Source organism: Pseudomonas sp. BW16M2 (assembly GCF_014268865.1).
GTDB classification, from domain to species: Bacteria; Pseudomonadota; Gammaproteobacteria; order Pseudomonadales; family Pseudomonadaceae; genus Aquipseudomonas; species Aquipseudomonas peradeniyensis.
This window is the reverse complement of record NZ_JABWRI010000026.1, coordinates 1-56,342: the sequence shown is the minus strand read 5'-3', so window position 1 is coordinate 56,342 and position 56,342 is coordinate 1. Positions and strand designations below refer to the sequence as shown.

Below are 56,342 nucleotides of genomic sequence, written 5' to 3'. Positions count from 1 at the left end.
CAATGCGCTGCAGGTTGTCCTCGCCCAGCTCATGAATCCGCTCGCTGTGATCGCGGATCTCGCTCACCGCCCCGGTCTGCTGCGCGGTCACATCGGCGATCCGCACCGCCGTGTCGGCAATGGTGCGGATGGCGCTGACGATCGCATCCAGCGCGCCATCGGCCGACTGCGCCTGGTTGGCCGTGGCCTCGGCGTGTTCCAGCTGGGTGCGCATGCCGTCCACCGAACTGCGGGCGGCCTGCTGCAGGCGGTCGATCAGCGCCTGGATCTCGCCGGTGGCGCCGGTGGTGCGCTGGGCCAGCGAGCGTACTTCATCCGCGACCACGGCGAAGCCACGGCCCATCTCGCCGGCCCGGGCCGCTTCGATGGCGGCGTTGAGGGCCAGCAGGTTGGTCTGCTCGGCAATCGCCCGGATCACCGTGAGCACGCCACCGATGGTCGCCGACTCTTCCGCCAGTTGTTCGATCATCCGCGCGTTGCCCTGCACCTCGTCGACCAGCGAACGCAGGCCGGACAGGCTCTGGCCGATCACCGTCTGGCCCTGCTCCACGGCCCGGCCGGCATCGCGGCTGGCCTCGGCGGCGGCGCTGGCGTCGCCGGCCACCTGCTGGATGGTCGCCTCCAGCTCGCCCAGGGCGTCGCGGATCTGCGCCGTGTCGCCGGCCTGGCGCTCGGCGCCGTCGTGCAGGGCGCTGCTCATGCCGGCCAGGGCATGGCTGCTGCCGGCCACCTGCTCGGCGTTGTGGCGGATGGTGCCGACCAGCTCCACCAGGTACTGGCGCAGGCGGTTCAGCGATTCCTGGATATCGTGCAGCTCGCGGTTGGTGCGGCCCAGGGCGATGGCCTGGGCGAAGTCGCCCTCGGCCCAGCGCGACAGCGCCGGCGCCAGGCCGGTCAGGGTACGTGCCAGGCGACGCTGCAGGGTGTCGATCAGCAGGGCGATCAGCAGGATCAGGCCGATCATCAGGCCCTGGATCAGGCGCACCTCGCCGGCGATGGTGGCGTGCAGGCCGCGCACCTCGGGCTCGAGACCGGCGATGGCCTGCTGCACCGCTTCCAGGCGCTCGCCGGTGCTGGCGGCCAGGGCGGCGCGGCGCTCGATCTGCTCGCGGGTGCGCTGCAGTTCGCCGGGGTAGCGGCCGAGCAGGCTGTGCAGCTCGCGCTTGAGGCCCACGGCGACGTCTTCCTGCTGGCTACTGGCCTGGGATTCCAGGCCCATCATCGCGGCGAAGTCGTCGGCGTTGGATTCGGCGGCGCGGGTCACCCCCAGCAGCGGCAGGCCGTCGATGGCCTGGGCCTGGGCGGCGATCAGTTGCAGTTCGCGCTCTACCTCGGCGGCCAGTTCGGCGCGGCCGCTGCTGACCAGCTTGTCGCGGGCCAGGGACAGCCGGCCCAAGTGCAGCGAGGCCTCCAGCAGTGGTGTCAGGTAACGACTGGCATCGCTGCTGGCGCTGTCACGGGCGTAGCCGGCCAGTTGTTCGAGGTTGGCCCCCAGCTCCCGCTCGGCCTGCAGCAGCAGGGCCTGGGGATCGCCCGCCAGCTTGCCGGCGGCGAGCAGTTCGTTGGCGGTGAAGCCTTGCAGGCCGTCGAGGCTCGGGCGCAGCTTGGCCGACAGATCCTCGGGCCAGTCGGCCAGGGCGGCCTGCAACTGCTTGTTGGCCTCCATGGCTGCGGCATGGCGCAGGGCATCGCCGCTGCCCAGGTAGGCCTGGATATTGCGCGCGGCGTCGTTCTGGAACTGCTGGGACAGGCCCAGGTAGCGCTCCATCAGTTGGTAGGGACGTTCCAGGGCGCGTTGCGACCACCACAGGGTCGCGCCCAGGGCGATACACACGGTCACCAGCAACAGGGTGTTGAAATTGGTCAGCCACTTCAGGCGCATAGCCGCGAACTTCCTGCGGAGGGGGAGTGGAGAGGTCGGGGCCTGAAGTTATTGCGATTTTGTGACGAGGTGATGACGGCGGAGGGTTGGCGCCATAAAAAAGTGGCACAGTGCCGGTATTGGTATCAGGGCCATCGCGGGGCAAGCCCGCTCCCACGAGATTTGCGCCATCCTGCGCAAATGGAGCAAGCCAGTTGCTCTTGCAGACGTCCAGGTATCACTCGTGGGAGCGGGCTTGCCCCGCGATGCGGCTACGGTTCGACCCTGACCACGCAGTTGCGTCCGGCATGCTTGGCCCGGTACAGCGCCTCGTCCGCGGCGCTGGCCATGGTCAGCGCATCGAGGCTGTCGTCCAGTTGCACCACCCCGGCGCTGAAGGTGCACTGCAGGTCATGCGGTTGGGCCGGGTAGTGGATCTCGGCGAAGCGCCGGCGGATCTCGTCGAGCACCTTGTGCGCCGCCTCCAGCGCGGTGTTGGGCATGACGATGGCGAACTCCTCGCCGCCGTAGCGGCCGATGAAGTCGGTCTTGCGCAGACGCTGCTTGAGGAACAGCGCCAGGCTCTTGATCACCCGGTCGCCCATGGGGTGGCCGTGGCGGTCGTTGATCTTCTTGAAGTGGTCGATGTCGAGCATGGCGAAGCTCAGCGGCTGCGCTTCGCGGCGGGCGCGGAAGCTGCAGTCCTCGAGCATTTGCAGGATGTGGGTGTGGTTGTACAGCCCGGTGAGGCTGTCGCGGACCATCCGCGCCTTGAGGTGGCGGGCGCGGGCGGCGCGGTTGCGCACGGTGGTCACCAGGTGCCGCGAGCGGATCGGCTTGGTGAGGAAGTCGTCGCCGCCTTCGCTCATGGCGTCGAGCTGCTTGTCCAGGTCGTCCTCGGCCGACAGGTAGATGATCGGCACGCTGACGTAGCGGTCGTTGTGGCGGATCACCTTGGCCAGCTCCGGGCCGGTGCACTCGGGCATGTACATATCGAGGATGATCAGGTCGGGCTGGAAGTCGGCCAGCTCGCTCATGGTGCGGATCGGCTCGGTCAGGGTGCGGGTGATGATCCCGGCGCTGTTGAGCAGGCGTTCGGTGTGCAGGGCCTGGGCGCGGGAGTCGTCGATCACCAGCACGCGAAACGGGTCGTACTGGGTGGCGCTGGTCAGCAGCTCGAGTTTTTCCAGCAGGCTGGAGGCGTCCAGGGTGCCGGTGAGGAACTCCTGGCCGCCGGCGCGCACGGCGGCCAGGCGGGTCGGGGTGTCGGTTTCGTGCAGGCAGAAGAACAGCAGCGGCACCGGCTGCTCCAGCCCCTGCTGGGCCTGGGCCGCCAGTTGCAGGCCGACGCCGGCGCCGGTGAAGTCCACGTCCATGACGATGGCCGACGGCAGGCGCTCACTCATCGACGCCTGGAACGCCTCGGCGCTGCACAGCGCCTGTACGGTCAGGCCGAAGAATTCCAGCTGCTGGGCCAGGCGCTCGGCGCGGTCGTGGTCCTGCAGAACGATGTACACCGGCTTGCGCAGTGGCGGCAGGGGCACGTTGTCGAGCTGGTCGCCCTTGCGCAGGCCGGTGCGCGACAGGCGCTGCATCAGGCGGTTGAGTTCGCTGATCAGCTCGGAGTTGAGCCGCGCGCTGTTGGCCTCGATGGCGCGCAGGGTCTGGCCGATGGCCGTCGACAGGCTACCGTGCTCGGGTTGCTCGAAGCGTTCGGCGTAACGCTGCAGGCGCAGGTTGGCCTCGCACAGTTCGCCCAGATCGCCGCTGGACCACTCGCCACGCTGCAGGCGCTGCCAGATCTCGAGGATCTGCCGGGCCTGGTGGATCACCCGCTGGGCAAAGTGCTGCTTGAGGCGTTCGTGGCTCGGCTCGGCTGGCTGGGTCATGTCCTGACTACTTATGAGTGGGAGGGCGCAGGTTCAATGATGGCTCTATGCTAGCACTGCTTTTCCGACAAGCGAGTGCCTGGGGTCAACAAAGTGTTCAGGGACCGTCATTCAGTTGCCGACCCGATGGTCGCTTATACGAATGGCGGCGTCTGCTTTATAGTGCTGGCATGCGGGCTTGTCATGGCACCCTGGCCGAGGCCTGTGGTCCAAGCCCTGAACCGTTCGTGACTGATTAAGGACAATGCCATGCTGGATTGGAAAAACCGCGAGGCCAAGGCCGAGCCCCGTGAGCGGGTCGAAACCCGCGGCGCCGCCACCCGTAGCTACCTCGGCGGCCTCTGGAGCCGTGCCCTGGGCACCCTGATCGGCCTGTACCTGCTGGTGTGCATCGGCCTGGGCTGGTACTGGAGCCAGGAGCCCGAGCTGTTCCCGGTGCAGCAGAACGCCCAGGCCGCCGCCGAGCGCAACGGTCAGCAGATGGTGGTCGGCTATACCACCGTCGAGACCCTCAAGACCGTCGCCGGCACCCTGCTCGACAAGCCGGGCGGCTACATTTCCAACGACCGTTTCCCGCCGGGGCTGTGGATGGACAACATGCCGAGCTGGGAATACGGCGTGCTGGTCCAGGTACGTGACCTGTCCCGCGCCCTGCGCAAGGACTTCGCCCGCTCCCAGTCGCAGTCGACCGAGGATGCCGACCTGGCCAAGGCCGAGCCGCGCTTCAACTTCGACAACAAGAGCTGGATCCTGCCGTCCAGCGAGTCGGAGTTCGAAGAGGGCATCAAGTCGCTGAACCGCTACCAGGCCCGTCTGGCCAAGGGTGACCAGGGCGCGATCTTCTACACCCGCGCCGATAACCTGAACAACTGGCTGGGCGACGTGGCCACCCGCCTGGGCTCGCTGTCGCAGCGCCTGTCGGCCAGCGTCGGTCGGGTCAAGCTGAACAACACCCTGAAGACCGAGGCCGTGGCCCCCGGCCAGGCGCCGCAGGTCGACGAGGAAGTGGTCGAGACCCCGTGGCTGCAGATCGACAACGTGTTCTACGAGGCCCGTGGTCAGGCCTGGGCGCTGTCGCACCTGCTGCGCGCCATCGAGGTCGACTTCGCCGACGTGCTGGCGAAGAAGAACGCCACGGTCAGCGTACGGCAGATCATCCGCGAGCTGGAAGCCTCGCAGGAAGCGCTGTGGAGCCCGATGGTGCTCAACGGCAGCGGCTTTGGCATGTGGGCCAACCATTCGCTGGTGATGGCCAACTACATCTCCCGGGCCAACGCCGCGGTCATCGACCTGCGCCAACTGCTGTCCCAGGGCTGAGATGCCGGTCAATCCTGCCGAGGTCGCGCACCGCGCGGCCTCCGACGCCGAGCTGGTGGCCTGGGTCGACGAGCATGACCAACTGCTCGGCGCCCTGCCACGGGCCGAGCTGCGCGAGCGCGGCCTGATCGGGCGCTGCACCTTCATCCTGCTGTTCAACGGCGCGGGCGAGCTGTGCGTGCATCGGCGCACCCTGAGCAAGGCGCTGTATCCCGGTTACTGGGATGTGGCGGCCGGAGGCATGGTCGGGGTGCAGGAGTCCTACGCCGACTCGGCGGCCCGGGAGCTTGCCGAGGAGCTGGGGGTGAGTGGCGTCGAGTTGCGTTTTCACGAGACGTTCTACTTCGAGCAGCCGGGCAACCGCTTGTGGTGCGCGGTGTACTCGGCGGTGTGGGACGGGGCGCTGCGCTTGCAGCCCGAGGAGGTCATCGAGGCTCGGTTCATCAGCGTCGACCAGGCCCAGGCGGAAAGCGCGCAGCGACCGTATTGCCCGGACTCGCTGGTCGCCTTGCAGCGGTACCAGGCTGGCCTGATCTGACCGATCGCGGGGCAAGCCCGCTCCCACGATTTTGAACTGCAATTGCGTGGGAGCGGGCTTGCCCCGCGATGAGGTCGCAAAACTTTCGTAAAATGGCGCAATCCTGTACTTAGCAACAGCCAGATTTATCGTTACACTGCGCGCCCTTTTCGGGCTGTCGCATGACCTTGCGGCAGTAGCGCCGCCCCTGCCAGAGTGGGGCTTCGCGGTCGGCTCCCGCCGACCAGTTTTTTGTCCTCGGCACAGAGGAACAAAAGTGGCCAAGAAAGCTTCTTCCTTCGCCGCCCTTGGCGGTCTCGTTTATTCCACCGATGCCGGTCGGCACTGTCCCGACTGCGGCCAGCCGGTGGACGCCTGCATCTGCAAGCAGCAGGTCATCCCCGAAGGCGATGGCATTGCCCGTGTGCGTCGTGAAAGCAAAGGTCGCGGCGGCAAGACCGTGACCACCATCACCGGCGTGCCGCTGCCCCTCGAACAGCTCAAGGAGCTCGCCAGCACGCTCAAGCGTCGTTGCGGCACCGGCGGCGCGCTCAAGGACGGGGTCATCGAGATTCAGGGCGACCATGTCGAACTGTTGCTCGGCGAGCTGATCAAACAGGGCTTCAAGGCGAAGAAATCCGGCGGCTGAGGCCGTCGCGCGACTTTTCGCCCAGCGCTTTCTAAACTCGATGCCGTGGCCAGGGTCTATCCGGGGGCACGGACGATTCGTCATTTTCAGCTTCTACACTGCGCCCGCCACCTGACGGGGCAGTGTCTTGGACTTATCTATAGGGGACTTGAATGTCCGTACGACGCACACGCAAAGACGATGGTAGCCAATGGACCGTGGCCGACAGCCGCAGTGTTTATGGCATCCGCCATTGGGGCGCTGGTTATTTCGCCATCAATGAAGCCGGGCGCGTCGAAGTGCGCCCCAACGGCCCGGACAGCGCGCCGATCGACCTGTTCGAGCAGGTCCAGGAGCTGCGCCAGAGCGGCCTGTCGCTGCCGCTGCTGGTCCGTTTCCCCGACATCCTGCAGGACCGCGTGCGCCAGCTGACCGGCGCCTTCGACGCCAACATCGCGCGCCTGGAATACCAGAGCCAGTACACCGCGCTGTACCCGATCAAGGTCAACCAGCAGGAAGCGGTGGTCGAGAACATCATCGCCACCCAGAACGTCTCCATCGGCCTGGAAGCCGGCTCCAAGCCCGAGCTGCTGGCGGTGCTGGCGCTGGCGCCGAAGGGCGGCACCATCGTCTGCAACGGCTACAAGGACCGCGAGTTCATTCGCTTGGCGCTGATGGGCCAGAAACTCGGCCACAACGTATTCATCGTCATCGAGAAGGAATCCGAGGTCGCCCTGGTGATCGAGGAAGCTGCGGAGCTGAAGGTCAAGCCACAGGTCGGCCTGCGCGTGCGCCTGTCGTCGCTGGCCTCGAGCAAGTGGGCCGACACCGGCGGCGAGAAGTCCAAGTTCGGTCTGTCCGCCGCCCAGCTGATCTCGGTGGTGCAGCGCTTCCGTGACGCAGGGCTCGACCAGGGCATCCGCCTGCTGCACTTCCACATGGGTTCGCAGATCGCCAACCTGGCCGACTACCAGCACGGTTTCAAGGAAGCCATCCGTTACTACGGCGAGCTGCGCGCCCTGGGCCTGCCGGTCGATCACATCGACGTCGGCGGCGGCCTGGGCGTGGACTACGACGGCACCCACTCGCGCAACGCCAGCTCCATCAACTACGACATGGACGACTACGCCGGCGTGGTGGTCGGGATGCTCAAGGAGTTCTGCGACGCGCAGGGCCTGCCGCACCCGCACATCTTCTCCGAGAGCGGCCGCTCGCTGACCGCGCACCACGCCATGCTGGTGATCCAGGTGACCGACGTCGAGAGCCACAACGACGAGATGCCGACCATCGAGAACAAGGCGTCGCTGCCTGAGACCGTGCAGTGGCTGGCCGACCTGCTCGGCCCCACCGACATCGAGATGGTCACCGAGACCTACTGGCGCGCCACCCACTACATGGGCGACGTGGCCGCGCAGTACGCCGACGGCAAGCTGACCCTGGCTGAAAAGGCCCTGGCCGAGCAGTGCTACTTCGCCGTGTGCCGTCGCCTGCACAACTCGCTCAAGGCCCGCCAGCGCTCGCACCGCCAGGTGCTGGACGAGCTGAACGACAAGCTGGCCGACAAGTACATCTGCAACTTCTCGGTGTTCCAGAGCCTGCCGGACACCTGGGCCATTGGCCAGGTGCTGCCGATCATCCCGCTGCACCGCCTGGACGAAGAGCCGCTGCGCCGCGCCGTGCTGCAGGATTTGACCTGTGACTCCGACGGCAAGATCAACCAGTACGTCGACGAGCAGAGCATCGAGACCAGCATGCCGGTGCACGCGGTCAAGGAAGGCGAGGACTACTTGCTGGGCGTGTTCCTGGTGGGCGCGTACCAGGAGATCCTCGGCGACATGCACAACCTGTTCGGTGACACCGACTCGGTGAACATCTACCAGAACGCCGACGGCAGCGTGTACCACGCCGGTATCGAGACCCACGACACCATCGAGGACATGCTGCGCTACGTGCACCTGTCGCCGGAGGAGTTGATGACTCACTACCGCGACAAGGTGGCCAGCGCCCGGATTACCGCCCGCGAGCGCACGCAGTTCCTTGATGCGTTGCGGTTGGGGTTGACCCGGTCGTCGTACCTGTCTTCGTAATCGCCGCGGCCGCTTTGCGGCCCTTTCCGACCGGTCCGACGCCTCGGCAAGGCCGCTCCCACAGGTATTGCATATTCCTTGTGGAAATCCCGGTACCTGTGGGAGCGGCCTCGTGTCGCGAAAGGGCCGCAACGCGGCCCCAGCTTCACCGAACCCAACGATCCCGCTGCTGCAACCGCCACCCCACCCACCCCAGCGTCCCCGCCCGCAACGCCATGAACCCCAGAAACGCCAGCCACAACCCATGGTTGCCGAACCCACGCATGACAACCGCCACAGGCAACGCGATCGCCACCGACACCAGCATCGCATTGCGCATCTCCCGCGCCCGCGTGGCGCCGATGAACAGCCCATCGAGCAGATAGCTCCACACCGCCACCAACGGCAGCACCGCCAGATATGGCAGGTACGGATACGCCACCTCGCGCACACTGGCGATATCGGTCTGCAGGTCGATGAACAGATGGCCGCCCAGCAGGAACAGCACCGCAAACCCCAGGCTGACGATCAACGACCATCCGCAGGCCACCACCAGCGCCCGCTTCAGGGCGCCGCGATCACGGGCGCCGATGGCATGCCCACACAGCGCCTCGACCGCATGGGCCAGGCCATCGAGGGCGTAGGCGGTGAGCATCAGCCCGTTGAGCAGCAGGGCATTGGCCGCCACCGTAGCCTCGCCGAGGCGCGCGCCCTGTACCGTCAACAGCAGGAACACCAACTGCAGTGCCAGGCTGCGCAAAAAGATATCGCGATTGACCGCCAGCAAGGGCCGCCAGGCCTGCCAGCGCTTCAGCGCGGCCCAGGCGATATGCCCGGGGTAGGCACGCAGCGCCGGGCGGGTGAGGGCCAGGCCGAGCAGGGCGGCGCACCACTCGGCGATCACCGAGGCCCGTGCCGAGCCGACCACGCCCCAGTCCAGGCCGAGCACGAACCACAGGTTCAGGGCGATGTTCAGCAGGTTGGTGGTCAGCAGGATCGCCAACGGCGCCCGGGCGTTCTGTGTGCCAAGGAACCAGCCGACCAGGGCGTAGCTGGCCAGCGCCGCCGGCAGGCCGAGCAGGCGAGTGTGGAAGAACGCCTCGGTGGAGGCATGCAGCGCCTCGCTGGGCTGCATCGCGTGCAGCGCCAGCTGGCTGAAGGGCAGGGCGAGCAGGCTGATCAGCAGGGCGAAGACCAGCGCCAGCAGCAGCCCCTGCACCAGCACCTGACGCAGCGCGGCGCCGTCGGCGCGGCCGGCGGCCTGGGCGGCGAAGCCGGTGGAGCCCATGCGCAGGAAGCCCATCAGCCCGACCATGAAGGTGAACAGCGTGGCGCCCACCGCCACCGCGCCTAACTGGTGGGCGTGGGGCAGGTGGCCGATCACCGTGCTGTCGACCAGCGCCACCAGCGGCACCGAGATGTTGGACAGGATCATTGGCGCGGCCAGGGCCCAGACCTTGTGGTGGGTGGGGCGGTCGCGCCAGGCGGTGGACAGTGAAGACATGCGGGCTCCAGCGGGGGATGCAAATTGGGCCATCGCGGGGCAAGCCCGCTCCCACGCAAGTGCACTTCATCACGTGGGAGCGGGCTTGCCCCGCGATGGCCGAACGGATTGTACCGGCCCGGCAACCAATCGGCGCGAACAGGGTCTCACTTGCCGCGCATCGCCAGGTAAGCCCCGCGACGTTGCGCTATAGTTGCCCCCCTCACGTACACGCTGCCGAAGAGTCCTCTCTCAAATGCTCAACAAAGGATTGTTGCTGGCCTGCGCGCTGGCCCTGCTCAGTGCTTGTGATTCCTCCACGCCGGACAAGCCATCGGCGCCTGCCGATGCCGCCACCGCCGTCGCGCCCGCCGAAACCAAGGCGGCCAAGCGCGAAGACCCGGCGCTGCTCGCCAAGCGCTACGCCGGCCGCGAGCTGACCGTGCTGGACGTATCGGAAGTCCAACTCGACGGCGCCAGCACCCTGTCGGTCAGCGTCTCCGCGCCGCTGGACGCCAACCAGGACTTCGCCGCCAAGCTGCACCTGGTCGACACCGTCAAGGGCAAGGTCGACGGTGCCTGGGAACTCTCCGACAACCAGATGGAACTGCGCCTGCGCCACCTGGAGCCGCAGCGCAAGATGGTCCTGACCATCGACAAGGGCCTGCTCTCGGTCAATGGCAACGCGCTTGAGGCCGAATCGGTCAGCCGCTTCGAGACCCGCGACATGCAGCCCACCGTGGGCTTCGCCAGCCGCGGTTCGCTGCTGCCCACGCGCCTGGCCGAAGGCCTGCCGGTGATCGCGCTGAACGTCGACAAGGTCGATGTCGAGTTCTTCCGCATCAAGCCGGACATGCTCTCCAGCTTCCTGGTCAACTGGGGCCGCAACTCAAGCCTCTACTACTACCAGTCCAAGGAAACCCTGGAGATGGCCGAGCTGGTCTACAGCGGCCGCTTCGACCTCAACCCTGCGCGCAACACCCGCGAGACCGTGCTGCTGCCGATCGCCGGGATCAAGCCGCTGCAGGAGCCGGGCGTGTACCTGGCGGTAATGCGCGCCTCGGGCACCTATGACTATTCGCAGCCGGCGACCCTGTTCACCCTGAGCGACATCGGTGTTTCCGCCCACCGCTACCGCGACCGTCTGGACGTGTTCAGCCAGGCCCTGGAAGGCGGCAAGGCGCTCAAGGACGTCACCCTCGAACTGCACGACGACAAAGGCAAGCTGCTGGCCCAGGCCAAGACCGACAGCGACGGCCATGCCCAGCTGCCGATCACCGCCAAGGCCGATACCCTGATCGCCACCCAGGGCGTGCACACCACCCTGCTGCGCCTGAACACCGCCGCCCTGGACCTGGCCGAGTTCGACATCGCCGGGCCCCAGGCCAACCCGCTGCAGTTCTTCATCTTCGGCCCACGCGACCTCTATCGCCCGGGCGAGACCGTGCTGCTCAACGGCCTGCTGCGCGACCAGGACGGCAAGCCGGTCAAGGCCCAGCCGGTGAGCGTGGAAGTGCGCCGCCCAGACGAACAGGTCAGCCGCAAGTTCGTCTGGGAGGCCGACAAGAACGGCCTGTTCCAGTACCAGCTGCAACTGGCCACCGAGGCCCCGACCGGCCGCTGGCAACTGCTGCTGGACCTGGGCGGTGGGCGCAAGCAGGTCTACGAATTCCTCGTCGAGGACTTCCTCCCCGAGCGCCTGGCGCTGGAGCTCAAGGGCAGCAGCACGCCGCTGGCACCGGATGAGACCGCCACCATCCAGGTCAATGGCCGTTACCTCTACGGCGCGCCAGCCGCCGGCAACCGCCTCAGCGGCCAGGCCTACGTGCGCCCGCTGCGCGAAGCGGTGAAGGCGCTGCCGGGCTACCAGTTTGGCGCGGTCACCGAGACCGACCTGAACCAGGACCTGGAACTGGACGAAGTCACCCTCGACCAGAACGGCAAGGCCCGCATCGATATCGAAAGCCGCTGGGCCGAAGCCCGCTCGCCGCTGCAACTGACCGTGCAGGCCAGCCTGCAGGAGTCCGGCGGCCGGCCAATCACCCGGCGCCTGGAGCAGCCGATCTGGCCCGCCGACCGCCTGCCGGGCCTGCGTGGTCTGTTCGACGGCGAAGAGACCGACGGCGACGGCCCGGTGGAATTCGAGTTCCTGGTGGCCGACCGCAACGGCAAGAAGCTCGCCGCCGACAACCTGAAGGTGCGCCTGATCCGCGAGCGCCGCGACTACTACTGGAACTACTCGCAGAGCGACGGCTGGAGCTACAACTACAACGAAAAATTCCTCACCCAGGCCGAGGAGACCGTCAGCGTGAAGGCCGGCTCCACCGCCAAGCTGAACTTCCAGGTGGAGTGGGGCCCGTACCGCGTCGAGGTGGAAGACCCGCAGACCGGCCTGGTCTCCAGCGCGCGCTTCTGGGCCGGCTACCGCGCCCAGGACAACGCCGAGGGTGGCGCCGTGCGCCCCGACCAGGTCAAGATCGCCCTGGACAAGCCGGCCTACAAGGACGGTGGCACCGCCAAGGTCACCGTCACCCCGCCGGCCGCCGGCAGCGGCTACCTGATGATCGAGTCCGCCGATGGCCCGCTGTGGTGGCAGGAGATCGACGTACCCGCCGAGGGCAAGACCTTCGATGTCGAGCTGGACAAGAAGTGGGCACGCCACGACCTGTACATCAGCGCCCTGGTGATCCGCCCAGGTGAGCGCAAGGCCAACGCCACGCCGAAACGCGCCGTGGGCGTGCTGCACCTGCCGCTGGACCGCGCCGAGCGCAAGCTGGCCGTGTCGCTGCAGGCGCCGGAGAAGATGCGACCCAAGCAGCCGCTGACGGTCAAGTTCAAGGCGGTCAACGCCGACGGCAGCGTGCCGAAGCAGGTGCATGTGCTGCTGTCCGCGGTGGATGTGGGCATCCTCAATATCACCGATTTCAAGACCCCCGACCCGTTCGCCAGCCTGTTCGGCCGCAAGGCCTATGGCGCCGACCAGCTGGATATCTACGGCCAGCTGATCGAGGCCGGCCAGGGCCGCCTGGCCAGCCTCGCCTTCGGTGGTGACGCCGCCATGGCCAAGGGCGGCAAGCGCCCGAACACCACGGTGACCATCGTTGCCCAGCAGAGCCTGCCGGTGACCCTCGACGAGAAGGGTGAAGGCCAGGCCACCGTCGAGATCCCCGACTTCAACGGTGAGCTGCGCCTGATGGCCCAGGCCTGGACCGAGGAACACTTCGGCATGGCCGAAGGCAAGACCGTGGTCGCCGCGCCGCTGATCGCCGAGCTGTCCGCGCCGCGCTTCCTGGCCGGTGGCGACCGCACCAGCCTGGCGCTGGACCTGGCCAACCTGTCCGGCCGCGCCCAGCAACTGAGCGTGCAACTGATCGCCGAAGGGCAGTTGAGCCTGGTCGGCGGTGCCCAGCAGAACTTCAGCCTGGCCGAAGGCCAGCGCACCACGCTGATGATTCCGGTGCAGGCCCAGGGCGGCCTGGGCCAGGGCAAGGTGCGGGTGCAGGTCAATGGCCTGCAACTGCCGGGCGAGCCGGCCAACACCTTCGAGCGCGAGTGGACCCTGGGCGTGCGCCCGGCCTACCCGGCGATGCTCAAGCACTACCGCGTGGCCCTCAAGGACCAACCCTGGAGCCTGCCGGAGAGCGACCTGGCCGAGTTCGAACCGGCGGGCCTGGAAGCGAGCCTGGCGCTGTCGAGCCGCCCGCCGCTGAACCTGGCCGAGCAGATCCGCGCCCTGGAAGCCTACCCCTACGGCTGCCTGGAGCAGACCACCAGTGGCCTGTACCCGTCGCTGTACGCCGATGCCGACAGCCTCAAGCGCCTGGGTATCAAGGGCGAGCCGGCCGATGTGCGCAAGCGCAAGATCGAGATGGGCATCGAGCACCTGCTGGGCATGCAGCGCTACAACGGCAGCTTCGGCCTGTGGAGCTCGGACAGCGAGGAAGAGTACTGGCTGACCGCTTATGTCACTGACTTCCTGCTGCGTGCTCGTGAGCAAGGCTACGGCGTGCCGGCCGAAGTACTGAAGAAGGCCAGCGAGCGTCTGCTGCGTTATGTGCAGGAGCGCAACCTGATCGAAGTGGATTACAGCCAGAACGCCGACCACACCCGCTTCGCCGTGCAGGCCTACGCCGGCCTGGTGCTGGCGCGCAGCCAACAGGCGCCGCTGGGCGCCCTGCGCAGCCTGTTCGAGCGCCGCGCCGACGCCCGCTCCGGCCTGCCGCTGGTGCAGCTGGCGGTGGCGCTGGACAAGATGGGCGACAAGCAGCGTTCGCAGCAGGCATTGCAGGCTGGCCTGGCCGTGACCCGCAGCAAGGGCTGGATGGCCGACTACGGCAGCGCCCTGCGTGACCAGGCGCTGATCCTCGCCCTGCTGCAGGAGAACAACCTCGCCGGCAACCAGGTCGACCAGCGCCTGTTCGGCCTGTCCGACGAGCTGGCCGCCAACCGCTGGCTGTCCACCCAGGAGCGCAACGCGCTGTTCCTCGCCGGCCGTGGCCTGCTGGGTAAACCGGAAGGCAACTGGAAAGCCCGCCTGGACAGCGCCGGCGAAGTGCGTGAGTTCGACAACAACGACTCGGGCATGAAGCTCGAAGGCCCGCTGCTGGCCTCGCCGCTGACCGTGCAGAACCAGAGTGGCGACACCCTGTACCAGCAGCTGACCCTGTCCGGTTACCCGCGCCAGGCCCCGGCCGCCAGCGGCAACGGCATGGAAATCCGCCGCGAGTACCTGGGGATGAACGGCCAGGCGCTGGATGTGCGTAACCTACGCAGCGGCGACCTGGTGCTGGTGCACCTGGCGCTCAAGGCCCAGGACCAAGTGCCGGACGCCCTGGTGGTCGACCTGCTGCCGGCGGGCCTGGAGCTGGAAAACCAGAACCTGGCGCAGAGCGCCGCCAGCCTGGACAACGCCAGCAGCGCGGTGAAGCAGTGGCGCGAATCGATGCAGAACGCCAGCGTGGTGCACCAGGAGTACCGTGACGACCGCTACGTGGCCGCGCTCAAGCTCGACAGCTACGGCACCACCCACCTGCTGTACCTGGCCCGCGCCGTGACCCCGGGCAGCTACCGCATTCCGCCGCCGCAGGTGGAGTCGATGTACCGGCCGAACCTGCAGGCGATCGGCGACAGCCAGGGTGAAATGGTGGTACGCGCCCGCTGAGTCCACACGCCCGATGTAGGAGCGGCCTTGTGCCGCGAAAGGGTCGCGCAGCGGCCCCCCGATCTCGACGTCAACGCGAGAATCGCCGGGGCTGCTACGCAGCCCTTTCGCGGCACAAGGCCGCTCCTACAGGGTTTTCAATGCACCACCCAACTCAACACCCACAACCCCAGCAACGCCCAGATGATCCCGAGGATGATCGACGCCCGCATGAACGCGCGCACCGCCGAGTACAGCAGCATCAGGCCAACGACGAGCGCCAGGATGCTGACCAGCGAGGTGTCCATGCCCAGCGTGCGCGCCAGGCCGTCGATGAAATTGCCACCGGCGTTGGCCAGCAGGTTGAACAACCCGCCCAGGCCGTCGACGATGAAACGGATCACCGAACCCAGAACCTGGCCCAGCCACTCGAAAAAACCTTCTACATGCATAGTCGCTTCCTGATCAACGAATCGGCGATTCCCAGCCTTTGGCCATCATCTGGCCCGGTCGGTTCCCGATGCCAAGCTTAGCGCGCCCAGGTCTGCTCAAGCTGCTGCGGCGTGTCGCCATCACCCTGCTGGCGGCCATCGTCCTGCTGTGGCTGGCCGACCGCATCTGGCCCTTGCCCATGCCGGGCGATGACCTGGCGCGGGTGGTGCTGGCCGAGGACGGCACGCCGCTGTGGCGCTTCGCCGACGCCGATGGCGTGTGGCGCTACCCGGTCGGCCCGGACGAGGTCTCGCCGCTGTACCTCGAAGCCTTGCTCGCCTACGAGGACCGTTGGTTTTATCACCACCCCGGGGTCAACCCCATGGCCCTGGCCCGGGCGGCCTGGCTCAACCTGCGCGGCGGGCGGGTGGTGTCCGGTGGCAGCACCCTGTCGATGCAGGTGGCGCGCCTGCTCGACCCGCACGACCGCACCCTGGCCGGCAAGCTGCGGCAGTTGTGGCGCACGGCGCAGTTGGAGTGGCACCTGTCCAAGGCCGAGATCCTGCAGCTGTACCTGAACCGGGCGCCGTTTGGCGGCACCTTGCAGGGCGTGGCCGCGGCCAGCTGGGCCTACTTGGGCAAGTCGCCCAAGCACCTGACCCCGGCTGAGGCCGCACTGCTCGCCGTGTTGCCCCAGGCGCCGAGCCGCCTGCGCCCGGACCGTCATCCCGAGCGCGCCCAGCGCGCCCGGGACAAGGTGCTGCAGCGCCTGGCCGAGTACCAGGTGTGGCCGGCCCAGCGCATCGACGAGGCCCGCGAAGAGCCGCTGTTGCTGGCGCCGCGCCAGGAGCCGGCACTGGCGCCCTTGCTCGCCCGACGCCTGAACACGCCGGACAGCCCGCCGCTGATCCGCACCACCCTCGACGCCGCCCTGCAACGGCGCCTCGAAGACCTGCTGATGGGCTGGCGCGCGCGTCTGCCCGAGCGCACCTCGGCGGCGCTGCTGGTGGTGGAGACCCAGAGCATGGCGGTGCGCGCCTATCTCGGCTCCATCGACCTGAGTGACGAGCGCCGCTTCGGCCATGTGGACATGATCCACGCCCTGCGCTCGCCCGGCTCGACCCTCAAGCCATTCCTCTACGCCATGGCCATGGACGATGGCCTGATTCATTCCGAATCGCTGCTGCAGGATGTGCCCCGGCGTTATGGCGACTACCGTCCCGGCAACTTCTCCATGGGCTTCAGCGGTCCGGTGTCGGCCAGCTCGGCGCTGGCGCTGTCGCTCAACCTGCCGGCGGTGCAGTTACTCGAGGCCTACGGCCCGAAACGCTTCGCCGCGCAGATGCGCATGGGCGGCATGCCGCTGGTGCTGCCGCCGCTGGCCGAGCCGAACCTGTCGCTGATCCTCGGTGGCGCGGGCAGCCGCCTGGAGGACCTGGTCGGTGGCTATGCCGCGTTCGGCCGAGGCGGCAACAGCGCGAAGATTCGCCTGCAACCCCAGGACCCGCTGCTGGAGCGCCGCCTGCTATCGCCGGGCTCGGCCTGGATCACCCGGCGCATTCTCAGCGGCCTGGCCCGGCCGGACCGCGATCCCCATGCCGAACTGGTGCAGCGCCCGCAACTGGCCTGGAAGACCGGCACCAGCTATGGCTTTCGCGATGCCTGGTCGGTGGGCGTGGGCCCGCGTTACCTGATCGGCGTGTGGATCGGCCGCCCCGATGGCACCCCGGTGCCGGGCCAGTTCGGCCTGGCCTCGGCGGCGCCGCTGATGCTGCAGGTGCACGACTTGCTGAGCAATCGCGACAGCCAACGTGGCATCGAGGTACCGGTCGAGCCGGTGCCGGCGTCGGTGGGGGTGGCGGCGATCTGTTGGCCCCTGGGCCAGCCGATGAACCGCCAGGACTCCAACTGCCGCCGCCAGCGTTTCGCCTGGACCCTGGACGGCACCACCCCGCCGACCTTGCTGGCGGCCGACCAGCCTCTGGGACTGGGTTTGCGCGAGACGGTGTGGCTCAACGACCAGGGACTGCGCGTTGATGCCGGTTGCCCAGCTGCCAAGGCCCACGATGTCGCCTTGTGGCCGGCCCCGCTGGAACCCTGGCTGCCCCGGGCCGAGCGCCGTGCTGCGCGGCTGCCCGCCGTGGATCCGGCCTGCCCGCCACAGCTGGTGGCCAGCGCGCCGCCGCTGTCGATCGTCGGTGTGCGCGCCGGCGACAACCTGCGCCGCCCGGCCACCAGTCACGAGCCTTTGCAGTTGCGGGTGTCGGCCTTGGGCGGCGCGGGGCGACGCTGGTGGTTCCTGAATGGGCAGCCGTTGGGCGAGACCCAGGGGCAGGACAGTCTGCCGATACGTTTCGAACAGGCCGGCAGCATCGAGTTGAGTGCGTTGGATGAAAGTGGCGAGACGGCGCGGGTGGCGTTTCAGGTCAGCGAATGAACCTGCTGGGTGAAAGGGCTGCAACGCAGCCCCAAAGTATCGATCAGTGCTTCATGCCGAGCTCGGCATCATCCATCAATGCCTTGGCCAGCGCGCTCAGGTAGTACGAAGCCCAGAGCAGTTGGGGTTTTTCCTCCATGATCCCGGTGATGGTCAGGTCGCGTACGCAGCCCATCAGCTCTGACGCCTGGTCGCGCGCGTGCTGGCAGGGGATGCCGGGCTCGATGCAGAACAGCGGGTCGGTCATGCCTTCGCCTTGGTAGAACTTGGTCTTGCCGGCGGTGGTGGGGGTGTTGTCTGTGGTCATGATTTTTCTCCCTGAAAGGGTCGGTGCCTGTGCGGACGCTATCGCGGGGCAAGCCCGCTCCCACGCAGCTGAGTTCTACGCAGGCCTGGCGTGGGAGCGGCGGTTCGCCGCTGCGACTTGCCCCGCGATTGGGCTTAATGCAACGTCGGCGCCTGCGCTGGCATCTGTACCTGGATCAATGCCGCTTCGAGCAACACACGCAGCGACTCCATTTCATGCATCGACGCCATCATCAACACGGCAGCCGGCGACCTGGGTTTGAGCTGTATGGCGTGATGGGCCACGGTCAAGGCGCACAGGGCGTATTCGGTGGCCTGGATGAGGGTGTCTTCGAGGGAGTGAGGGTTGTGGGGTGGATCGGGGACAATCTTCAGCATGATGAATCCTCAATTTGAGATGGAACCATCACCATTCGCTGTCAAACAAAGGGTGGCAGCTGTACGTGGGTTGACAGACCGGTCAAATAGAGGAAACCCGGCGCACCCGAAGATGCCCCACGCACAACCGCCATAGCGGCATAGCCATGCGTTCGTATTTGAGTCGGCCTGTCAAAGCCGGTCGCTGATTGTGCAGCGACTGCCCGAGACTAGAGGCCAACTCAGAGCGCCGCAATGGCTTGAAAGGGCTTGGGAGTATGTTTGGGAAATGGACTACAGGGAATGGGGAAAGTCTTATAAATAGGTGCTCATTTTGAAACCGCTGGGGCTGCTTTGCAGCCCTTTCGCGGCACGAGGCCGCTCCTACAATGGGAACGCGATTCCTGTAGGAGCGGCCTTGTGCCGCGAAAGGGGCGCGTAGCGGCCCCAGCATTCTGTCAGCCACCCGTACTAATGATTTATGACTAGCTCTTTCGACACTGTGCGCTGTCCACCAAACGAAACTAGCTGAAATTCATACGCTTATGCTCCATCCCCAGCCCTCTCCCACAGGTACTAACACCAAGTTGCAATCTACCCGTCTCGCCCCCCTCGGCTTTCACTGCTGGTAGCAAGCACAACAACCAGCAGCGGGAGTCTTCCCATGAACACTCAAGCGTGGATCAAGGCCGCAACGGCGCTGACGATGGTCATGTCCCTGGGCCTTACCGGTTGCAGCAGTGGCGGTGGCGGGCATCACAGCGAGGTCGACGGCTCCTCGGCCGACGGCGGCACGGGTGCAGGCGCGGGAGCTGGAGGCTCGGGCGGCGGGGCCGGTGACGGTGGCGCAGGCACCGGTGGTGGTGGCAGCACCCCGGGCGATGGCAGCGCAGGCACCGGTGGGGGCAGCGGCGGCTCCGGCGGCGGCACCACACCCGGCGGCGGCGATGGCGGAACCGGTGGAGGCACGACACCCACCGCCCTGGTCACCGGCCAGGTGGTCGATCAGCTGGGCAACACCGTCTCCGGCGTTGGCGACGGTGTGAGCAACCTCGGCCAGGTAATCGGCTCGCTGCCCATCGCCGGCGACACCTCGTTGACCGGCGGTGTGGGCACGCTGGTGTCATCCACCGGCAACGCGGTGAACAGTGTCGGCAGCGGCCTGAGCGATGGCCTGGGGCAACTGGGCACTGGCAACAATGCCGTGGGCACCACCGTCGGGGTAGTCGGCGCGGCCACCGCCGACCTGGGCACGGGCGTCTCTGGCCTTGGCCAGGGCGTGACCGGCCTGGCCAGCAATGGGCCGGTCGAGCAGGTACCCGTGGTCAACCAACTGGTCGCCGGGGCCGGGCAGGGCGTCGACCGGGTCGGCCAGGCCGTGACCATGCTTGGCAACACCCTCTCGCCGGTTGGCACCAGCGGCCCACTGGCCGGGGCGACCCAAGGCGCGAGCGATGCCCTGGTGCCAGTGGTCTCGCTGGTGGAAAACACCACGGCCAACGTCACCCGGCAGACCGGGCTCGCCGGCCCGTTCAACCAGACGTTGAATCAAACCGGCACCGCCTTGAACCAGGCCGGCCTGCAACTGGCTGGCACGGGCAATCCACTGGGCACCACGCTCGGGCAGGCGGTCGCCAACACTGGCACCTCCGTGAGCACCGCCAGCGGGCTGGCGCCCGTTACCGGCGGCCCGCGCACTGGGCTGCTGGAAACCGCTGGCGGCGTAGTGGCCGGTGCCGGTAGCGGCCTGGCCGCGAGTATTGGCAGCCCGACCGTAAGTGGTATCGGCGGCAGCCTGGTGCAGGCGGGCAACAGCGTCGCCAGCCTGGGCCCGGTGCTCGGCGGCAACGGCGTGACCAACACGGCGGCAGGCACCCCTGCCGCGGCGCTGACTCAGCAGGTGGGCTCCGGGCTCAATCCGGTGGTCGCCGGTGTGTCCAGCGTGACCCAGCAGGTCGGCGCCAGCACAGGCGTGGGAGCACCGGTGGCCGGGTTGTTGAACCAGGTCGGTGGCGCGGTGGGCAGCGTCGGTACGCAATTGACCGACGCCACCGCCAACCCGACGGTCAGCCAGCTGGGCGCGACGGTGACCGCGGTGGGCGCAATGGTCGGCCAGGCCGGCACCCTGGTCAATGCCAACGGCACGCAGGGCGGCCTCGGCGGTGCGCTGAGCGGCGTGACAGGCGCCCTGGCAGGCGGGCAGCGCTGACGCGACGGGCTACGCTCAAGGTGAGCGAGACCGACCGGTGCGCCGGTCGGTCACCCTGCCACCCGTGGATCATGGAGTGTCCGAATGCGCCGATGGCTGGTGACGATGCTGGCGCTGTCCGTGGCCAGTCTGGCCCGGGCCGAGCCCTTGCCGAGTTTCCTCAACAGCAACGAGACCGAGCGCCGCCTGCCCACGCCGAACCTCCCGGTGGACGCCTATCGTCCCGGCCCCGCCGGCCTGCGCGTACCCACCGTGGACAACGCACGCCAATCGCCCTTGCTGATGAGCACGCGGGTGGCGGTGCGCAAGGTGCGCTTCGAAGGCGGCACCGTCTACCCCTTGAGCGACCTGCGCGAACACTACCAGCCGCTGATCGGTCGCGAGGTGACCCTCGCCGAGCTGATCGAGGTCACCCGCCGCCTGACCCAACGCTACCAGCAGGACGGCTACCTGCTGTCGTACGCCTACCTGCCGCCCCAGGACTTCGTCGATGGCCGGGTGCGGGTGGTGCTGGTGGAGGGCTATATCCACGACTATCAGGTCGAGGGCGATATTGGCGCGGCGCGGGCTTACCTGGACCAGCTGATGGAGCGCCTCAAGGCCGAGCGCCCGCTGACCCGCGAAAGCTTCGAGCGCTACACCAGCCTGGCCGGGCGTATCCCCGGGGTGACCTTCCAGGCCCAGGTGCCGCCCCCGGCCACCAGCGATGGCGCGACCCGGCTGCTGGCCCAGGTCTCGCGCAAACCGTTCACCACCACCCTGAGCCTCAATGACGGCAGCCGCGACGACCTGCAGGCGCTGCTCGGTGCCAGCAGCAACGCGCAGACCCGTTTTGCCGAGCAACTGAGCGCCAGCGTGCTGGTGCCGCCCGGCGAGGACAAGGAGCACTACTACCGCCTCGACTACAGCCAGTTCCTCGACGCCGAGGGTTCGCGGCTGCTGCTGTCGGCCTCGCGCTATCGCAGCGACCCCAAGGCGCGCATCCGCCTGGACAACGGCATCGACCTGACCCAGCACCGCGAGAACGAACGCTACTCGGTGGGCATCAGCCAGTCGTTGATCGCCTCGCCCAGCGAATGGCTGGAGGTGGTCGGGCGCTTCTACGTGGTCAACGACCAAATCGACTACCAGGTGGTGGGCTTTCCGCTGCGGCTGGACAGCGAGACCGATATTCGCGCGCTGTCCTTCGAAGGTGACTGGCGCAAGGCTGAGGCGCGGCGACTGCGTATCCTCAGTGCCGGGGTCTACCAGGGCCTCGACCGCCTGGGGGCGAACACCAATGCCGACTATGACCTGGATTTTTTGCGGTTGCGGGTATCGGGCGTGCAGAGCGACAACTTCACCGACAACTGGCAGGGCGTGGCCTCGGCGGCGGCCTACTGGAGCAACGACAGCTTGCCCGACAGCGAGCGGGCGGTGTTCGGCGGGCAGAACTTCGGGCGCGGTTACCCCAGTGACCAGGGCTCGGGCGACAAAGGCTGGGGGCTGGCCTACGAGGTCAACTACAGCTTCCACCGCGACGGTGGATGGCTCAAGGTCGTGCAGCCGTACGTGGCGCTCGACACGGCGCGGGCCTGGTTCAACGAGCTGGACGTGAAGGACACGAAGATGTCATCGGCGGCGCTGGGGCTGCGGTTTGGCGATATGCGCTACTACAACATCGCGGTCGAGGTGGCCAAGCCGATGTCGGACATCGCCCTGGACAGCTTCAACCGGCGGCCACGGCTGAACCTGAGTTTCAGTTATCAATTGTAGGAGCGCAAGGCTTGAGGTTGTTGCGCCAGCTATTTAACGGCCTGCATCAACGGCTTGGGAAACAGGTTCTCCAGCGTCTCGAGCAGGCGCGCGTGATAGATCGGCTTGCGGAACAGGTCGAGCACCTGCAGCCGCAGCAGGTCGCTGACATCGTCCATGTCGGCATGTCCGGACATGACGATCACCGGTAGGTGCTGGCGTGCGGTGTGGTCGCGCAGGCGCTGCACCAAGCCCAGGCCGCTCTCCTCGGGCATGCGCAGGTCGGTGATCACCAGGGCGACATCGGGGTGGCGGGTCAGCTGCTGCAGGGCGCCGCGCACCGAGGTGGCGGTGTGGCAACAGAAACCCTCGTTCTCCAGCAGTTCGGCCAGCTCCAGCAGGGCCTCTTCCTCGTCGTCCACCAGCAGGATCTGTTGACGCAAGGAAGAGGTCGGCATGGTCGGCTCCTGGTAGTGGGACTACACGTCATGCAGGTGCTGCGCGATCACTGGGTGATCGCGGTCTGGATGGTGGTCATGATCGCCGACACCTCGGTCGAGATCGGCGTGACGAAGCCGGCCAGTATCACCGCCACCATCGCCGCGATCACTGCGTATTCGATACCGGAGGCGCCGTCCTTGCGCTGGAGGAAAGTCTTCACATGGATGAGGATCTGTTGCAGCAGCATGGCACTACTCCTTGCGCTCGATGGGCGCCGGTCGGCGGGGCTTGATAAGTGATACCCCTTTGCCATCAGAGCATCGCCAAGCCGTGGCGACGTGCAAATGTAAGAAAGCATTAATACAAAAGTATTGGTTGCAATTGACGATGCTAAGTTTTTGTTTTGCCGACGCGTCAATTTCATGGCTCTAAAAATGCGGTACAGGTAATGGCGAAAGATAGCGGCTCAGCTACCGTCCAATAGCGAAATAGTTACCTTTTGCCATCATTGGTCCCAGGCGTAGGGGAGAGCGCAGATGAGCAGTCGCCTGACCATGATCCTCGCCGGCCTGTTTCTGATCGCGGCCTTGCTTGCCGGTTACTGGGGTCTGCGTTTGAGCCATCCGGCCGAATCGGCGCCGGCGCCATTGCCCCCCTCCGGTGAAGCGGTGATTCCCGCCGCGCCGGTCCCCGTCGCTCCTCCCGAACCGCCACGTTCACCCATCGTGGTGCTGCGCAGGGCGGTACCGGCCAACACCCCCTTGAGCGAGGATGATGTGCTGGTCGAACGTCTGCAGGTGGTACCCGCCGGCGCCTTCCAGCAACTCGACCAGGTGCTTGGACGTCGCAGCTCGCGTCCCTTGGCGGCAGGCAGTTGGCTGGACGAGTCGAGCTTCCAGGCCGGTGGCCCGCTGGCGCGGATGATCCGCCCCCACGAGCGCGCCGTGGCGGTGGCCGTCGACGATGTGAGCGGCGCCGCCGGGCAGTTGCGCCCAGGAGACTTCGTCGACGTGCTGCTGTTCCTGCGTGAAGAGAACAACAACCCGCAGTCCTCCGCCCAGGTGGTGCTGCGGGCCCTGCGCGTGCTCAGCGTCGACCAGCAGACCGGGCTGGCCAACGACGGGCGCCCGGCGCAAACGGTCGAAGAACAGAAGGCCCGGCGCGAGCAGCAATCGCTGAACAGCAACACCACCCGCACCGTGAGCCTGGCCGTGCCCGAAGCCTTGGCCAGCCGTCTGATGCTGGCGGCCCAGGCCGGGACTTTGCGCCTGGCGGTGCGCAGCGCCGACGAGCCCCTGCTGGCGGCCTACTGGTCCGGCCAGGATGCCAGCTCGCAGCTGCAGCGCGCCAACCGCGACCTCTATCGCTTCAGTCAGCTGTCCCAGGTGCCCCTGGCCAGCCAGGCGGTCGCCGCCGCGGCCGGTGCGCCGACGATGCAGATCATTCGCGGCGCCCAGAGCGGCGATAACAACAAGTCTCCCTGAACCGGCAAGGATGCGATCCATGCGTAGTTCTTTGCGTGTTACTCCACGAGGCGGATTGACCCTGACCCTGCTGGCGCCGACGGCGCAGGCGGCGGCCAAGGGTTGCACGGCGTTCGGTCAGTTGCACAGCCTGATCGGCTCGCCCGGCATTCCCCTCGACAACAGCGTCTTCACCATCGTCTGGGTCCATGGCGGGTTGTCCCAATGAACGAAAGCCTGAACCAGACCTACCTGGCCTTGACCCGCACCGACGAGGACCTGCACTGGCTGCAGGGCGCGCTGGCGCCGCTGGGGCAGGTGATCGGCGCCAGCAGTCCGAACCTCGACGAGCTGCTGGCGCTGGTCGACATGACTTTCAGCAACCTGGTGTTCATCGGCCTGGACCGCGAGCAGTTGATCGGCCAGTGCGCGCTGATCGAGGGCATGCTCGAAGCCAAGCCGATGCTGGCCATCGTCGCCCTCGGCGATGGCATGGATAACCAGCTGGTGCTGCATGCCATGCGTGCCGGCGCCCGCGACTTCGTCGCCTATGGCTCGCGGGCCAGCGAGGTGGCGGGGCTGGTGCGGCGCCTGGGCAAGCGCCTGCCGACGGCCACCAGCAACCCCAGCCTGGGCGGCCTGACCGTGCTCTTCGGCACCCAGCGCGGCGCCGACGGCGCGCTGCTCACCACGCACCTGGCGCGGGTGGTGCAAGAGAGCGGCCAGCAGACCCTGCTGCTCGACCTCGGCCTGCCTCGGGGCGACAGCCTGGCGCTGCTGGGTCTGGAGGCCTCGTTCCATTTCGGTGATGCGCTGCGCCATCTGCGCCGGCTCGACACGACCCTGATCGACAGCGCCTTCACCCGCGACAAGGGCGGCCTGCGCATCCTCGCCTACGCCGACAACGACGAGGCCCTGGCACAGTCCAGCGCCGCCGAGCTGTACATGCTGCTCGGCGCCTTGCGCCAGCACTTCCAGCACATCGTCGTGAACCTCACCGGCCAGGCCGACAGCGAGGCCCTGCGCACCATCGTCAGCCACTGCGACAAGCTGATCGTCTACACCGACCAGAACATCCTCGACTGCCGGCGCAACCTGGACGTGCTCGAACAGTGGCGCGACCGCGGCATCAAGCTGGAGCATGCCAGTTTGCTGGTGGACCGCTACCTACGCCATGTGGCGCCGGATGCAGATGCCCTGGCCAAACGCTACGGGCTGGCCCTGCTCAAGGTCATGCCCTACAGCCCGGAGGTGCGCCTGAACGCCAAGAACCAGGGCCTGAGCCTGTTCGAGCTGGCCCCGCGCGAAGGCCTGACCCAGGCCCTGCGCGGCCTGGGCGAACGCCTGGCACGGCGCTCGGAAACCCTGGCGCCGGCAGGCCAGGGCTGGCTCAACCGGCTATGGGGCAACCGATGAGCAACGAAGAACCCTTTGGCGGGCCGCGCCATGCGGCCAGTGATCCGCAGGTGCTCAAGCGCGCCCTGCACCGGCATGTCATCGACGCCATCGAGGACAGCGGCCGCAACCTGCTCGAAGGGGCGCGCCCGGTGCTGGCGCAGTTCGTCCTGGAACAGGTGGGCGACTATGTGGCGCGCCTGCGCCTGGCCTTGTCGCGCTACGAGATGGAGCGCCTGGCCGAGGAGATCGTCGACGAGTTGACCGGCTATGGGCCGCTGGAGGTGCTGCTGCGCGACCCGAGCGTCACCGAGATTCTGGTCAACGGCCCGTACCGGGTGTTCGTCGAGCGCGCGGGACTTTTGCAACAGACCGACCTGCGCTTCATCGACGCCCACCATGTCGAGCGCGTCATGCAGCGCATCCTCGCGCCCCTCGGGCGGCGCCTGGACGAGTCGTCGCCGATGGTCGACGCGCGCATGCCCGACGGCAGCCGGGTCAACGCGATCATCCCGCCGGTGGCCCTGGATGGGCCTTGCCTGTCGATCCGCAAGTTCCGCCAGGACATGCTCAAGAGCGCCGACCTACTGGCCACCCGGGCCATCGACCAGTCGATCTACGACTTCCTCGAACGCGCCGTGGGCCGGCGCTGCAACATCCTGGTCAGCGGCGGCACCGGCACCGGCAAGACCACCTTGCTCAATATCCTCAGCCAGATGATCGCGCCCCAGGAACGCCTGGTGACCATCGAGGACGTGGCCGAACTGCAACTGCACCACCCGCATGTGGTGCGCCTGGAGACCCGTCCGCCGAATGCCGAGGGCCATGGCGAGATCAAGGCCAGCGAGTTGATCCGCAACGCCCTGCGCATGCGCCCCGACCGCATCATCCTCGGCGAGATCCGCGGCGCCGAGGTGCTCGATGTGATGACCGCGATGAACACCGGCCACGACGGCTCGATGAGCACGGTGCACGCCAACACTGCCCAGGACGCGCTGCTGCGCCTGGAGACCCTGGTCGGCCTGACCGGCCGCCAGGTGGCCGAGAAGACCCTGCGGCAGATGATCTGCGCGGCGCTGGACGTGGTGATCCAGCTGACCCGCCTGGCCGATGGCCGGCGCTGCGTCAGCGAGGTGCTGGAGGTGGTCGGTGTGCGCGACGATGTGTATGTCACCAACACCCTGTTCCGCCTCGACCGGCGCAGCGGCGACGGCTTCCTGCGCGAGGCGCCGAACCCGGCCGGCAACAAGCTGCGCCACGAGGGTGTGCTGTGATGGGCCCGCTGCTGCTGGCGCTGTCGCCGTTGTGCCTGGGCATGGCGCTGCTGCTGTTGCGCCTGGGCCTGTACAAGCGTGGCGAGGAGCGCATCCTCGAACGCCTGGGCCGGGCCTACCGCGCTGTGCGCAGCGGCAATCCCCGGCGCGACTGGCTCGACCCGCTGCTGCAGCGGGCGGGCCTGGCCCATGCCGACTTTTCCCCCAGACCGTGGCTGTTCGCCTGGCTGGCGCTGACCCTGCTCGCCGGTCTGGTTGCGGGTTGGGTGGCGGCGTCGATGGTGCTGTTCGGCCTGCCGCTGCTCGGTCACCTCTACCTGGCCTGGCGCTGCCGGCGGCGCCTGCAGCAGATCGTCCAGCAACTGCCCGGCCTGCTTGACTACAGCGTGCGCAGCCTCAAGGCCGGTCGCACCCTGAACGAGGCGGTGCTCGGCGGCGTCGACAGTACCCGCGAGCCGCTGCGCTCGGCGATGCTGCGGGTGCGGCGCAACGTGCAACTGGGCGTGCCGTTGGAGGATGCGGTCAACGAACTCGCCGAACTCTATGGCCAGGCCGAACTGCGCATGTTCGCCCTGGGGTTGCGCATCAATCAGCGCCACGGCGGCAATGCCAGCGAGCTGATGGAGAACCTGATAAAGCTGATCCGCGAGCACGAGCAGGGCGACCGGCAACTGCGCGCCATGACCGGCGAGACCCGCATCACTGCATGGATCCTCGGCGCGCTGCCGCTGGCCATGGTTGGCTACTTCCTGTTCGCCAACCCCACCTACCTGTTGGCCATGTGGCACGACCGCAGCGGGCAACTGATGCTGCTGTTCGCCTTTGTCCTGCAGGCCGTCGGCTGCCTGGTGTTGTGGCGCATGATGAGGAGCCTGTGAGCATGGCCATGTTGCTCTGCGCGCTGTTCCTGTTCGCCGCGTTCGTGCTGTTGGCCTTGCAGGTCGCCCGGCAGTGGCGGGCCCGGCAACGGGTGGCGCGGCGTCTGCAGGGGCGGTTGGCCCGTGACGAACGGCTCGGCGACTGGCTGCAGTGGCTGGGCAGCAGCCCGTTGGGGCGACGCCTGCAACGGCTGGATGGCGAGACCCAGGCGCTGCTCGATCGCCTGGGCTGGCGGCGCAGCCGACAACGGGCGCTGTTCGCCGCCGTGCAGCTGGGCTTGCCGCTGCTGGCGGTGAGCGTGGCGCTGCTGTTGGCCCATGGCCTGCCCGGGGAAAACCGCGGGCACTGGGGCGTGCTGGTGCTCTGCGCGATGGGCGCGGGCTACCTGCTGCCCAAGCGCCTGCTGGTGCTGGCGGCGGCGCGGCGTCAGCGGCAGATCGCCCAGGAGGTGAGCCTGCTGATCCCGCTGTTGCGCATCCTCTTCGAAACCGGGCTGGCGGTGGAGCAGGCCCTGCGGGTGCTGGCCCATGAAGGTCGTAGCCTGGTGCCGAACATCAGCGACGAATTGCGCCTGGTCCTGCAGCGGGTCGATTCCGGCCTGGCCCTGGGCCCGGAGCTGGAAAAGACCGCGCGCCTGCTGGCGGTGGACGAGTTGATCGACACCTGCGTCATCCTCCAGCAACTGCTGGTGCAGGGCAGTGGCTCGATGAAGTCACTGCTGGCGCTCAAGGAGTTGCTCGACGACCGGCGCCTGACTGGCTTGCAGGAACGGGTGTCGAAGATGTCGGCGAAGATGTCGGCGGTGATGATGGTGTTCCTGTTCCCGGCGCTGCTGATCGTCCTGGCCGGGCCAGGTTTTTCCGCGCTGGCGCGGGCCTTGGGTTCATGAACATGGAATGTAGGAGCGGCCTGGTGCCGCGAATGGGCCGCAGAGCGGCCCCGCAATCTCGACATCAACGCTGGAACCCTGCTCCCTGCGCGACAGCGTAGCCAGTAGGGGCTGTGTGATCTCCTACAAAGCACAAGGTCAATGCGTGGTAAACCGCTGATGCACCGGCGACGAACGCGGGGTCAACGCCAGCGCCAGCTGCGTGCGGTTGTGCATGTGAGTCAGGCGCAGCACCTGCGACACGTACAGCTTCACCGTGTTTTCGGTGATGCCCAGCTCGCAGGCGATCTGGTAGTTGGTCTTGCCCTTGCTCACCAGGCGGGCCACCTCAAGCTGGCGCGGTGACAGCTTCTCGAAGGCGGCAGGCAGCTCCGCCTCGCCCTCCTCGGCATCGCTGGCGCGGCGGTGGGTGCCCTGGCCACGGGCTTTTTCCAGGTCCTGGTAGAGGTCGTCGATGGACTCGGCCAGCTCCTGCAGGCGCTGGTTGAGGCTGCCCAGTTCGCGGAAGTTGCGGCGCCGTTCGAGCAGCGCCGCTTCCTGGCGGCGCACGCCCTCGAGCAATTCGTCCAGGTCCATGGGTTTCTGGTAGTAGTCGGCGAAGCCCTCGCGCAGGGCGCGGATCACGTCCTGCTTGTCGGCGCGGCCGGTCAGCATGATCGCCTCGAACATGCGCTGCGGCCCGGCGATCTGCTTGAGGGTGCGGACCAGCTCGATGCCATCGCGCTCGGGCATGTGCAGGTCGCACAGGATCAAGCCGATGGTCTCGTCGGCCTTGTAGCAGTCGATGGCCTGCCCGGTGGAATGGGCGGGGACACACCGGTAGCCCTCGCTTTCGAGAAATTCGCACAACTCTTCGACGATCACTGGCTGGTCGTCGACCACCAGCACTTTCACCTCACTGACGGACTTGTTCACGATCAACTCCCTGTTGTATCGGCTCTGCTCCCGGGCCAGAGGCTCTGGCAGGTAGAAAAGTAGTCGCACTTTGCAATTATGTACATGCGCCTTGCCCTTCGAAGCAGCCCATCGGTCGGTTATTGGATCCAGACGGCCGTCAGCAGGAAGCCGGCCAGCACGTAGGGGGCAAAGGGCTGCTTGTCGCCGACCTGTTCGGCCAGCGCCTGCAGGCGCTTTTTCACCTTGGGATTGAGCAGGGTCCACAGGCGCCGCCGCCCGAACATCCAGGCCAGCACGGTGACCCCGGCGCCGATGAACGTGCCAAGCACGTACTGCGGACTGGTGGCCAGGGCCAGGGCGCCCATCAGCTTGACGTCGCCGGCGCCGAAGCGGCCGAGCATGTAGCCGGGCAGGGTAAGCAGCATGACGATGGCCAGGGCCCAGCCGGCTTCGCTGGCGTCGGCGCCGATCCAGCTGCGTCCGGTGGCGAACAGCCAGGCCAGGGCGCACGCCGCGACCCCGAGGGTCAGGGCGTTGGAGATTTGCCGTTCACGGACATCTTGTTCGGTGCACAAGGCAAGCCACATCAGGAGAACAATGCTTTGCATTGGCAAATTGCCATCCCTATTCGTTGAACGGTTCTATGCTTTCAGACAGGTCTCACAGTCAGGGTAGACGCGATCATGAAAGCAGGCCCGGCGGGACGGCAAAAAGGCGCGGCAGCCATCGAGTTTGTCGCGGTATTCATGGTGTTTTTCGCGGTGTTCTATGGGCTGGTGAGCTACGCCTTGCCGATGCTGATGCTGCAGTCGTTCAACCAGGCCAGCAGCGAGGCCGTGCGCCGCTGCGTGGCCGTGGACCCGACCAGCCAGACCTACGAGCTGGACGTGCAGAGGCTGGCCCGCCAGGTGATCGGCCAGCAGTTGGCGTGGATGCCCAGCGCGCTGGGGTTCAGTGTGCTTACCGACACCCGGGTCACCGTTGGCGCGGACAAGGTGCTCACGGTGGTGATCGACTACCCGCGCTCGCGCCTGACGCAGGTGCTGCCGACCCTGGTGCTGCCGGTGGTCGGTGATGTACCGAAGCTGCCCGCACGGCTACAGGCCCAGGCGAGCCTGCAACTGTGAGTGGTGGCCTGTTCGATCGCTGGTTCGCCGCGCCGGCCCCGGCCCAGACGCCCGAGGTGACGCCGGCCATCGGTCTGCAACTGTGGCTCGATGACCAGGCGCGGGTGCTGCGCCTGGGCGGTCCGCTGCGCAGCCTGCTGGCACTGCCCGGCCAGGCGGGTGCGCGGGTGCATGACTATCTGGAGCGCCACAGCTGGCTGGTGCTCGAAGGGCAGCCCGCCGATTGGCAGGGCCAGCCCCTGGACCTGGATTTTCACACCGTCATGGGCCATGCGTTGCACACCCGTGGCTGGCTGCAGCGCCACGAACAAGGCTGGATGCTGCAGCTGTTCGATATCGGCGATCTGCTGCGCGAACAGCGATGGGATCGTCAGCGCCCCCTGCTCGGCGAGATCGGCCACGCTCTGCGCGAATGCGGCAGCGAGCGCCTGCTACAGACGACCCGCGAACAGCTGCACAGCCTGGCCGAGCACTGGCAGGCGGCCGCGCTACGGCTGATGCTGCGCGAACCGGGGGGCTGGCGCCACTACGCCAGCGGCGACGAGACCTGGCCCTGGCCTGATGATCGCAGGCTGCGCGAGAGCCTGGACCGTTGGCCGGCCCATACCCTGATCGAGGTCGATGACGACCCCGAGTTGCTTGCCCTGTGCGGTGGTGCGTCGCTGTTCCTGGTGCCCTACCGCCAGGGGCTGGAGGCCGAGGCCTGGGTATTGTGCGCCGGAGCTCGGCAGGCACCGCCGGTCGACATGGCCCTGGCGCTGGTGCGGACCTTGACCGAGCCGCTGCTGGTGCGTCATCGACGCCAGCAACTGCAGCACCAGGCCCATCACCTCGATGACCTGCAGCGCCAGCTGGGCGCGGGATGGTGGGAGTGGCCGGTGCACGGTGAGCTGCAGCTGGACCCGGCCCTGGCCGCGGGCCTCGGGTTGGCGAACCGGGTCAGCCTTGGCCAATGGCTCGCCCGCCTGCACCCAGCGGACCGCGAGCCGGCGCAACTGGCCCTGGACCAGGCCCGTGACGGGCAGGCGCTGAGCCTCAGCGTGCGCCTGCCGTACCACGACCCCCTGGCGCCACCGCGCTGGTTCCATTGGGCCGGCCAGGGCCAGGGCGGCCAATTGCGCGGCTTCCTGCTTGATATCAGCGCCCTCAAGGCCCAGGAGCAGCAGGCCGGCGCGGCCCGTGCGCGGCTGGAGAACCTCATCGCCCGCTCGCCCGCGGTGATCTACGTGCAGCGCTATGCCGAAGGCGCGCTGCACAGCGATTTCTACAGCGCCAGCCTGGCGCCGTTGCTGGGCTGGGCGGCCGACAGCGAACAGGCGCGCCAGCCGGGCCTGGCGGTGCACCCGGACGACCGCCCGCTGTGGCTGGAGCGCACCCGTGGCCTGTTGCGCGATGGTCAGGTGCGTTGCCGCTATCGCCTGCGCGATCACCTTGGCGGCTATCACTGGATGCTCGACGAGGCCCGCCTGCTGCGTGACGACCTCGGCCAGCCGCTGGAGGTGGTCGGCCTGTGGCTGGACGTCAGCGAAACCACCGAGGCCGCCGAGCGCATGCGCCAGAGCGAGGAACGCTACCGCGTGCTGGTGGAGGACTCGCCGGCGATGATCTGCCGGTATCGCCCGGACCTGACCGTGCTGTTCGGCAATCGGCCCCTGGCCGACTACCTGGGCTGCACGCCCGAGCAGTTGCAGGGCGCGGACCTGGGGCAGTGGTTGTCCGCCGGCCAGCGCGAGGCCTTCCTCCTGCGCCTGCGGGCACTGACGCCGGAGCAGCCGGTGAGCAGCGCGGAGATCTGCCTGCAACTGCCCGGTCGCGAGCACGCCTGGTGGGTCTGGGCCGACCGTGGGTTGTTCGACGCCGACGGCAACCTGCTGGAGGTCCAGGCCGTGGGCCGCGACAACACCGAGGTGCGGCGCAGCCAGCAGCAACTGCTGCAGGGCGCGAAGATGGCGACCCTCGGCGAGCTGGCCACCGGGCTGCTGCACGAAATCAACCAGCCGCTCAACGTGATGCGCATGGCGGTGGCCAACACCCTCAAGCGCCTGGAGAACGGCGCCGCCGATCAGGCCTACCTGGAGGACAAGCTGCGCCGCATCGAGGCCCAGGTCGAGCGCGCTGCGCGGCTGGTCGACCATATGCGGGTGTATGGCCGGCGCTCGGCGGTCGAGCGCGAGCCCTTCGCCGCCTGGGCCGCGGTGGAAGGCGCCCGGGCGCTGCTTGAGGAAGGCCTGCGCGGCAAGAGCGTGACGCTGCGCCTGGAGCCGCCCGAGGCAGTGGCGCAGGTGCTCGGGCATCAGGATCAGCTGGAACAGGTGCTGATCAACCTGATGGTCAACGCCCGTGACGCCTTGCTGGAAAAGCAGGTGGCGCAGCCGTGGATCCGGGTACGCCAGGCGCTGCATGGCGGGTGCCTGTGGCTGCTGGTGGAGGACAACGCCGGCGGGATCGATCCGCAGCTGCACGAGCGGATCTTCGAACCCTTCTTCACCACCAAGCCGGCCGGGGTCGGCACCGGGCTGGGCCTGTCGGTCAGCCATGGCATCGTCAGCCAGATGGGCGGCCGCCTGAGCGTGGACAACGGCGCCGAGGGCGCGTGCTTCCAGATCGAACTGCCCCTTCACAGCACCAGTTGAGCGTGGCCGCTGGCGCAACTGAGGTTGGTGCCGACCTGGGCGTCGAGCAGGTCGATGCCGAGCACCTTGAGCAAGCCGTTGACCAGGGGATCGAGCAGGGGGCTGAGCAGGTTCTTGATGACTGGCTCGAGGATGTTCTTCACCCCGTCCAGCAGCCCGGCGGTGAGCAGCAGCACCTGGCCGAGGCCGCCATTGCCGGTGGGCTTGTAGGCTTCCAGGTGGATGCCCGCCAGGGTGTCGGACAGGCTCGCCACCACCTGGGCCTGGTCGCTGTCCATGGGTTGGTAGGCAGGTTCCTGGCCGATTTCGGTCGGGGCGTGGGCGCCGCTGAACAGCAGCGTCTTTTCCACCGGGCCACTGCCCAGCAGCTTGCTGTCCACCCGAAGGCCGATGCCACCGCCGGCATAGGGCACCCGTGTGCCGCAGGATGGCGGCAGGATCAGCAGGCGGCTGCAGACATTGGTGCCGATATCGATGACCGGCAGGGCCTTGACCACGGTGGTGCCGTTGCTGAGGAAGTCCGCCGGGGAATCGAACCTGCCGATGGCGATTTTCGCCGCCGAGCGCTGGGTGAGGGTGGTCAGGCTCTTCGGGGTGCAGGTGTAGTTGTCCGGTGGTGCCGGACGCAGGCGGCTGGTGCCTTCGGCCACTTCGATGCCGATATCGATATGCACCTGGCCGTCCAGCAGCTTGATGTCGCTGACCTTGCATGGGATGCCCAGGGCGCAGGTCAACGATTGCACGGTGCCCAGCAGGTTCAGGCTGAGCAGGTTGTTGAGCACGTTGGTCAAGGGGGCCGCCAGGTCCAGCACCGCGTTGAGCAGCCCGGCGATGCCGCTCAGCAGGGGCAGGTCGAGGGACACCAACGCGCGGATCTGGGCGGTATGAACGCGCAGCTCGTCCGTGCGCGGGTCGCCCACCGCCGAGATCTGCGGGGGCTCGATCACCCGCAGTTGCACGCGGCCATTGACCAGCCCGAGTACATTGATCGGCAGGTCGGCGTTGACCGCGTTCTCGCTGGCCGCCAGCTGGATCACGCCTTGCACCAGTTGCAGCAGCTGGATGCTCGCGTCCAGGCCGGCCTGGGCCGTGCCGTTCTGCAGGTCGAGCAGCTCGCCCAGTTGCAGGCCGCCCACCGGCAGGTCCGCCGCCAGCTTGCCCAGGTTGGTGATCACGTCGACGGCGGCGCCGCTTTGCTGCAGCACCTTGACCGCGGCCTGCAGCAGGACGGTGGCGCTGGTGTCGGCGTTGAGCAGTTGCTGGTAGTCGCCGACATCCAGGTGCAGGTCCACCGCCAGCTGGTCGAGGTACTTCAACAGGTTGATCTGGGTGTTGGCGATGCCCTGCCAGCCCAGCACATCAAGTTGCGCCGAGCCGCCCAGGGCCTTGAGCAGGGCGTTGAGCACCGAGCCCTGGGTCGAGTTGACGGTGGCCAGGGTGGTGCGGATGCTCAGCCGCGCCTGGGGCGTCCCGGGGCTGGCGGCCACCGCGCTGGCGCGCAAGGTGGTGGTGCGGGCGATGGCGCCGCCCTGGACCAGCGCGTATACCCCGCCGGCGACGCTGGTGACCACCACGTTGCTGACCTCGACCTTGATCGCCTCGTTACGCACGTTGTCGGCGGTGAAGGTGCGCAGGTTGTCGATGCCGGTGCGCAGGTAGCCGCAGCTGGCGATCAGTGGATTGAGGGGCGAGTGGCCGTTGCGGGTGGCCGCGGTGCGGGCCAGTGTGGAGGCCTGCGGGCCGCTGCCGCTGCAGACCCCGCCGTGCTCGGCGGCTTCCAGGGCGGCCATGTCGGCGATGCGCTGCAGCTTGCGTTGTTCGAGGTAGAGGCGGCCGCTGTCGACGGTCAGGAGCATGAACACCAGGGCCAGGCCCATGGTCAGCGCGGCCATCAGGCCGATCGCGCCGCGTTGGCGCACAGCGGAACGGGGAACCACGGGCACTCCTTTGCCGGCCTGTGGCCCGGCAGCGCGGCGGCGGTGCAAGGAGTGTAGTCAAGGTGATGGCAAGTTGCCTTGTCGGCTGCGCGCGACACCCTGTAGGAGCGGCCTTGCGCCGCGAAAGGGCTGCGTAGCAGCCCCTGGATTCCAGCGTTCATGCATAGATCGCTGGGGCCGCTGTGCGGCCCTTTCGCGGCGCAAGGCCGCTCCTACAGGGGGCGCTCAGGTTTCAATGTGGCGGATAGTTGCTCAGCACCTGGGTCACGGTCTTCTGGATCGCCGCATTGCGCTCCTGCGGGCTGGGCGGGTAGTTGTTCATGATCTGCTCGGCACTGCCGCGCCATACCAGCTTGCCGTCACGCCCGTCGAACAGGTCGACCTGGATGGTCGCCACCTTGTAGTCGACGCTGCGCGTCTCGTTGTACATCGGCCCGCCCCAGTAACCGCCCCAGTAGCCACCCCAGGCACCGCCGTAGTTGGTGGTGATCTGCTGCTGGCGGTCCTCGACGATCAGGTAGGCACGCACCTTCACATCCGCCCGGGCATTGCCCTGGACCGGGCGCAGGCCGCGCTGGTCGAGCTGGCCGGCGACCGCCTGGCGAATGCGTTGCTCGGTCAGGTCGCTCTTGATCCGCGGATCGTCCGGGCGATATTGCAGGCCCGGCTCCTGCCAGGCCCAGCTGCGGTAGGCGGCGAAGTCGCGGCTGGCATCGAAGTCGTGCTGCACGTTGTTGCTCGAACAGGCGGCCAGCAGCAGGGCGAAGGACAGTAGAACGAGACGGCGCAACATGATGGTTCTCCGTGGGAGGTTAGCTGGGAGGATAGCCGCTCATCGCCTTGCTCACCGACTCGCGCAGGGCGCTTTCGCGTTCACGCGGCGAGTCCTTGTCGCTGCCGCTTTCGGCGCTGGCGCTCCACACCGGCTGGCCGTTGCGGGCATCGAACAGGTCGATGCGCACCACCATCACCTCGACTTCGTAGGTGCGCACGATCGGCACGCTGGCGTAGCCGCCATAGCCGTTGCGATAGCCGCCGTAGCCGACGCCGCCGTAGGGGTAGGGGCCGTAGTAGGGATCGTAGTCATAGTCGCGCACCTGGCGCAGGCGCCGTTCCAGGCGCACGTCGGCGCTGACCAGCAGGTCGGCGGGCGCATTGTGCGCCGGGCGCAGGCCGTGCTGGTCGAGGGCGCCGCTCACCGCGTCGGCCAGCTGGCCCGGCGTCGCGTTGACCAGGCCCCCGGGTGGCTGGTTGTTGCGCCAGCTCCAACTGCGGTAACGGCCGTAGTCGCGTGCCGGTGCGGGGTAGGCGCTGGCATCGAAGGTATTGGCGGCCTGGGGCGGCGCTGGCGGTAGCGGCTTGCCGCTGGCGACATAGGGGTTGCTGCCCTGGCAGGCGGCCAGGGCGAGGGGGAGCAGGGCCAGGCAGAGCAGACGGTACGGCATGGATCCTCCTGGCGAGCGGGTCAGTGGGGGCGGCACATCCAGTGCAGATAGCGGCCCAGGCCGGCGAAGCTGGGGTGGCGGCGGTGCGCCAGTTCCATCTCCAGCAGGTCGAGCAGCTCGGCCTTGTCCTGGAACTCCTTGGGCATGTAGTCATGGAATACCCGTACGCCGCTCTCGCTTTCGACCTGCCACAGAGCTTCAAGTTGCGCCCTGAGCTCGCGCGGATCAAGTGGTTTCTGTGGCGTGAGGCTCTGCTTTTCACCGGCCAGGCGATTGTGCCGCAGCTTGCGGAAATGGCCCTTGAGCAGGTTGCGGTAGACCAGCGCGTCGCGGTTGTAGAAGGCCAGCGACAGCCAGCCCCCCGGCGCGGTCAGCTGGTGCAGCACCGGCAGGATGCTCTCGGGTTCGGCCAGCCATTCGAGCACGGCATGGCACAGCACCAGGTCGTAGGGTTCGGTGAGTTGGCCGAGCAAGTCCTGCCACGGCGCCTGGATGAAGGTTGCCTGCTGGCCGGCCTCGGCAAAGCGCGCGCGGGCGCCGTCGAGCATCGGCGCGGCGGGTTCGGCGAGGGTCACCTGGTGGCCGCGCTGGGCCAGCCACAGGGCCATGTGGCCCAGGCCCGCGCCGATATCGAGCACCCGCAGCGGGCGGTCGGGCAGGGCCTCGGCCAGGTCGGCCTGGAGCACCGCCAGGCGGATGGCGCCCTTGGCGCCGCCGTAGATCTTCTCGGCGAAGCGGCTGGCCAATTCATCGAAGTGACGGTCGTTCATTTGCCGAAGCGCCTCTCGCTGTCGGCGAGCTTGGCCCGTACCACCTCGTCCATGTCCAGGCCCAGTTCGCTGCACAGCAGCAACAGGTAGAGGACGATATCGCCTACCTCTTGGCCAGCGTGGGCGAGCTTGTCGGCGGGCAGCTGGCGGGACTGGTCCTCGGTCAGCCACTGGAAGATCTCCACCAGCTCGGCCATTTCGACGCTGGCGGCCATGGCCAGGTTCTTCGGGCTGTGGAATACCCGCCAGTCGTTGGTGTCGCGGATGCGGTGCAGGCGTTCGGTCAGTTCTTGCAGGTTCATCGGGGTCTCCTCGTGGCGCATAGCTTCCGGCGAGGTGTCTTGCAAAGCAAGCCCGATCAGAGCGTGCGCCAACTGCCGAGCATATGCAGCAGCCCGCCGTGGCCATCCAGGCGCAGCTCGCCGCTTGGCCCCGCCTCGCTGGCGCTCAGTATCACCTCCGAAGGCAGGCGTACCGGTTTGTGGAAGTCCACCGCGAAGGCATACCCGGCCTTGGGCAGGTGCCCCTGCAAGGCCGCCAGCGCCATGGCCTTGCTCCACATGCCGTGGGCGATGGCCTTGGGGAAGCCGAACAGGCGTGCCGTGAGGCTGCTCAGGTGGATCGGGTTGTAGTCGCCGCAGACCCTGGCGTAGCGCCGGCCGATATCGCCGTCGGCATACCAGCGGGTGGCCTCGGGCAACGCGACGGGCGTTGTCTCGGTCAGGTCCGCGGCCAGCGCGTCGAGTTTGAGGCCGCGCACCAGCATGCGGCTGGTCTCGCGCCAGAGCAGGCCGAGGCCGTCCTCGGCCTCGGTCACCAGGTCGAAGGTGCCGCCCTTTTCATGGGGTTGCAGGTTGTCGGCATACACCGCGAAGCGCAGCCCGTCGATGCCGCCCAGGGGGCGCAGTACCTGCAGGCTGTTGTGCAGGTGCACCAGCCCCAGCAGCGGGAAGGGAAACGCCTCGGCGGTGAGCAGTTGCAGTTGCAGGCTGAAGGCCATGATGTGCGGGTAGGTGCCCGGCAGGCGGCCGTCGTCGGCGAAGTGGCAGAGCCGGCGGTAGGCCGCCAGGTTGGCGGGATCGACCCGCAGAAAACAGCGCAGGCCCTGCTCCGGCAGCTGGCTGCCACGAATCTTGCGTTTGCCGAGGGCGCGCAGGTACAGGCTCAGTCGTGAGTCGGGGCTGTGCAGGTCGTGCCAGGGTCGGGTCATGGTCAGGCTCCCATCAAGGCCTGGCCGCAGACCCGCAGGGCCTGGCCATTGATCGCGCCCGAGCCCGGCTGGCTGAGCCAGGCGATGGCTTCGGCGACGTCCTGCGGCAAACCGCCCTGGCCCAGCGAGCTCAGACGTCGACCGGCCTCGCGCAGGCCCATGGGCATGGCCGCGGTCATGTGCGTCTCGATGAAGCCCGGCGCCACCGCATTGATGCTGGCGCCCTGTTCGGCCAGGCGTGGCGCCCAGGCCTGGGCGAAGCCGATCAGCCCGGCCTTGCTGGCCGCGTAGTTGGACTGGCCGCGGTTGCCGGCAATGCCGCTGACCGAGGCGAGCAGGGTGATGCGCGCATCCGCGTGCAGCTTGCCGCCTTCGAACAGCGCCTGGGTCAGCACCTGGGGCGCCTTGAGGTTGACCGCCAGCACCGCGTCCCAGTACTCCGGGGTCATGTTGGCGAGGGTCTTGTCGCGGGTGATACCGGCGTTGTGCACGACGATATCCAGGCCCTGGGGCAGGGCTTCGAGCAGTTGCGTGGCGGCGTCGGCGGCGCAGATGTCCAGTGCCAGGGCGCGGCCGCCCAGGCGCGCGGCGAGGGCGTCAAGGTCGCGTTGGGCCTGGGGCACGTCGAGCAGCGTCACCTCGGCGCCGTCACGGGCCAGGGTCTCGGCAATCGCCGCGCCGATGCCCCGGGCGGCGCCGGTGACCAGGGCGTGGTGGCCGGCCAGCGGCCGGGTCCAGTCTTGCACCTGGGCGGCGCAGGGCGCCAGGCGCAGGACCTGGCCGGAAACGAACGCGCTCTTGGGCGAAAGGAAGAACCGCAGCGCGCCCTCGAGCTGGTTTTCGGCGCCTTCGGCGACGTACAGCAGGTTGGCCGTGGCACCATTGCGCAGTTCCTTGGCCAGCGAGCGGCTGAAGCCTTCGAGGGCCCGCTGGGCGACGCAGGCCTGCGCATCGGCCACGCCTTCTGGCGCACGCCCCAGGATCACCACATGGGCGCTGGAGGCCAGGCTGCGCAGCAGGGGTTGGAAAAATTCACGCAACTGCTTGAGGTCATCGCTGTCGGACAGGTGACTGGCATCGAACACCACCGCCTTGAGCTTCGGCCCCAGGCCCGCGACCCAGGCGGGGACCTCGAGCGATTCGCTGCCGAAACCGTAGCAGTCGGCCGTCAGACGCGGGGCGATCGCCGCCACCTGGTCTGCCAGCGGCCCGCCGCCCAGCACCAGCGCGCCCTCGATGGGACGCAGGCGCCCGGCCTGCCAGCGTTCCAGCGGCACCGGGCGGGGCAGGCCGAGGGCGTCGACCAGTTTGCGTCCGAGGGTGGAGTTGGCAAAGCCCAGATAGCGGTCGCTCATGTACGGTTCTCCCTGAAGGCAAGCATGCAAGTGTGGACCAAGTTTGTGGCAGGGTCGTTCGAATGTCCGAAAAGAACCTAGGCTTAAGGCTCAAATTGTTTCAGGAGGAACAGGCATGCAGTCAATTCGCCGGGTCGCAATCCTGGGGGGCAACCGGATTCCCTTCGCCCGCTCCAACGGCGCCTACGCCAAGGCCAGCAACCAGGCGATGCTCACGGCGGCCCTCGAAGGCCTGGTGGAGCGTTACCGGCTGCACGGCCTGCGCCTGGGCGAGGTGGCGGCCGGCGCGGTGCTCAAGCATTCGCGTGACATGAACCTGACCCGCGAGTGCGTGCTCGGCTCGAGGCTGTCGCCGCAGACGCCGGCCTACGACATCCAGCAGGCCTGCGGCACCGGCCTGGAAGCGGCGTTGCTGGTGGCCAACAAGATCGCCCTCGGGCAGATCGACAGTGGCATCGCCGGGGGCGTCGACACCACCTCGGACGCGCCCATCGCGGTGAGCGAGGGGCTGCGCCAGATCCTGCTGCAGGCCAACCGCGGCAAGACCCTCGGTGAGCGTCTCAAGCCCTTCCTGAAACTGCGCCCGGCCCTGCTCAAGCCCGAGTTGCCGCGCAATGGCGAGCCACGCACGGGGCTTTCGATGGGCGAGCACTGCGAGCGCATGGCGCAGACCTGGCAGATCGGCCGCGAGGAGCAGGATGAGTTGGCCCTGCTTAGTCATCAGCACCTGGCGGCGTCCTACCGCGGGGGCTGGCACGACGACCTGCTCACGCCGTACCTTGGCCTGAACCGGGACAACAACCTGCGGGCCGACCTGACCCTGGAGCAGTTGGCCAAGCTCAAACCGGTGTTCGAGCGCAGCGGCCTGGGCACGCTCACGCCGGGTAACTCCACGCCGTTGACCGATGGCGCCTCGCTGGTGCTGCTCGGCAGCGAGGCCTGGGCCGAGGCGCAGGGCCTGAAGGTGCAGGCCTACCTGGTGGACGGCGAGGCGGCGGCGGGCGATTTCGTCCATGGCCAGGAGGGCCTGCTGATGGCGCCGGTGTACGCGGTGCCGCGGCTGCTGGCGCGCAATGGCCTGACCTTGCAGGATTTCGATTTCTACGAGATCCACGAAGCCTTCGCCGCCCAGGTGCTGTGCACCCTAAAGGCTTGGGAGGATGCCGACTACTGCCGCACGCGCCTGGGGCTCGACGGGCCGCTGGGGTCGATCGATCGCGCCAGGCTGAACGTGAAGGGCAGCTCGCTGGCCGCCGGGCATCCGTTCGCGGCGACGGGAGGGCGGATACTGGCGAACATGGCCAAGCTGCTGAGTGAGCGTGGCAAGGGACGCGGCCTGATCTCGATCTGCGCGGCGGGCGGACAGGGGGTGACGGCAATCGTCGAACGTTAGGCGGCGATGGCTGGTACCCTTGTCCGACCCGAGACACCAGGCCTCAACATGTCGATCACCGGACCGCGCCCCATTCCCGCTCTGGACCACCTGCCCAGGCCGCTCTACGCCCGTGCCGAGAGCCTGGGCGCCGGGTCCTGGACCACCCGTCACCAGCATGACTGGGTGCAGTTCTCCTATGCCATCAGCGGCGTGCTTGGTGTCTATACCAGCGACGGCAGCTACTTCGCCCCGCCGCAGTGGGGTGTGTGGATCCCGGCCGGCACCGAGCACGAAGTGCTGACCTCGATGCAGGCCGAGATGCGCAGCCTGTACGTGCGCCGCGACGCCTGCCCCTGGGCGCCGGGTGAGTGCCGGGTACTGGAGGTCACGCCGCTGGCGCGGGAACTGATCAAGCAGTTCTGCACTTTCGCGGTGAACTACCCGGAAGGCGACAGTGCCGAGGCGCGGCTGGTGGCCGTGTTGCTGGACCAGCTGCGCACCCTGCCGCAGGTGGGGTTCTCGCTGCCACTGCCACGTCACCCGGGCCTGCTGGCGTTGTGCAACGGTTTGATCGCCGCCCCCGACCAGCCCCAGACCCTGCAGCAGTGGGCGGTGCAACTCGGGGTATCGGAAAAGACCCTGATGCGCCTGTTCCAGCGCGAAACGGGGCTGAGCTTTCGCAACTGGCGCCAGCGCATGCGCCTGCTGTCGTCACTGGCGCTGCTGGAGGCCGGGGAGAGCGTCACCCAGGCCGCGCTGGGCTGCGGGTATGACTCGACCTCGGCCTATATCGCCGCGTTCCGCCAGTTGTTCGGCGCGACACCGGGGGAGTTGCGCCTGTAGGGCCGGCTGGTGCCTCTGTCAGTGACAACACCCGCTGCCATTGGCCAGGTCCTTGAGGATCGGACAGTCCGGCCGGTCGTCGCCCTGGCAGTGGGCCACCAGCTCGCCGAGGGTGTCGCGCAGGCTCACCAGCTCCTCGATGCGCTTGTTCAGCGCCTCGATATGCTGCATGGCCAGGGCCTTCACGTCGGCGCTGGCGCGCTGGCGGTCCTGCCACAGGGTCAGCAGCCTGGCGACTTCCTCCAGGGAAAAGCCCAGGTCGCGCGAGCGCTTGATGAACGCCAGGCTGTGCAGGTCCTCCTGCTGGTACAGCCGGTAGCCGCTTTCGCTGCGCGTGGCGGGGCGCAGCAGGCCGATGGACTCGTAGTAGCGGATCATCTTGGCGCTGAGCCCGCTGCGGCGGGCGGCCTGGCCGATGTTCATGGGGCCTCCTGGTCGATGGCGGTGGGTTTCCAGGTCTTCAGCCACAGGGCATTGCTCACCACACTGACGCTGGACAACGCCATGGCGGCGCCGGCCAGCACCGGATTGAGGTAGCCCAGCGCGGCCAGGGGGATGCCGATCAGGTTGTAGATGAATGCCCAGAACAGGTTCTGGCGGATCTTCGCGTAGGTCTTGCGGCTGATCTCCAGGGCGGCGGGCACCAGGCGCGGGTCGCCGCGCATCAGGGTGATGCCGGCTGCCTGCATGGCCACGTCGGTGCCACCGCCCATGGCGATGCCGATGTCGGCGGCCGCCAGCGCCGGGGCATCGTTGATGCCGTCGCCGACCATGGCCACCACGCCCTGCTGCTTGAGCGCGGCCACCGTGGCGGCCTTGTCCGCTGGCAGCACTTCGGCGTGCACGTCGTCGATGCCGAGGGCCTCGGCCACCACCTTGGCGCTGCCGCGGTTGTCGCCGGTCAGCAGGTGGCTGCTGATGTGGCGCGCATGCAAGGCGGCGATGGCCTGGCCGGCGCCAGGCTTGAGGCTGTCGCCAAAGGCGAACAGGCCTAGCACGCGAGGCTGGCTGCCGCGCTCGATCAGCCAGGACAAGGTGCGTCCCTCGGCCTCCCAGGCCTGGGCACTGGCCGCCAGTTCGCCAGGCAGCAGTTGGCTCTCGTCGAGCAGGCGGCGGTTGCCCAGGGCCAGCTCGCGGCCGTCCACCTGGCCGGCGATGCCACGGCCGGTGAGGGACTGGCTGTCGGTCACTTGCGGTACGTCAAGATTGCGTTCGGCGCAGGCGTCGAACACCGCTTTGGCCAACGGGTGTTCGCTGCCGCGTTGCAGGGCGCCGGCCAGGCGCAGCAGATCGTTGTCATCGCCGCTGCTGGCCTGCTGATGGACGATGCGCGGGCTGCCGGAGGTGAGGGTGCCGGTCTTGTCGAACACCACGCGGTTGACCGCATGGGCGCGCTCCAGCGCTTCGGCGTCCTTGATCAGGATGCCATGGCGGGCGGCGACGCCGGTGCCGGCCATGATCGCCGCGGGCGTGGCCAAGCCCAAGGCGCAGGGACAGGCGATCACCAGCACGGCGACGGCGTTGATCAGCGCGGTTTCCAGCGGTGCGCCTGCCAGCCACCAGCCGACCAGGGTGACCAGGGCCAGTACCAGCACCGCAGGGACGAACACCTGGCTGACCCGGTCGACCAGCTTCTGGATCGGCGCCTTGGCCGCCTGGGCGTCCTCGACCAGGCGGATGATGCGGGCGAGCACGGTCTCGGTGCCCAGCGCCAGGGTCTTCACCAGCAGGCGGCCTTCGCCGTTGATGGCGCCACCGGTTACTGCGTCGCCGGGCTGCTTGGGCACTGGCAGGCTTTCACCGCTGATCAGGGCTTCGTCGGCGTGGCTGCTGCCTTCGAGCACCTGGCCATCGACCGGGAAGCGTTCGCCGGGCTTGACCAGCACCACATCGTCGAGGCGCAGCTGGCTGATGGCGACGTCTTCCTCGCGCCCGTCGATAACCCGCACGGCGCGTTCCGGACGCAGGGCTTCCAGTGCCCGGATGGCGCTGGCGGTCTGGCGCTTGGCGCGGCTTTCCAGGTACTTGCCCAGCAGCACCAGGGCGATCACCACCGCCGAGGCTTCGAAGTACAGGTGCGGCTCCATGCCGGCGTGCGCATTGGCCCATTGGTACAGGCTCAGGCCGTAGCCGGCGCTGGTGCCCAGGGCGACCAGCAGGTCCATGTTGCCGGCGCCGGCGCGCACGGCCTTCCAGGCGGCGACGTAGAAGCGCGCGCCAAGGATGAACTGCACCGGGGTGGCCAGCAGGAACTGCGCCCATGCCGGCAGCATCCAGTGCAGGCCGAACGGTTGCACCAGCATTGGCAGCACCAGTGGCAGGGCCAGCAGCAGGGCGGCGGCGACCGCCAGGCGTTCGTTGCGCAGGCGGCGTCGGGCCTGGGCCTGGTCATCGTGGCTGGCAAGCGGCAGGGTGGCGCTGTAGCCGGCCTTCTCGACTGCGGCAATCAGCGCACCGTCGTCGACGCCCTCGAGCACTTCGAGGTGGGCGCGTTCGCTGGCCAGGTTGACGCTGACCTGCTCGACCCCCGGCAGTTTGCCGAGGGCGCGCTCGACCCGGCCGGCGCAGCTGGCGCAGGTCATGCCGCCGATCTGCAGTTCGAGGGTGCGGGTGGGGACGCTGTAGCCGGCGTCGCGCACCGCGTCGACCAGTGCCGGCAGGCTGTCGGCCGGGGCCTGGACCCGGGCCTGCTCGGTGGCGAGGTTGACGCTGACGTGTTCGGTACCGGTGACCTTGCGCAGGGCGCGTTCGACCCGACCTGCGCAGCTGGCGCAGGTCATGCCGCCGATCGGCAGGTCGAAGGTGGTGGATGCGGGCATGGCTCTCTCCTCCGTGGACAGGCCTCCAGCATCAACCTTGCCATGCGGGCAAGGTCAATAGCCCAGGCCGGCTCTCTTGAGCACCAGGCCATTTTGCCCCATGGCGATCCGGTATTTGTTGATCTGGCCCGCCTGCAGGGTCAGCCGCGTGCTGCGCTGGTCCTCGACACCGGGCGCGCAGCCGGGTACCTGCCCGGGCAGCAGGCGCAGGCGCACATCGACGGGGCCCGGCGGCAGGTTGAACGAGGTCGCCTGTTCCTGGAACAGGCGGCCGGACAGCTGGTCATTGAGGTAGATACCGATCTCGCAGCTGGTGGCCACCTCCAGGCGTTCCCGGGAAATGATCAGCACGCTGTAGTCCGAATTGCCCTCGGCGCTGGCCGGTGGCACGACGGCCAGTGCGCCCAGCAATCCGACGAGGCCCAATGCTGCCCTGATCATGAAAAATCTCCTGCTTGCCAAAATCGTCAAAGGCGCAGCTTGGCCGAGCCGCGCGCGGATTTCCAGCCCGGCCGTTATCCGCGGAACTTGACCTTGCCCCGATGGCAAGGCTGAGACTGGGCAAAACCCACAAGGAGGCAACCTCGATGCAAGTGTTCAATGTGCAAGGCATGACCTGTGGTCATTGCGTGAAGGGCGTGACCCGGGCGGTGCAGGAGCAGGATGCGGCGGCGCGGGTGGAAGTGGACCTGGCGGCGCGGCAGGTGCGGGTGGAGAGTGTCCTGGCGGCGGATCGGATCCTGGCGGCGATTCGTGAAGAGGGGTATCAGGCCGAAGTGGCCTGACAAGGCAACCTCTGTAGGAGCGGGCTTGCCCCGCGATAGCGCCAGAACAGGCAATGATGTTGGCCTGGTTGGCCTCATCGCAGGGCAAGCCCGCTCCCACGTTGATCCTGCTGCAACCTTTTTCTCTGCCTTTTCCTACAGGACACGCAGGATCAATTATTACAAAGGTTTTCAACGCCGGGTGATCCAGTGCAGGTAGACTAGCGAACTTGCTTAGCCTGCTATGGATTCTCCATGAACCTGCGAACCTTGCTGATTCTCGGCGCCCTCAGTGCGTTCGGGCCTCTGGCGATCGACTTCTATCTGCCGGCCTTCCCGGCCATGGCGCATGCCTTCGGCACCGACGAAAAGCATGTGCAGGCCACCCTGGCCGCCTACTTCCTCGGCCTGTCCCTGGGCCAGCTCGCCTACGGGCCGGTGGCCGACCGTTTCGGCCGGCGCCTGCCGCTGCTGTTCGGGGTCGGCCTGTTCACCGTGGCGTCGCTGGCCTGCGCCTATGCGCCCAATCTCGACAGCCTGATCCTGGCGCGGTTCGTCCAGGCCCTGGGCGGTTGCGCCGGGATGGTGCTGTCGCGGGCGATCGTCAGCGACAAGTGTGACGCGGTGGCCTCGGCCAAGGTGTTCTCGCAGTTGATGCTGGTGATGGGCCTGGCGCCGATCCTCGCGCCGATGCTCGGTGGCGTGCTGGTCAACGTGGCCGGCTGGCAGTCGATCTTCCTCGCCCTGGGCCTGTTCAGCGCGGCGTGCCTGGTGGCTGTCAGCCTGGGCCTGCCGGAAAGCCTGCCGGCCCATATTCCGCGCCAGCCGCTGTCGGGCGCGCTGCGCCAGTACCTGAGCCTGCTCGGCGACCGGGTGTTCGTCGGCCATGCACTGACCGGTGGCATCGCCATCGCCGGGATGTTCGCCTACATCGCCGGTTCGCCGTTCGTGTTCATCAAACTCTACGGTGTGCCGCCCGAGCACTACGGCTGGTTGTTCGGCACCAACGCTGCCGGCTTCATCCTGATGGCCCAGGTCAATGCGCGGCTGCTGGCCAAGCGCGGCCCGGCGTTCCTGCTGGCGCGAGCGGTGTGGTTGTACCTGGTGGCGGCGCTGGCGCTGCTGGTGGTCGCGGCGTTGCGCCCGGCACAGCTCTGGCCATTACTGGTACCGCTGTTCGTGTGCATCGCCAGCCTCGGCTGCATCATCCCCAACGCCTCGGCCTGCGCCATGAGCGGGCAAGGTACGCGTGCGGGCAGTGCCTCGGCCCTGATGGGCTGCCTGCAGTTCAGCGTCGCCGCGGGCGCGGCGGCGCTGGTCGGGGTGCTGCACGATGGCAGCGCGGTGCCCATGGCGCTGGTGATCAGCCTGTGCGGCGCGCTGGTGGTCAGTGTCGCAGTGCTGACCCGGCGCCTGCAGGCCAGCCGGCCTGCGTGAGCGGGTGGGGCGCGTTGAGGCGCGCCTCCAGCAGGGCGACGAACGACCGTGCCTCGGCCTCGCTACGGAAACTCACCACATGCTGGTCGAGCTGGACCTGCCAGGGGCAGGCGGGATTCCGGTTCGACGCACTGACGACAATCTTCATCGCGATCCACCTCCAGTGAGCGGGAGCGGATCTAGTGTAGCGCTGCCCCCGCCCCGTGCCATGACCAGGGTCAGTACCCTGACTGACGGTCATGACGGTCTGAAGTAGGGAGACCTTCTGTTTTGCAAGGCGGAAATATTCCCCTTCACTGTCGGACATATCGAGCCCCCTGATAGCAGCTGTCAGCTTCGTTCTCGCTACAGCCACGGTAGTACGGGGGATGAGCAGGATCAGCCGTCTATCGCTCTGACAGACGCATCTTTCAGAACGTTTTTTGGGAGGCGAATGCCGACCCGCCTGGGCCATGCCTCCCTCACGGCGAGCGCCTTCCAGCGGCTTATACTGCCTCCGGCGACCAGCGTGGCGTGAGCGTTTTGCGCGGCTGGCGCCGATCATCCGGCACACGAACCATCCCGCGCTTGCCCACACCGGAGGCAGGGCATCTGCGGCGTTCGCCAGCAGGCGGGATTCATCAGGGAGCTTCAGGTTCATGAACGCAGTCCGCAGCATCAGTCAGGTTGCCAACCTGATGGCCGATCCCAAGCGCAGCGCCATGTTGTGGGCGTTGATCGATGGCACCCCGCGTGCGGCGGACGAGCTTGCCGTGCTCACCGGCTTGAGCACCTCGTCGGCCTGCGCGCACCTGTCGCTGTTGTCCAGTGCCGGGCTGCTCAGGCATGAGGCGCGTGGCCGCAAGCGCTTCTTCCGCCTGGCCACGCCGGAGGTCGGCACCGCGGTGGAGGCGCTGGCCAGCGTTCAACTGGCGAGCCGCTCACCGGCAGAGCAGGGCACGACGCTGCAGATTCCCCTGTCGATGCGCAAGGCGCGCCTGTGTGGCGACCACCTGGGCGGCGAAGTGGCCGCCGCGCTGCTCCACCGCCTGCATGTGGCCGGTTGGCTGGAAGGAAGCGAGCAGTACCTGTCGGTGAGCCAGGAGGGCAAGGAGCATCTGGAGGCGCTGGGGGTGTTCATTGATGCGCTAGCCGCTGGTGACCGGCGCGGCTGCGTGATCTGCCACTGCAGCAAATGGAACGATCAGGGCCCGCACCTGGGCGGTTGCCTGGGCAAGGCCCTGCTTCGATTGTTTACCCAGTCGGGCTGGGTGCGTGAGCAGGAGGGCAGCCGGGCGGTGCAGCTCACACCGCTCGGCCAGCAGCAGATCAACGCGATCGCCTGCCTCCCGGCCCGACAGGCCGGCTAGCGGACCAGCCGCGCGTCCAGGCTGTTCTGCGCCAGGCGGCGTGCCTGGTCCTGGGTCATGCCCAGGTGCTGGTGCAGGGCGTGGAAGTTCTCGGTGACATAGCCACCGAAGTAGGCCGGATCATCGGAGTTGACCGTGACCTTCACGCCACGCTCGAGCATGTCGAGGATGTTGTGCTGGCCCATGTGTTCGAACACGCACAGCTTGGTGTTGGACAGGGGGCAGACGGTCAGCGGGATCTGCTCGTCGATGATGCGCTGCATCAGGCGCTCGTCCTCGATGGCGCGCACGCCGTGGTCGATGCGCTGGATCTTCAGCAGGTCGAGGGCTTCCCAGATGTACTCGGGCGGGCCTTCCTCGCCGGCATGGGCCACGGTCAGGAAACCTTCGCTGCGGGCGCGGTCGAAGACGCGCTGGAACTTGCTCGGCGGATGGCCTTTCTCCGAGCTGTCCAGGCCCACGGCGACGAAGGCGTCGCGGAAGGGCAGGGCCTGGTCCAGGGTCTTGTGCGCTTCGTCTTCGCTCAGGTGGCGCAGGAAGCTGAGGATCAGACCACTGCTGATGCCCAACTGCTCGCGACCATCCTTCAGGGCCCGGTTGATGCCCTCGAGCACCACCTCGAACGGGATGCCTCGGTCGGTGTGGGTCTGCGGGTCGAAGAATGGCTCGGTGTGGATGACGTTCTGCGCCTTGCAGCGCTGCAGGTAAGCCCAGGTCAGGTCGTAGAAGTCCTGCTCGGTGCGCAGGACATCGGCGCCCTGGTAGTAGAGGTCGAGGAATTCCTGCAGGTTGTTGAAGGCATAGGCGCTGCGCAGGGTCTCGACGTCCGCCCAGGGCAGGGCGATCTTGTTGCGTTCGGCCAGGGCGAACAGCAGTTCGGGCTCCAGCGAGCCCTCCAGGTGCATGTGCAGTTCCGCCTTGGGCAAGGCGTTCAGCCATTCATACATGTGTGCAATCTCGATCAGGTACGGTTGGCCGCCATTCTACAGGGCCTGGCCGGGCAATGCGCCCACCCAGGCCGGTATCGCCCGGGTTTACCAGATGAGCGACTCACCCTTGTAGTTGATGAAGCGCAGGCCACCGTTGCCGCTCTGGGCCTTGATCTGCTCGAGCATGCCATGGGTGCTGGTGAGCACGTCGATCTCGGCGTTCTCGCCGCCCATGTCGGTCTTCACCCAGCCCGGGTGCATGGCCAGCACGGCCAGGTCGGGACGCTGCAGGTCGACCACGAAGCTGTTGATCATCGAGTTGAGCGCGGCCTTGCTGGCCTTGTACAGGCAGACTTCGCCACCATCGGGGATGGTCACGCTGCCCAGGATCGAACTCATGAAGGCCAGCACGCCGCTGCCTTCGCGCACCTGGCCGGCCAGGCGGCGGGCCACACGGATCGGCGCCACGGCGTTGGTCATGAACAGGTCGCCGATCTGCTGTACCTGCACGCTTTCCAGATCCTGCGGCAGCGGGCCCATCACCCCGGCATTGACGAACACCAGGTCGAACACTTCACCTTGCAGGCGCTGCTTGAGCCCGTCGAGCTGGGCGGTATCGTTCATCTCCAGGCGCTCGATGCGCACCCCGGAGACTTCGCCCAGCGCACCCGGCTGTTGCGGGTCGCGCACGGTGGCGACGACGTTCCAGCCATCTTCGCGCAGGCGTTGCACCAGGCCCAGGCCAAGGCCTCGGGAGGCACCGATGATGAGGGCGGTCTTGTTGGCGGTCATAGCGATACTCCATATCAAGGGCGCGGCGAGCGCTGCTGTGCACAGGTTCACTCGCCGCGCGACAAGGTGGTGGTTGCCCTCTACAGGGGAAGGCCTGGGTGACGAGCATAAACCAGGAGGAGGTCGGCTGCCCTGTCGCGGCTGGTCAAAAAATGATCTATGGTCTGAAAGGCCTGTGGAGACGGGGTCTGACAGGGTGGTTCACGGGTTATCCACAGGCTGCTCCACAGTAATTGTGTGCAAGCGCGACAGCCTGAAAATGCCCGTTTCAGGGAACGCAGTCGCTTCTGACTGGGGATAACTCACACGCTTTCAGTGACTTGGGTTAATGTCACACAAATGTGATCAAAATATGCTCAATACGCTGCAGGCCTTGCGGAACAAGGCCTGCAGCGGAGTGCCCCAAGCTTATCCACAGGCAGGCCCACAGCAGTTGTGGGCAACGCTCAGCCCCGTTCCAGCAGGATACGCCCGCGGCTCAGGTCGGCGAGCTGCTGCTGCAGCACCTCGAGGTGGCTGTCACCCAAGGCGATGCGCAGGTCGACGCCGTTGGCGGTGAACTGCTCGTCCATCACCAGGCCGTCGACTTCGCCCAGGCGCAGCTTGACCAGCGCCAGTTCGCTGAAGGTGCAACTGCAGATGAACTCGCTGCGCTGCACCAGCAAGCGCTTGGGCGCCTGCTGCAGGCACTTGTTGGCGCCGCCGCCATAGGCCCGGGCCAGGCCACCGGTGCCGAGCTGGATGCCGCCGTACCAGCGGATCACCAGCACCACCACCTGGTCGCAGTCCTGGGCCTCGATGGCGGCAAGGATCGGTCGCCCGGCCGTGCCGCCGGGCTCGCCGTCATCGCTGCTGCGGTATTGGCCGCCGAGCTTCCAGGCCCAGCAGTTGTGGGTGGCCGCCAGGTCGCTGTGGCGTTCGATGAAGGCCATGGCCTCGGCCGGGCTGCTGATCGGGCCGGCGAGGGTGATGAAGCGGCTCTTGCGGATTTCCTCGCGGAACTCGCAGAGCTCGAGCAGGGTAGAAGGCATAAGTCCGGGTCAGGCGGGCGTGCTGATGCCGCAGCCTTTGAGAATGATGTGGATAAGGTTGTTGCTGGCGTCTTCCATGTCCTGCTTGGTCAGCCGGCTGCGGCCGGTCACCTGGCAGATCTGGGTGGCGAAGTCGGCATAGTGCTGGGTGCTGCCCCAGAGCAGGAAGATCAGGTGCACAGGGTCCACCCGGTCCATCTTGCCGGCGTCCATCCAGGCCTGGAACACTGCGGCACGGCCACGGAACCATTCGCGGTAGTCAGCGCTGAAGTACTCGCTCAGGCATTCGCCGCCGCTGATCACTTCCATGGCGAAGATTCGCGAGGCCTGCGGGTTGCGCCGGGAGAATTCCATCTTGGTGCGGATGTACTGGCTAAGCGCCTCGGCCGGGTCGTCCTCCACGCTCAGGGCGTTGAAGGTGCTGTCCCACAGCTCGATGATGTTGCTCAGCACCGCGATATACAGGCCCAGCTTGTTGGTGAAGTAGTAGTGCAGGTTGGCCTTGGGCAGCCCGGCCTTGAGCGCGATGGTGTTCATGCTCGTGCCCTTGTAGCCGTGCCGGGCGAACTCGTCTTCGGCGGCCTGGATGATGGCCTGCTCGTTCTTCTGGCGAATGCGGCCAGCGGGCTTGCCCGAGGCGGGGGAGCGATGCGCAGGGACTTCTAGGGTCATGGACGATTCCGGGCGGGTCGTTACGGATGTCCGACAGATTACCTGCCTGTGCCGAAGTGACAAGCATTAGCGGTAGAGATGCGTATCAACGTGTCGCAGCCAGACTCTCGAGGAAGCTTTCCAGCACCAGGTTCGGCCGGCGGCCCTTGCGCGTCACCCAACTCAGGCCCAGGTCATAGAAGCGCTGGGCGGGCTTGAGCGCACGCAGGCGTCCCTGCTGCACCCAGAACATCGCGTAATGGTCGGGTAGGTAGCCGATGTAGCGCCCGGTGAGGATGAGGAAGGCCATGCCTTCGCGGTCCGAGGCGCTGGCGGTGCAGCGCAGGGCCTGGTAATGGGCCTGGATGTCGGCCGGCAGGCGGAAGGTCGGGGCGATCGCATCCTGGCTATTGAGGCGATCGTCGTCGATCTGCTGGTCATCGGCATAGAACAGCGGATGGCCGACCGCGCAGTAGAGCAGCGAGCGCTCGCTGTACAGCGGCTGGTATTCAAGCCCGGAGAGCGGGCTGGTCTGTGGCACCACGCCGACATGCAGGCTGCCGTCGAGTACGCCCTGTTCGACCTGGCTGGGCGCGATCATGCGGATCTGGATATGTACGTCAGGGCCACGGTCCTTCAGTTCGGCCAGGGCGTGGGTGATGCGCATGTGCGGCAGGGTCACCAGGTTGTCGGTGAGGCCGATGTTCAGTTCGCCGCGCAAGTGCTGGTGCAGGCCGTTCACTTCGGTGCGAAAGGTTTCCAGGGCGCTGAGCAACTGCAGCGCCGAGTGGTAGACCTCGCGGCCTTCCTCTGTCAGCGAAAAACCGGCGCGGCCTCGTTGGCACAGACGCAGCCCCAGGCGTTGCTCGAGGTCGTTCATCTGCTGGCTGATCGCCGAGCGGCCGATCCCCAGCACGTTCTCCGCCGCCGAGAAGCCGCCGCATTCGACCACGCTGCGGTAGATTTTCAGCAGGCGGATGTCGAAATCGCTGACCTGGGCGAGGGGATCGGGGCGTCGGCTCATTAGTTTAGTTATCCGCTGACTGAAGATTAGAAATGCTGGGTTTTTCGAACTTTATCGCCGTGACAATTTAGCTGCAACAACACCCATCGTTGCCTAATCGTCTTCCGAGGAATCGCCCGATGAACATGCCCGAAACCGCCCAGGCCGGTCTGGCCAGCCAGCTCAAGCTGGACGCCCACTGGATGCCGTACACCGCCAACCGCAACTTCCAGCGCGACCCGCGGCTGATCGTGGCGGCCGAAGGCAACTACCTGGTCGACGACAAGGGCCGCAAGGTGTTCGACGCCCTCTCGGGCCTGTGGACCTGCGGTGCTGGGCATACCCGCAAGGAGATCAGCGAGGCGGTGGCCCGCCAGGTCGCCACCCTCGATTATTCGCCGGCCTTCCAGTTTGGCCACCCGCTGTCGTTCCAGCTGGCCGAGAAGATCGTCGACCTGGTGCCGGGCGACCTGAACCACGTGTTCTTCACCAACTCCGGTTCCGAGTGCGCCGACACCGCGCTGAAGATGGTCCGTGCCTACTGGCGCCTGAAGGGCCAGGCCACCAAGACCAAGATCATCGGCCGTGCCCGCGGCTACCACGGCGTGAATATCGCCGGCACCAGCCTGGGCGGCGTCAACGGCAACCGCAAGCTGTTCGGCCAGTTGCTGGACGTCGACCACCTGCCGCACACCTTGCTGCCGGCCAACGTGTTCAGCAAGGGCATGCCGGAAGAGGGCGGCATCGCCCTGGCCGACGAGATGCTCAAGCTGATCGAGCTGCATGACGCCTCGAACATCGCCGCGGTGATCGTCGAACCGCTGGCCGGTTCCGCCGGTGTGCTGCCGCCACCGAAGGGTTACCTCAAGCGCCTGCGCGAGATCTGCAGCCAGCACAACATCCTGCTGATATTCGACGAAGTGATCACCGGCTTCGGCCGCATGGGTGCAATGACCGGCGCCGAAGCCTTCGGTGTCACCCCGGACCTGATGTGCATTGCCAAGCAGGTCACCAACGGCGCCATTCCGATGGGCGCGGTGATCGCCACCAGCGAGATCTACCAGACCTTCATGAACCAGCCGACCCCCGAGTACGCGGTGGAATTCCCCCACGGCTACACCTACTCGGCGCACCCGGTCGCCTGCGCCGCCGGTATCGCCGCGCTGGACCTGCTGCAAAAGGAAAACCTGGTGCAGTCCGCCGCCGAGTTGGCGCCACACTTCGAGAAGCTGCTGCACGGCATCAAGGGGACGAAGAACGTCGTCGACATCCGCAACTATGGCCTGGCGGGCGCCATCCAGATTGCCGCGCGCGACGGTGACGCCATCGTCCGTCCGTACGAGGCGGCCATGAAGCTGTGGCAAGCCGGCTTCTATGTGCGCTTCGGTGGCGACACCCTGCAGTTCGGGCCAACCTTCAACACCCAGCCGCAGGAACTGGATCGCCTGTTCGACGCGGTGGGCGAAGTCCTGAACAAGGTCGACTGATTTTTCCGAATTCGAAGTCGGGCGCGTGAGTACCACGCGCCTGTCTCTACCTTCTTTATCTGGAGTTCTGCATGAGCATTGTTCAGCACCTGATCCACGGCGAGCTGGTCACCAAGGGCGAGCGCACCGCCGATGTCTTCAACCCGTCCACCGGCCAGGCCGTGCGCAAGGTCGAACTGGCCAGCCGCGCCACCATCCAGCAGGCCATCGATTCGGCCAAGGCCGCCTTCCCGGCCTGGCGCAACACCCCGCCGGCCAAGCGTGCCCAGGTGATGTTCCGCTTCAAGCAGCTGCTGGAGCAGAACGAGGCGAAGATCTCGCAGATGATCGGCGAGGAGCACGGCAAGACCGTGGAGGACGCCGCGGGTGAGCTCAAGCGCGGCATCGAGAACGTCGAGTTCGCCTGCGCCGCCCCTGAGCTACTCAAGGGCGAGTACAGCCGCAACGTCGGCCCGAACATCGATGCCTGGTCCGACTTCCAGCCGCTGGGCATCGTCGCCGGCATCACCCCGTTCAACTTCCCGGCCATGGTGCCGCTGTGGATGTACCCGCTGGCCATCGCCTGCGGCAACGCCTTCATCCTCAAACCGTCCGAGCGCGATCCGAGCTCGACCCTGTACATCGCCCAGCTGCTGCTGGAAGCCGGCCTGCCGAAGGGCATCCTCAACGTCGTGCATGGCGACAAGGAAGCGGTCGATGCGCTGATCGAGGCGCCGGAGGTCAAGGCCCTGAGTTTCGTCGGTTCGACCCCGATCGCCGAGTACATCTATGCCGAGGGCACCAAGCGCGGCAAGCGCGTCCAGGCCCTGGGTGGCGCGAAGAACCATGCGGTACTGATGCCCGACGCCGACCTGGACAACGCCGTCAGCGCGCTGATGGGCGCGGCCTACGGTTCCTGCGGCGAACGCTGCATGGCCATTTCGGTGGCGGTGTGTGTCGGCGACCAGGTGGCCGATGCGCTGATCGCCAAGCTGGAGCCGCAGATCAAGGCGCTGAAGATCGGTGCCGGCACTGCCTGTGGCCTGGACATGGGCCCGCTGGTGACCGCCGCCGCGCGTGACAAGGTGGTGGGCTATATCGATGACGGCGTTGCCGCTGGCGCCAAGCTGGTGGTCGATGGTCGCGGCTACCGTGTGGCCGGTAACGAGGATGGCTATTTCGTCGGCGGTACCCTGTTCGACAAGGTCACCCCCGAGATGCGCATCTATAAGGAAGAGATCTTCGGCCCGGTGCTGTGCGTGGTGCGGGTGAACAGCCTGGAACAGGCCATGCAGCTGATCAACGAGCATGAGTACGGCAACGGTACCTGCATCTTCACCCGTGACGGTGAGGCGGCGCGGCTGTTCTGCGACGAGATCGAAGTGGGCATGGTCGGCGTCAACGTACCGCTGCCGGTGCCGGTGGCGTACCACAGCTTCGGTGGCTGGAAGCGTTCGCTGTTCGGCGACCTGCATGCCTATGGCCCGGACGGTGTGCGCTTCTATACCCGTCGCAAGGCGATCACCCAGCGCTGGCCACAGCGGGCCAGCCATGAGGCCTCGCAGTTTGCGTTCCCGAGCTTGTAAGGCGTAGGGGTGAAAGCGGGGCGGCCGATAGGCTGCCCCGCTTTGTTTCTTGCCTGTTTATATAGGTGCTAGGGCTGTGCGAGCACCTGGCAGCCCCGACGCGGTGTTTTCCCCCGATATTTCACTTTAATGAAATTAACGGTTGACGGGCGTTCAGATCCCCTTATAATGCGCCCCACTTCCGACGTAGTCGAAACGAAAAACCT

At 67.3% G+C, this 56,342-nt stretch carries 49 protein-coding genes (1 of these 49 running past the window's edge); 23 read left to right on the top strand and 26 right to left on the bottom strand.

The genetic code is table 11. The annotated features are described in order from the left end of the window. Positions 1-1,882: the 5' portion of a methyl-accepting chemotaxis protein gene (locus tag HU735_RS20420; protein ID WP_186714980.1), read on the bottom strand. The gene continues 80 nt to the left of window position 1, outside the view; only the first 1,882 of its 1,962 coding nucleotides appear in the window; the start codon lies at positions 1,880-1,882; its stop codon lies off the left edge, out of view. A gap of 251 nt (positions 1,883-2,133) precedes the next feature. Beyond that, entirely contained in the window at positions 2,134-3,750 is a 1,617-nt protein-coding gene (locus HU735_RS20415; RefSeq protein ID WP_186714979.1) for a diguanylate cyclase, read from the bottom strand. A gap of 249 nt (positions 3,751-3,999) precedes the next feature. Here HU735_RS20415 and HU735_RS20410 point away from each other — a divergent pair, with 249 nt between their 5' ends. From HU735_RS20410 to speA, 4 genes are all read left to right on the top strand, one after another. Continuing rightward, positions 4,000-5,067 carry a DUF2333 family protein gene (locus HU735_RS20410; protein ID WP_186714978.1) on the top strand — a complete coding sequence of 356 codons (1,068 nt, stop codon included), beginning with the start codon at positions 4,000-4,002 and terminating at the stop codon, positions 5,065-5,067. A gap of 1 nt (position 5,068) precedes the next feature. Continuing rightward, on the top strand, positions 5,069-5,605 hold the full coding sequence (locus HU735_RS20405; RefSeq protein ID WP_186714977.1) for an NUDIX hydrolase: 537 nt from the start codon (positions 5,069-5,071) through the stop codon (positions 5,603-5,605). Positions 5,606-5,861: 256 nt separating this feature from the next. After that, entirely contained in the window at positions 5,862-6,233 is a 372-nt protein-coding gene (locus tag HU735_RS20400; RefSeq protein WP_050703605.1) for a translation initiation factor Sui1, read from the top strand. Positions 6,234-6,385: 152 nt separating this feature from the next. Beyond that, on the top strand, positions 6,386-8,299 hold the full coding sequence (gene speA / locus HU735_RS20395; RefSeq protein WP_186714976.1) for an arginine decarboxylase: 1,914 nt from the start codon (positions 6,386-6,388) through the stop codon (positions 8,297-8,299). A 145-nt stretch (positions 8,300-8,444) separates the two neighbouring features. Here the strand turns inward: speA and HU735_RS20390 are convergent, their stop codons facing one another. Then, positions 8,445-9,782: an MATE family efflux transporter gene (locus HU735_RS20390; RefSeq protein ID WP_186714975.1), complete on the bottom strand. Its 1,338-nt coding sequence runs from the start codon at positions 9,780-9,782 to the stop codon at positions 8,445-8,447. A gap of 235 nt (positions 9,783-10,017) precedes the next feature. On the opposite strand from HU735_RS20390, the gene HU735_RS20385 reads away from it, so the two are divergent. After that, positions 10,018-14,922 carry an alpha-2-macroglobulin gene (locus HU735_RS20385; protein WP_186714974.1) on the top strand — a complete coding sequence of 1,635 codons (4,905 nt, stop codon included), beginning with the start codon at positions 10,018-10,020 and terminating at the stop codon, positions 14,920-14,922. A gap of 137 nt (positions 14,923-15,059) precedes the next feature. Here the strand turns inward: HU735_RS20385 and HU735_RS20380 are convergent, their stop codons facing one another. Then, positions 15,060-15,353, bottom strand: coding sequence for a hypothetical protein (locus HU735_RS20380; RefSeq protein WP_186714973.1), 294 nt, complete (start codon positions 15,351-15,353; stop codon positions 15,060-15,062). Positions 15,354-15,421: 68 nt separating this feature from the next. On the opposite strand from HU735_RS20380, the gene pbpC reads away from it, so the two are divergent. After that, complete coding sequence (pbpC, locus tag HU735_RS20375) at positions 15,422-17,770, top strand: peptidoglycan glycosyltransferase PbpC (protein ID WP_186714972.1); 2,349 nt, start codon at positions 15,422-15,424, stop codon at positions 17,768-17,770. Between the two features lie 43 nt (positions 17,771-17,813). Here the strand turns inward: pbpC and HU735_RS20370 are convergent, their stop codons facing one another. Both HU735_RS20370 and HU735_RS20365 read right to left on the bottom strand, forming a co-directional pair. Beyond that, a complete protein-coding gene (locus HU735_RS20370) occupies positions 17,814-18,077 on the bottom strand; it encodes a DUF3077 domain-containing protein (protein WP_102685470.1) in 264 nt (87 codons plus the stop codon). Positions 18,078-18,211: 134 nt separating this feature from the next. Next, the gene (locus HU735_RS20365) at positions 18,212-18,454 is read right to left on the bottom strand and encodes a hypothetical protein (RefSeq protein WP_050703611.1); all 243 of its coding nucleotides are present in this window, start codon (positions 18,452-18,454) and stop codon (positions 18,212-18,214) included. Between the two features lie 643 nt (positions 18,455-19,097). On the opposite strand from HU735_RS20365, the gene HU735_RS20360 reads away from it, so the two are divergent. Further along, positions 19,098-20,642, top strand: coding sequence for a collagen-like triple helix repeat-containing protein (locus tag HU735_RS20360; protein ID WP_186714971.1), 1,545 nt, complete (start codon positions 19,098-19,100; stop codon positions 20,640-20,642). Positions 20,643-20,726: 84 nt separating this feature from the next. Next, positions 20,727-22,397 (top strand): ShlB/FhaC/HecB family hemolysin secretion/activation protein, encoded by a 1,671-nt coding sequence (locus HU735_RS20355; RefSeq protein WP_186714970.1) that lies wholly within the window; start codon positions 20,727-20,729, stop codon positions 22,395-22,397. 29 nt (positions 22,398-22,426) lie between these two features. Here the strand turns inward: HU735_RS20355 and HU735_RS20350 are convergent, their stop codons facing one another. Together HU735_RS20350 and HU735_RS20345 are read right to left on the bottom strand one after the other, a co-directional pair. Then, the gene (locus tag HU735_RS20350; RefSeq protein ID WP_050703614.1) at positions 22,427-22,834 is read right to left on the bottom strand and encodes a response regulator; all 408 of its coding nucleotides are present in this window, start codon (positions 22,832-22,834) and stop codon (positions 22,427-22,429) included. 47 nt (positions 22,835-22,881) lie between these two features. After that, positions 22,882-23,064 (bottom strand): Flp family type IVb pilin, encoded by a 183-nt coding sequence (locus tag HU735_RS20345; RefSeq protein ID WP_186714969.1) that lies wholly within the window; start codon positions 23,062-23,064, stop codon positions 22,882-22,884. A 289-nt stretch (positions 23,065-23,353) separates the two neighbouring features. Between HU735_RS20345 and cpaB the strand changes: the two genes are divergently transcribed. Genes cpaB through HU735_RS20315 form a run of 6 tightly spaced genes read left to right on the top strand, consistent with a single transcriptional unit; the run spans position 23,354 to position 28,717 of the window. Next, complete coding sequence (cpaB, locus tag HU735_RS20340; RefSeq protein ID WP_186714968.1) at positions 23,354-24,301, top strand: Flp pilus assembly protein CpaB; 948 nt, start codon at positions 23,354-23,356, stop codon at positions 24,299-24,301. 19 nt (positions 24,302-24,320) lie between these two features. After that, positions 24,321-24,509, top strand: a complete 189-nt coding sequence (locus HU735_RS20335; RefSeq protein WP_186714967.1) for a hypothetical protein — start codon at positions 24,321-24,323, stop codon at positions 24,507-24,509. Continuing rightward, entirely contained in the window at positions 24,506-25,696 is a 1,191-nt protein-coding gene (locus tag HU735_RS20330; RefSeq protein ID WP_186714966.1) for a pilus assembly protein, read from the top strand. The genes HU735_RS20335 and HU735_RS20330 overlap by 4 nt, the downstream gene beginning before the upstream one ends. Further along, the gene (locus HU735_RS20325; RefSeq protein ID WP_186714965.1) at positions 25,693-26,949 is read left to right on the top strand and encodes a CpaF family protein; all 1,257 of its coding nucleotides are present in this window, start codon (positions 25,693-25,695) and stop codon (positions 26,947-26,949) included. The genes HU735_RS20330 and HU735_RS20325 overlap by 4 nt, the downstream gene beginning before the upstream one ends. Then, entirely contained in the window at positions 26,946-27,827 is an 882-nt protein-coding gene (locus HU735_RS20320; RefSeq protein ID WP_186714964.1) for a type II secretion system F family protein, read from the top strand. The genes HU735_RS20325 and HU735_RS20320 overlap by 4 nt, the downstream gene beginning before the upstream one ends. Positions 27,828-27,829: 2 nt before the next feature. After that, positions 27,830-28,717, top strand: coding sequence for a type II secretion system F family protein (locus tag HU735_RS20315; RefSeq protein ID WP_186714963.1), 888 nt, complete (start codon positions 27,830-27,832; stop codon positions 28,715-28,717). Between the two features lie 138 nt (positions 28,718-28,855). Here the strand turns inward: HU735_RS20315 and HU735_RS20310 are convergent, their stop codons facing one another. Together HU735_RS20310 and HU735_RS20305 are read right to left on the bottom strand one after the other, a co-directional pair. Next, a complete protein-coding gene (locus HU735_RS20310; RefSeq protein ID WP_050703620.1) occupies positions 28,856-29,632 on the bottom strand; it encodes a response regulator transcription factor in 777 nt (258 codons plus the stop codon). Between the two features lie 119 nt (positions 29,633-29,751). Continuing rightward, positions 29,752-30,222 (bottom strand): A24 family peptidase, encoded by a 471-nt coding sequence (locus tag HU735_RS20305; RefSeq protein WP_028691368.1) that lies wholly within the window; start codon positions 30,220-30,222, stop codon positions 29,752-29,754. 75 nt (positions 30,223-30,297) lie between these two features. On the opposite strand from HU735_RS20305, the gene HU735_RS20300 reads away from it, so the two are divergent. Continuing rightward, positions 30,298-30,741 carry a TadE/TadG family type IV pilus assembly protein gene (locus tag HU735_RS20300; RefSeq protein WP_186714962.1) on the top strand — a complete coding sequence of 148 codons (444 nt, stop codon included), beginning with the start codon at positions 30,298-30,300 and terminating at the stop codon, positions 30,739-30,741. After that, positions 30,738-33,374 carry an ATP-binding protein gene (locus HU735_RS20295; protein ID WP_186714961.1) on the top strand — a complete coding sequence of 879 codons (2,637 nt, stop codon included), beginning with the start codon at positions 30,738-30,740 and terminating at the stop codon, positions 33,372-33,374. Before HU735_RS20300 ends, HU735_RS20295 begins: the two co-directional genes overlap by 4 nt. On the opposite strand, the gene HU735_RS20290 is transcribed toward HU735_RS20295, so the two are convergent. The 7 genes from HU735_RS20290 to HU735_RS20260 form a co-directional block, all read right to left on the bottom strand. Then, positions 33,359-35,311, bottom strand: coding sequence for a pilus assembly protein TadG-related protein (locus HU735_RS20290; protein WP_346655373.1), 1,953 nt, complete (start codon positions 35,309-35,311; stop codon positions 33,359-33,361). The genes HU735_RS20295 and HU735_RS20290 overlap by 16 nt on opposite strands. A gap of 232 nt (positions 35,312-35,543) precedes the next feature. Next, positions 35,544-36,104 carry a DUF4136 domain-containing protein gene (locus tag HU735_RS20285; RefSeq protein WP_050703622.1) on the bottom strand — a complete coding sequence of 187 codons (561 nt, stop codon included), beginning with the start codon at positions 36,102-36,104 and terminating at the stop codon, positions 35,544-35,546. Between the two features lie 19 nt (positions 36,105-36,123). Further along, complete coding sequence (locus HU735_RS20280; RefSeq protein WP_186714960.1) at positions 36,124-36,756, bottom strand: DUF4136 domain-containing protein; 633 nt, start codon at positions 36,754-36,756, stop codon at positions 36,124-36,126. Positions 36,757-36,776: 20 nt separating this feature from the next. After that, a complete protein-coding gene (locus tag HU735_RS20275) occupies positions 36,777-37,526 on the bottom strand; it encodes a methyltransferase domain-containing protein (protein WP_186714959.1) in 750 nt (249 codons plus the stop codon). Beyond that, positions 37,523-37,828 carry a MazG-like family protein gene (locus HU735_RS20270; RefSeq protein WP_186714958.1) on the bottom strand — a complete coding sequence of 102 codons (306 nt, stop codon included), beginning with the start codon at positions 37,826-37,828 and terminating at the stop codon, positions 37,523-37,525. The genes HU735_RS20275 and HU735_RS20270 overlap by 4 nt, the downstream gene beginning before the upstream one ends. Before the next feature lie 56 nt (positions 37,829-37,884). Beyond that, the gene (locus HU735_RS20265) at positions 37,885-38,736 is read right to left on the bottom strand and encodes a MaoC family dehydratase (RefSeq protein ID WP_186714957.1); all 852 of its coding nucleotides are present in this window, start codon (positions 38,734-38,736) and stop codon (positions 37,885-37,887) included. Between the two features lie 2 nt (positions 38,737-38,738). After that, entirely contained in the window at positions 38,739-40,091 is a 1,353-nt protein-coding gene (locus HU735_RS20260; protein ID WP_186714956.1) for a 3-oxoacyl-ACP reductase, read from the bottom strand. 115 nt (positions 40,092-40,206) lie between these two features. Here HU735_RS20260 and HU735_RS20255 point away from each other — a divergent pair, with 115 nt between their 5' ends. Next, complete coding sequence (locus tag HU735_RS20255; protein ID WP_186714955.1) at positions 40,207-41,484, top strand: acetyl-CoA C-acetyltransferase; 1,278 nt, start codon at positions 40,207-40,209, stop codon at positions 41,482-41,484. A 48-nt stretch (positions 41,485-41,532) separates the two neighbouring features. Continuing rightward, positions 41,533-42,309 (top strand): helix-turn-helix transcriptional regulator, encoded by a 777-nt coding sequence (locus HU735_RS20250; protein ID WP_050703629.1) that lies wholly within the window; start codon positions 41,533-41,535, stop codon positions 42,307-42,309. Positions 42,310-42,327: 18 nt separating this feature from the next. On the opposite strand, the gene cueR is transcribed toward HU735_RS20250, so the two are convergent. Genes cueR through HU735_RS20235 form a run of 3 tightly spaced genes read right to left on the bottom strand, consistent with a single transcriptional unit; the run spans position 42,328 to position 45,569 of the window. Continuing rightward, on the bottom strand, positions 42,328-42,732 hold the full coding sequence (cueR, locus tag HU735_RS20245) for a Cu(I)-responsive transcriptional regulator (RefSeq protein WP_050703630.1): 405 nt from the start codon (positions 42,730-42,732) through the stop codon (positions 42,328-42,330). Further along, entirely contained in the window at positions 42,729-45,128 is a 2,400-nt protein-coding gene (locus tag HU735_RS20240) for a heavy metal translocating P-type ATPase (protein ID WP_186714954.1), read from the bottom strand. The genes cueR and HU735_RS20240 overlap by 4 nt, the downstream gene beginning before the upstream one ends. Before the next feature lie 54 nt (positions 45,129-45,182). Further along, positions 45,183-45,569 carry a hypothetical protein gene (locus HU735_RS20235; protein WP_186714953.1) on the bottom strand — a complete coding sequence of 129 codons (387 nt, stop codon included), beginning with the start codon at positions 45,567-45,569 and terminating at the stop codon, positions 45,183-45,185. A 146-nt stretch (positions 45,570-45,715) separates the two neighbouring features. On the opposite strand from HU735_RS20235, the gene HU735_RS20230 reads away from it, so the two are divergent. Both HU735_RS20230 and HU735_RS20225 read left to right on the top strand, forming a co-directional pair. Next, positions 45,716-45,913, top strand: a complete 198-nt coding sequence (locus tag HU735_RS20230) for a cation transporter (RefSeq protein ID WP_186714952.1) — start codon at positions 45,716-45,718, stop codon at positions 45,911-45,913. Between the two features lie 234 nt (positions 45,914-46,147). Then, positions 46,148-47,329 carry a multidrug effflux MFS transporter gene (locus HU735_RS20225; RefSeq protein WP_186714951.1) on the top strand — a complete coding sequence of 394 codons (1,182 nt, stop codon included), beginning with the start codon at positions 46,148-46,150 and terminating at the stop codon, positions 47,327-47,329. On the opposite strand, the gene HU735_RS27165 is transcribed toward HU735_RS20225, so the two are convergent. Continuing rightward, on the bottom strand, positions 47,280-47,477 hold the full coding sequence (locus HU735_RS27165) for a hypothetical protein (protein ID WP_082337625.1): 198 nt from the start codon (positions 47,475-47,477) through the stop codon (positions 47,280-47,282). The two genes, HU735_RS20225 and HU735_RS27165, sit on opposite strands and share 50 nt — an antisense overlap. 490 nt (positions 47,478-47,967) lie before the next feature. Between HU735_RS27165 and HU735_RS20220 the strand changes: the two genes are divergently transcribed. Next, positions 47,968-48,678: a helix-turn-helix transcriptional regulator gene (locus tag HU735_RS20220; protein WP_186714950.1), complete on the top strand. Its 711-nt coding sequence runs from the start codon at positions 47,968-47,970 to the stop codon at positions 48,676-48,678. Here the strand turns inward: HU735_RS20220 and HU735_RS20215 are convergent. The 5 genes from HU735_RS20215 to HU735_RS20195 all read right to left on the bottom strand — a co-directional run bounded on the left by HU735_RS20215 (position 48,675) and on the right by HU735_RS20195 (position 53,105). Beyond that, positions 48,675-49,625 carry an adenosine deaminase gene (locus tag HU735_RS20215; protein WP_186714949.1) on the bottom strand — a complete coding sequence of 317 codons (951 nt, stop codon included), beginning with the start codon at positions 49,623-49,625 and terminating at the stop codon, positions 48,675-48,677. The two genes, HU735_RS20220 and HU735_RS20215, sit on opposite strands and share 4 nt — an antisense overlap. An 87-nt stretch (positions 49,626-49,712) precedes the next feature. Beyond that, complete coding sequence (locus HU735_RS20210) at positions 49,713-50,399, bottom strand: SDR family oxidoreductase (RefSeq protein WP_186714948.1); 687 nt, start codon at positions 50,397-50,399, stop codon at positions 49,713-49,715. A 446-nt stretch (positions 50,400-50,845) separates the two neighbouring features. Continuing rightward, positions 50,846-51,430 carry a YigZ family protein gene (locus HU735_RS20205; RefSeq protein WP_186714947.1) on the bottom strand — a complete coding sequence of 195 codons (585 nt, stop codon included), beginning with the start codon at positions 51,428-51,430 and terminating at the stop codon, positions 50,846-50,848. 9 nt (positions 51,431-51,439) lie between these two features. After that, positions 51,440-52,102, bottom strand: a complete 663-nt coding sequence (locus HU735_RS20200) for a TetR/AcrR family transcriptional regulator (RefSeq protein ID WP_023629633.1) — start codon at positions 52,100-52,102, stop codon at positions 51,440-51,442. A gap of 85 nt (positions 52,103-52,187) precedes the next feature. Beyond that, complete coding sequence (locus HU735_RS20195; protein WP_186714946.1) at positions 52,188-53,105, bottom strand: LysR family transcriptional regulator; 918 nt, start codon at positions 53,103-53,105, stop codon at positions 52,188-52,190. A gap of 119 nt (positions 53,106-53,224) precedes the next feature. On the opposite strand from HU735_RS20195, the gene HU735_RS20190 reads away from it, so the two are divergent. Continuing rightward, the gene (locus tag HU735_RS20190) at positions 53,225-54,571 is read left to right on the top strand and encodes an aspartate aminotransferase family protein (RefSeq protein WP_186714945.1); all 1,347 of its coding nucleotides are present in this window, start codon (positions 53,225-53,227) and stop codon (positions 54,569-54,571) included. A gap of 71 nt (positions 54,572-54,642) precedes the next feature. After that, on the top strand, positions 54,643-56,136 hold the full coding sequence (locus tag HU735_RS20185; protein ID WP_186714944.1) for a CoA-acylating methylmalonate-semialdehyde dehydrogenase: 1,494 nt from the start codon (positions 54,643-54,645) through the stop codon (positions 56,134-56,136). Positions 56,137-56,342 lie beyond the last annotated feature (206 nt).

Excerpts from the sequence above, each read along its gene's own strand:
- HU735_RS20185 (WP_186714944.1), top strand. The coding sequence starts at position 54,643 with ATGAGCATTGTTCAGCACCTGATCCACGGCGAGCTGGTCACCAAGGGC.
- pbpC (WP_186714972.1), top strand. The coding sequence starts at position 15,422 with ATGCCAAGCTTAGCGCGCCCAGGTCTGCTCAAGCTGCTGCGGCGTGTC.
- HU735_RS20200 (WP_023629633.1), bottom strand. The coding sequence starts at position 52,102 with ATGACCCTAGAAGTCCCTGCGCATCGCTCCCCCGCCTCGGGCAAGCCC.
- HU735_RS20250 (WP_050703629.1), top strand. The coding sequence starts at position 41,533 with ATGTCGATCACCGGACCGCGCCCCATTCCCGCTCTGGACCACCTGCCC.
- HU735_RS20230 (WP_186714952.1), top strand. The coding sequence starts at position 45,716 with ATGCAAGTGTTCAATGTGCAAGGCATGACCTGTGGTCATTGCGTGAAG.
- HU735_RS20335 (WP_186714967.1), top strand. The coding sequence starts at position 24,321 with ATGCGTAGTTCTTTGCGTGTTACTCCACGAGGCGGATTGACCCTGACC.
- HU735_RS20260 (WP_186714956.1), bottom strand. The coding sequence starts at position 40,091 with ATGAGCGACCGCTATCTGGGCTTTGCCAACTCCACCCTCGGACGCAAA.
- HU735_RS20355 (WP_186714970.1), top strand. The coding sequence starts at position 20,727 with ATGCGCCGATGGCTGGTGACGATGCTGGCGCTGTCCGTGGCCAGTCTG.
- HU735_RS20220 (WP_186714950.1), top strand. The coding sequence starts at position 47,968 with ATGAACGCAGTCCGCAGCATCAGTCAGGTTGCCAACCTGATGGCCGAT.
- HU735_RS20350 (WP_050703614.1), bottom strand. The coding sequence starts at position 22,834 with ATGCCGACCTCTTCCTTGCGTCAACAGATCCTGCTGGTGGACGACGAG.
- HU735_RS20225 (WP_186714951.1), top strand. The coding sequence starts at position 46,148 with ATGAACCTGCGAACCTTGCTGATTCTCGGCGCCCTCAGTGCGTTCGGG.
- HU735_RS20405 (WP_186714977.1), top strand. The coding sequence starts at position 5,069 with ATGCCGGTCAATCCTGCCGAGGTCGCGCACCGCGCGGCCTCCGACGCC.
- HU735_RS20365 (WP_050703611.1), bottom strand. The coding sequence starts at position 18,454 with ATGCTGAAGATTGTCCCCGATCCACCCCACAACCCTCACTCCCTCGAA.
- HU735_RS20235 (WP_186714953.1), bottom strand. The coding sequence starts at position 45,569 with ATGATCAGGGCAGCATTGGGCCTCGTCGGATTGCTGGGCGCACTGGCC.
- HU735_RS20280 (WP_186714960.1), bottom strand. The coding sequence starts at position 36,756 with ATGCCGTACCGTCTGCTCTGCCTGGCCCTGCTCCCCCTCGCCCTGGCC.
- HU735_RS20390 (WP_186714975.1), bottom strand. The coding sequence starts at position 9,782 with ATGTCTTCACTGTCCACCGCCTGGCGCGACCGCCCCACCCACCACAAG.
- HU735_RS20190 (WP_186714945.1), top strand. The coding sequence starts at position 53,225 with ATGAACATGCCCGAAACCGCCCAGGCCGGTCTGGCCAGCCAGCTCAAG.
- HU735_RS20265 (WP_186714957.1), bottom strand. The coding sequence starts at position 38,736 with ATGACCCGACCCTGGCACGACCTGCACAGCCCCGACTCACGACTGAGC.
- HU735_RS20410 (WP_186714978.1), top strand. The coding sequence starts at position 4,000 with ATGCTGGATTGGAAAAACCGCGAGGCCAAGGCCGAGCCCCGTGAGCGG.
- HU735_RS20370 (WP_102685470.1), bottom strand. The coding sequence starts at position 18,077 with ATGACCACAGACAACACCCCCACCACCGCCGGCAAGACCAAGTTCTAC.
- HU735_RS20285 (WP_050703622.1), bottom strand. The coding sequence starts at position 36,104 with ATGTTGCGCCGTCTCGTTCTACTGTCCTTCGCCCTGCTGCTGGCCGCC.
- HU735_RS27165 (WP_082337625.1), bottom strand. The coding sequence starts at position 47,477 with ATGAAGATTGTCGTCAGTGCGTCGAACCGGAATCCCGCCTGCCCCTGG.
- HU735_RS20255 (WP_186714955.1), top strand. The coding sequence starts at position 40,207 with ATGCAGTCAATTCGCCGGGTCGCAATCCTGGGGGGCAACCGGATTCCC.
- HU735_RS20345 (WP_186714969.1), bottom strand. The coding sequence starts at position 23,064 with ATGCTGCTGCAACAGATCCTCATCCATGTGAAGACTTTCCTCCAGCGC.
- HU735_RS20275 (WP_186714959.1), bottom strand. The coding sequence starts at position 37,526 with ATGAACGACCGTCACTTCGATGAATTGGCCAGCCGCTTCGCCGAGAAG.
- HU735_RS20325 (WP_186714965.1), top strand. The coding sequence starts at position 25,693 with ATGAGCAACGAAGAACCCTTTGGCGGGCCGCGCCATGCGGCCAGTGAT.
- HU735_RS20315 (WP_186714963.1), top strand. The coding sequence starts at position 27,830 with ATGGCCATGTTGCTCTGCGCGCTGTTCCTGTTCGCCGCGTTCGTGCTG.
- HU735_RS20385 (WP_186714974.1), top strand. The coding sequence starts at position 10,018 with ATGCTCAACAAAGGATTGTTGCTGGCCTGCGCGCTGGCCCTGCTCAGT.
- HU735_RS20240 (WP_186714954.1), bottom strand. The coding sequence starts at position 45,128 with ATGCCCGCATCCACCACCTTCGACCTGCCGATCGGCGGCATGACCTGC.
- HU735_RS20195 (WP_186714946.1), bottom strand. The coding sequence starts at position 53,105 with ATGAGCCGACGCCCCGATCCCCTCGCCCAGGTCAGCGATTTCGACATC.
- HU735_RS20210 (WP_186714948.1), bottom strand. The coding sequence starts at position 50,399 with ATGACCGCCAACAAGACCGCCCTCATCATCGGTGCCTCCCGAGGCCTT.
- HU735_RS20205 (WP_186714947.1), bottom strand. The coding sequence starts at position 51,430 with ATGCCTTCTACCCTGCTCGAGCTCTGCGAGTTCCGCGAGGAAATCCGC.
- HU735_RS20330 (WP_186714966.1), top strand. The coding sequence starts at position 24,506 with ATGAACGAAAGCCTGAACCAGACCTACCTGGCCTTGACCCGCACCGAC.
- HU735_RS20270 (WP_186714958.1), bottom strand. The coding sequence starts at position 37,828 with ATGAACCTGCAAGAACTGACCGAACGCCTGCACCGCATCCGCGACACC.
- HU735_RS20215 (WP_186714949.1), bottom strand. The coding sequence starts at position 49,625 with ATGTATGAATGGCTGAACGCCTTGCCCAAGGCGGAACTGCACATGCAC.
- speA (WP_186714976.1), top strand. The coding sequence starts at position 6,386 with ATGTCCGTACGACGCACACGCAAAGACGATGGTAGCCAATGGACCGTG.
- HU735_RS20380 (WP_186714973.1), bottom strand. The coding sequence starts at position 15,353 with ATGCATGTAGAAGGTTTTTTCGAGTGGCTGGGCCAGGTTCTGGGTTCG.
- HU735_RS20305 (WP_028691368.1), bottom strand. The coding sequence starts at position 30,222 with ATGCAAAGCATTGTTCTCCTGATGTGGCTTGCCTTGTGCACCGAACAA.
- cpaB (WP_186714968.1), top strand. The coding sequence starts at position 23,354 with ATGAGCAGTCGCCTGACCATGATCCTCGCCGGCCTGTTTCTGATCGCG.
- HU735_RS20300 (WP_186714962.1), top strand. The coding sequence starts at position 30,298 with ATGAAAGCAGGCCCGGCGGGACGGCAAAAAGGCGCGGCAGCCATCGAG.
- HU735_RS20415 (WP_186714979.1), bottom strand. The coding sequence starts at position 3,750 with ATGACCCAGCCAGCCGAGCCGAGCCACGAACGCCTCAAGCAGCACTTT.
- cueR (WP_050703630.1), bottom strand. The coding sequence starts at position 42,732 with ATGAACATCGGCCAGGCCGCCCGCCGCAGCGGGCTCAGCGCCAAGATG.
- HU735_RS20360 (WP_186714971.1), top strand. The coding sequence starts at position 19,098 with ATGAACACTCAAGCGTGGATCAAGGCCGCAACGGCGCTGACGATGGTC.